Origin of the sequence: Thermus sp. LT1-2-5, from assembly GCF_040363165.1 — a bacterium.
Taxonomy (GTDB): Bacteria; Deinococcota; Deinococci; order Deinococcales; family Thermaceae; genus Thermus.
Genome location: NZ_BSRG01000007.1, coordinates 1 through 52606 on the forward strand (window position 1 = coordinate 1; position 52606 = coordinate 52606).

Here is a 52606-nt window from a genome sequence, read left to right on the forward strand (position 1 = left end):
AAGGGAGGTGGGCAGAACGGAAACTAAAGGGGTTCTCGGAGGTGAAGGAGGTGCTGGAGAAGATGCTTCAGGAGCGGTATGCCCCCCGTACACAGACTCTTACACATAACTCTTGACACGACCCTTCCTGGACTACCTCCTCTCCTTGCGGGGCCAGAACCTCATGGCCTATACCGCCTTGATCTTCGCCCGCAGGGAAACGGTGGTGGGGGAGGCCACGCCCCAGGCCCTCTACAAGGCGGTGGGGGGCAAGGACAAGGTGTACGCCATCCCCGTGTCCCGGGAAATCCTGAAGAACCTGGACCCGCAGGAGCGCCTGCGCTTCCTGAACTTCTGGCGCCAGGCCATCCGGGGCCAGTAGGGAGGCTGAATGGCGCCGGTGCGGGGCATCCTTTCCCATAGCCTCGGGCGCTTTGCGCTTCCCCTTCTTACCGGGGTGGTGGGGCTTTTGGTTCTGGCCCCCCTTGGCATCCTCGCTTACCAGAGCCTCCTCACCGCCCCTTTCTTTGCGCCCCTTAAGCGGGTGGGCCTCGAGGCCTACCGCTACATCCTCCACGACCCGTACTTCTTTGAGGCGCTCAAGAACTCCTTCTTCATCGGGCTTGGGATGGTGGTGGTGGCCGTCCCCTTGGGAAGCCTCTTTGCCTTTTTGGTGACCAAGACGGACCTTCCCTTCGCCCGCTTCTATGAGCTCCTCCTCCTTGCCCCCGTCTTTATCTCGCCCATCATCCTCGGCATCGGCTTCATCGTGGCCTTCGGCCCCTCAGGCCTGGTTTCGGGCCTGGTGGAGGGCGTTTTGGGCCGGGTGCCTTGGACCATCTATACCGTACCCGCCATCGCCGTCATCGCCGGGCTGACCCACGTGCCCTACGTCTATCTCTACGTGGCCAGCACCATCCAGAACGTGGACGCTTCCTTGGAGGAGGCGGCCCGGGTGGCGGGGGCGAGGCCCACCTGGGTTGCCTTGAGCGTCACCTTCCCTTTGGTGCGCCCCGCCTTGGTCTATAGCGCCGCCCTCATGCTCCTTTTGGGCTTCGAGCTGTTTGGCCTGCCCTTGGTCCTGGGGGACGCCAAGGGGATCATGGTCATCACCACTTACCTGTACCGCCTCACCGCCATCACCGGCACCTCCGCCTACCACCTGATGGCGGCGGTGAGCGTGGCCATCGTCCTCATCGCCTGGTCCTTGGTCCTCCTGCAGCGCTACCTGGTGGGGCGCATGGAGGGGCGGTACGTGGCCATCGGGGCCCGGGGGTACCGCACGGAGCGGCTTCCCCTAGGGCGCTTGCGGTTTGTCTGGGCTTCCCTTTTGGCCCTTTACCTCCTCGTCGCTGTGGTTTTGCCGGTCCTGGGGGTGGTTTTCCGTAGCCTGGTTTCCAGTTGGGGCCCCGGGGTCGACCTAAAGGAGGTGTTCACCCTGGGCCACTACGTGGAGGTCTTTAAGCTTCCCAACCTAAGCCGGGCGGTGAGCAACACCCTTGTGGTGGCGGCCCTGGGGGGGATCGTCGCCCTGGCCTTCTACCTTCTCATCGCCCTGGGCATCCAGCGGGGTGGGCGGTACGGCCGGGTGCTGGACTATTTGGCGGGCCTTCCCCGGGCGGTGCCGGGCCTGGTCATGGGACTGGCCTTTCTCTGGCTGTTCCTCTTCCTTAAGCCCATCGCTCCCTTGCGCAACACGCTTTTCGCCCTAATCCTGGCCTACACGGTGGTCTGGATGCCCTACGGGGTCCGCCTTCTCACCGCCGCTCTCCTTCAGGTGGGGCGGGAGGTGGAGGAGGCGGCGCGCATCGTCGGAGCGTCGGCGGTGAAGGCATTTCTCCACGGGACACTTCCCCTCTTGCGGGGCGGGGTCCTCACCGCCTGGTTTTTGCTTTTCATCCAGTTCGTGCGGGAGTACTCCACGGGCGTTTACCTCCTGACGGCGGGCACGGAGGTGCTAGGGGCCCAGATCGTGGCCCTCTGGGGCACGGGGGCGGTGGACGTGATCGCCGCCTTGGCCACCCTGCAGGTCCTCATCGTGAGCGCCGTTTTCCTCTTGGCCAACCGCCTCGGGGTCCGACCCCAAGGCTTGTAGAGGTGAAGCGTGATGGGAAAGGGATCGCTCAAAACCCCAGGGCAGGGTCCTGGGCTTAAGGAGGCTTCCTTAGGGGTGGAGGCCCTCGAGGTGCGCCTGGGGGAGAACCTGGTCCTCCAGAGGGTGGACCTCACCGTGTCCCCAGGGGAGGTGGTGGCCCTCTTGGGCCCTTCGGGCTCGGGCAAGACCACCCTGCTTCGGGCCGTGGCGGGCCTGGTGCGACCCACAGGGGGACGGATCGCCCTGGGCAACGAGGTGTTCTTTGACGGGGCGAGGGGGATCTTCCTTCCCCCCGAGCGGCGGAACCTGGGCCTGGTGTTCCAGTCCTACGCCCTTTGGCCCCACCGCACCGTCTATGAGAACGTGGCCTACGGGTTGCGGTTAAGGCGGGTGCCGGAGAAGGAGGTGAGGGAGCGGGTGCTCTCCCTCTTGGATCGGCTAGGCCTCACGGGGCTGGAAGGGCGCTACCCCGGGGCCCTTTCCGGGGGCCAGCAGCAGCGGGTGTCCTTGGCCCGAGCCCTGGCCTACGACCCCAAGCTCCTCCTCCTGGACGAGCCCCTTTCCAACCTGGACGCCAAGCTCAGGGACCAGGCCCGGGTCTGGCTCCGGGAGACGCTCAAGGCTACCGGCAAGGCCGCCCTCTTTGTCACCCACGACCAAGCGGAGGCTATGGCCATCGCCGACCGCATCGCCTTGCTCAACGAGGGCCGGATCGAGCAGGTGGGCACCCCCGAGGAGCTCTACCGGAATCCCAGGACCCTTTTCGTGGCAGATTTCCTGGGAAACCCCAACGTGGTGGACGCCCTGGTGGTGGCCCTGGAGGAGGGGCTGGTCCGGCTGGAGCTTGCCGGGTTTTCCTTGCGGGCCAGGGCCATGGGGTCCGTGGTTCCCGGGAGGCTTGCCAAGCTGGTCCTCCGCCCGGAGGTCCTGCGGCTGGCAGGGGCCGGGGAAGTAAACGTCTTAGAAGGGGAGCGGGTGCACAGCCTTTACCTGGGGGCCCACTACGAGGAATGGGTGCAGGTGGGGGAGGCCCTGCTAAGGCTGGTAAGCCCCACCCCGCTCCCGGGTCCCCGAGTGCGCCTCGGCTTTGACCCGGAAAGCGCCCTGGCCTACCCCAGCCCCTAGGGCGCATAATGCCCTCGTGGTCCGCGCCCTTTTGGCGCCTTTTCTGGTCTTGCTCTTGGGCCTGGGGCTCCTCGAGGCCATCCGGGCCAACGGCTACCTCGGCCAAGCCCTCCTGGCCGAGGCCCGGAGGGTGGCAGGGGCGCAGGCAGGGGACACCTCGCTCTCCCTCCTCGGGGTTCGCCTGACCGACCGTCCCGGAAGCCCCCTGCCCCTCTTTGGGGAGAAGGCGGAGGGGGTGGAGGTGCGCCCAAGGGAGCTTCGGGCCTGGGTGAGCTGGCCTTGGGGTTCCGGAGCCTTGGAGGTGGTGCGGAGCCACCCCCTGTACCTGCCCGCCTGGGGGCCTGCGCTCCTCTTGGCCCTGGCGTCGCTCCTTTGGGCCAGGGCCCGGGTTTACGGGGCCCTCCGCCGGGCGCTGGGGTGGCCCTTGGGGGAGGCGCGAAGGCGGCTCGCCGCACTCGAGGCGGCCTTGGTCGCCTTAGAGGAGGGCGTGGCCGTGGTTCAAGGAGAAAGCGTCGTCCTGATCAATCCCCGGGCCCGGGATCTCTTGGGCTTGGCCCCAGAAGCGCTCACGCCCATATCCCTGCGCAGGATCTGGCCCGCCTTGGCCGATGCCCTTGCGCTTTCTGCCGGGGAAGATGCCCTGCCCCTTCCCACGGGCCGGCCCGCCCGGGTACGGGTGCGGTGGGTGGGAGAACACAGGGTGGTGGTCTTCCAGGACCAACGGGAGCTTTTACGGTTGGCGGAAAACCTCACGCAAAGCCGCCGCCACCTGGATCTTCTTCGCGCCCAAGCCCACGAGTTCCACAACCTGCTCCACGTTATGGCTGGCCTGCTGGAGCTGGGGCGGGTGGAGGAAGCCTTGCGCCTCATCCAGAGCGAGGCGGAGGCGGAAGCGGAGCTGGAGCAGGTGTTGTCCCGGGTGGAGGTGCCCCTTCTCGCCGCCCTTCTTCTGGGCAAGCGCCGCAGGGCGCACGAGCTCGGGGTGGCGTTGGCCTTGGAGGGCAGGCTGCCTGCCCGGTATGCGCCCCTGGCAGAGGTCTTGCTCTCGGCGGTGGGGCACCTGGTGGACAACGCCCTGGAGGCCGCCGGGCCTGGGGGGGTGGTGCGGGTCTGCTTCCAGCAGGAGGCAAGCGGGTTGCGCCTGGAGGTCCGGGACAACGGTGCGGGGCTTCCCCCAGGGACGGAGGCCCTCTTCCTTCCTGGGGCAAGCGGGCGGGGCGAGGGCCGGGGCTACGGTCTGGCCCTGGTTCGGGCCCAGGTGCGTTCGGTGGGGGGCGAGCTGGGCTATCACCGGGAGGAAGGATGGACGGTGTTCTGGATCCGTCTAGCCGGGCCGTGGAGCGGGCCCTTATCGTAGAGGACGAGCCGCGGGTGGCCGTCTTGCACCGGGCCTTTCTGGAGGGGGAGGGGTTTCAGGTGGCGCTGGCCTCGAGCCTGGCCGAGGCCCTGCAGGCGCTGGTGGTGGAGCCTCACCTGGTGCTTTTGGACCTCTACCTTCCCGATGGGCACGGCCTGGATCTACTTCCGGTCTTGGAGGGGACCTACGTCATCGTGATCACCGCCGCCAAGGACGTGCCCACCGTGGAGCGGGCCCTCCTGGGCGGGGCCATGGACTACCTGGTGAAGCCTTTTGGGCGCAGCCGCTTCCAAGAGGCTTTGAGCCGATACCGGGCTTTCCGGGCCCTCCGAAGCAAAAGGGAGGTTTCCCAGGCGGACCTGGACCGTCTTCTGGCCCGGGGCAGGGGGCCCAAGGGCCTTGACCCCCTAACCCAAGAGCGCGTCCTGGGCCTCTTCCGCTCCCAGGCTACCCTGACGGTGGAGGAGGTGGCCGCTGCCTTGGGGCTCTCCCGCGTCACCGCCTGGCGCTACCTGGAGGGGATGCGGCGCCAGGGGCTGTTGCAGGCGGAGCAGGTCCACGGCGGGATGGGGCGGCCCTTGCGGCGGTACCGCCTCGTAGGCCCAAAGGGCTAAAGCCCGTGGCGGAGCCTTTCCCGGTACCAAAAGGCGCTCCGCTTGGGGATGCGCTTCCCGGTGGGGAAGTCCACGTAGAGGAGGCCGAAGCGCTTGGTGTAGCCGTGGGCCCACTCGAAGTTATCTAAGAGGCTCCAGACGAAGTAGCCCTGAAGGGGCACCCCCTCGGCCTTGGCCCGAAGCGCCGCCTCCAGGTGGGCCTTGAGGTACGCCACCCGCTCCGGGTCCTCCACCACCTCCCCTTCCCAGCGGTCGGGGTAGGCGGCCCCATTTTCCGTCACGTAAAGGGGCCAGGGGGTTTCCCGGCCTAAGCGCTTGAGGAGGCGATACAGCCCCTCGGGGTAGACCTCCCAGCCCATGGCGGTGGTGGGGCGTTCCGGGGGCAGGTAGCGCACGGGGTAGCGGCCCTCTCCTGGGGCCACGCGGGCCCGGGTGTAGTAGTTCACCCCCAGGAAGTCCAAGGGCTGGGCGATGCGTTCCAAATCCTTGGAGTGAACGGGGAAGCCCGGGGTTTCCGCAAAGGGGCTTTCGGGGTAGCCCCGGCCCAAAAGGGGGTCCAGGAAGAAGCGGTTGTGGTAGCGGTCCGCCCGGTCCACCGCCTCCCTGTCCTCCCCTTCCACCCAGGTGAAGTTGAGGACGATGCCCACCCGCTTGGCCCCAGCACCCCTGAGGGCCTCCACCCCGAGCCCGTGGGCCAGGAGGAGGTGGTGGGCGGCGCGGAGGGCTGCCTCGAGGTTCCGTAGGCCCGGGGCGTGCTCCCCGGTGAAGTGGCCGAGGAAGGCGCTACACCAGGGCTCGTTGAGGGTGGCGAAGTAGGCGACGCGGTCAGCGAAGGCTTTGCCCACCAGGGCGGCGTACTCGGCGAAGGCGAAGGCGGTTTCCCGGCTCCGCCACCCGCCCCGCTCCTCCAAGGCCAAGGGCAGGTCCCAGTGGTAGAGGGTGAGGAAGGGGGTGATCCCCGCCTCCAGAAGGGCGTCCACCAGTCGGTCGTAAAAGGCGAGGCCCTTGGGGTTGATGCGGCCCCGGCCCTCGGGGAGGATGCGGGGCCAGGCCACGGAGAAGCGGTAGGCGTTTAGGCCCAGCCAGCGCATCCACTCCAGGTCCTCCCGCCACAGCCGATAGTGCTGGCAGGCGGGCTCGCCCGAGCTCCCATCCCGAATGGCCCCAGGGCGCCGGGCAAAGGCGTCCCAGATGGAGGGCCCCCGCCCGTCCTCCTGGGTGGCCCCTTCGATCTGGTAGGCGCTGGTGGCGGCTCCGAAGAGAAAAGGTTCCCGTTCCACGCGCCCCTCCTATCCCTTGACCGCCCCGGCGGTGAGGCCCTGGATGAGCCAGCGTTGCACCAGGAAGAAGAGGAAGAGGACCGGGAGCGTGGCCACCGTGGCGGCGGCCATCACCAGGTCGTAGCGGTTTTGAAAGTTGCCCACGAAGTTGCGGATGCCCACGGGGATGGTGGCGGTGGCCTCGGTGGTGAGGATTTGGGCAAAGAGAAGCTCGTCCCAGGCGGTGAGGAAGATGTAGACGGCGGTGGCGGCGATGCCCGGGAGGGCTAGGGGTAGGATCACCCGGTGACGACTCCTCGGACTGAAGTCCGAGGCTTCTCGGTTTAGGTTGGGGAGAAAGCCTCAACCATCCCCGAAGGCCCCGTCCAGGCCTTAGCCAGGATGTTCCGCGCGGCGGCCACGTCCCGGTGCAGAAGGGTTCCACAAGCGGGGCAGGTGTACTCCCTGACCCACAAGGGTCGCTTCTCCCTGTGGCCGCATTTGGGACAATCCTGGCTCGTGTGTTTGGGGTCTACCCCGATGACCCGCCTACCAGCCTCTTCCGCTTTGTAGGCGAGGATCTGCAAAAACTGTGCCCATCCCGCATCCAAGACTCCCTTGGCAAGAGGGGAGCGGGACAAGCCTTGGATGTTCAGGTCCTCGTGAACGATGGTCCCGTAGCGGTTGACCAGGCTCCTCGCTACCGTGTGGTGAAAATTGAGCCGTTGCCTGGCTATCTTCCTGTGGAGTTTGGCTAGCTCTTCCCTGATCTTCCGGTATCGGTAACTGCCCCGCTTCTTGCGGGATAGCGCCCTCTGCTTCTTCGCCAGCTTCTCCTGGGTTGTCTGGAAGTAGCGGGGCGCTTTGACCTCTTCCCCCTCCGAGGTAACGAGGAAGTTGGGGTTGGTGCCCAGGTCAATGCCCACCGCTTCCTCAGATGGGGGAAGAGGCTTAGGCTCCACCTCGCAGAGGAAAATGATGTACCACGCATCACCTTCCCTTTTTATCGTTGCCGTCTTTATCCTCCCCTCCAGGGGACGGTGTAGCTTGACCTTCACCGAGCCGACGCCATGGATAAGAACCCGCTTCACCCCTTCTTGGAGCTTGACCCCGGTGGCGTAGGCCTGGGGGAAGGTGAAGGAGTCGTAGCGGCTCTTTCCCTTGAAGCGGGGGTAGCCCGCCTTCCCCTTTTTGGCTTTGAGTCGGCGGAAGAAGCCTTGAAAGGCCCGCTCTACCCTTTGGAGGACATCCTGGAGGACTTGGGAGTGGACGCGCTTGTACTCTGGAAGCTCGGCTCGTATCTCTGGGAGCCACCGCGTTTGCTCGGAGAAGGACACGCTTCTCTTCGCCTTCTTGTAGGCCTCTCTCCTCTCCTGCAAGGCGGCGTTGTAGAGGTGGCGGCAGAGGTCCAGGGTGCGCTCCAGGTCCTTGGCCTGGGGTTGGGTGGGGTAGAGGCGGTACTTGAAGGCTTTGCGCATCCCCGTCCTCCACGTAGGATAGCGCGCTTTTCGCTTATCCCGCTATGCGCTCCGAAGGAGCGCGTGGGGGTCCATGGATCCCCGGTTTGAAAACCGGGGCGTTATGGCCCCCACACCCCCTTTTCTGTAAATGGGGATCAGGAAGAGGATCCCCGGGATCACCTGGGTGAGCAAGACGCTCCCCGCAAAAAGCTCCGCCCCGGGGAAGCGGAAGCGGGCCAGGGCGTAGCCCGCCAGGGTGGCCACCCCCAGGGCCAAGAGGGTGGTCAGGCCGCAGACCAGAAGGGAGTTCTTCAGGTACTGGAAAAAGGGCAAGGCCCGCCAGATCTCCAGGTAGTTCCCCCACTGGGCCACCCTGGGAAAGAGGCTTCCCGTGGCCGCTTCCAGCTGGGTCATCAGGGAGGTGTTCACCATCCAAAGGATGGGGAAGAGTTGCCCCAAAAGCCCCAGGGCCAGAACGCCCCAAGCGCCCCACGCAAGCCAACGTTCTTCCCGCATGGTTCACCTCGCCTTCAGGTCCTCGCGGAAGACCCGGTACCAAAAGAGGATGAGCCCCAGCGTCAGGAGCATGTACAGCGTGCTGGCGGCCGCGCCTAGGCCGAAGTTCCACATGCCGAAGGTGTTCCGGAACAGGTTGGTCATGAGGAGGTCGCCCCACTCCCCCGGGTACCCGGCGCCGTGGCCGAACATCATGTAGACGATGTTGAAGCTATATAGGGTCCCAAGAAGGCCGTAGAGGAGCAGGATGGCCGTCACGGGCCGAAGGAGGGGCCAGGTGATGTGCCGAAAGCGCTGCCAGGGGGTAGCCCCGTCCACCTTGGCCGCCTCGTAGAGCTCCTGGGGTACGGTCTGGAGGGCCGCCAAGTAGGTGACCATCACGAAGGGCCAGCTCCGCCACACCGTGGGGAGGACGATGGCCACGAAGGTGAGGGGACCGATGAGCCAGTGGGGCTTTTCGGGGAGCAGGTGGAGGACGTCCACCAAGAGGGTGTTGATGACCCCGTTTTTGAGCCACATGAACCCCCAAAGGAGGCCCACCACGTAGCTGGGCACCACCCAGGGGAGGAGGAAGAGGGTGCGCCACAGCCCCCGCAGGAGGAGGGGGCGGTTGAGGACGTGGGCGAAGAGGAGGCCCAAGGTAAGGGTCAAGGCGTTCACCGCCAGGGCATAGAGCAAGGTGGTGCGCACGGCGTAGAGGAAACCCGTGCGAAAGGTGGACTGGGGGTCAAAGAGGATCTCGCGGTAGTTCTCCAGGCCCACGAAGGGGGCGGCCAGGTACTGCCGCAGGGTGGCTAGCCTGAGGTCCAAAAACCCCATGTAGATCCCCTGGAGCATGGGGCCGTAGTGGACCAGGATCATTCCCAAAAGGGCTGGGCCCACGAAGAGGTAGGCCAGGCCGTAGCGGTGCCAGAAGCGGGACCAGGCGGACATAGGGAAAGAAGGGGGGGCATAAGCCCCCCCACCAGCCTTACCTCAAGGCGCCGTTGATGGCGGTGGAGGCCTTGTCCATGAGGTCTTTGAGGGCTTCCTGGGTGAGCCGCTTTTGCGCCACCAGGTCCCAGGCCATGCCCAGGTGCTGCACCGCCAGGTTCTCCACCCCGCCCCAGCCCGCTAGGGTGGGGTAGGTGCGGCCGAACTGGGCGGCCTGGACGAAGACCCGCATGAGGGGGTTGCCCTGGACCTCGGGGGCGTTCCAGGCGGTGCGGAGGGCGGGGAGCATGCCGCTCATGCGGGCGTAGCTGACCTGGGCCTCCGGGCTACCCAGGTACTTGAGGAGCTCCTTGGCCAGCTCCTTGTTCTTGGAGAAGCTGAAGAGGGCTAGGTTCGAGCCGCCAAAGAAGGTGTACCGCCCCTTGGGCCCTGCGGGGTAGGGGGCCACCCCCATGTTCTTGGCCGCCACCCGCTCGGCGAAGCCCCCCCGGGCCTCGGGCACCTGGGCCCGCTGGATCATCCAAGGACCGCTGGCGAAGACGGCGCACTTCCCCGCCTGGAAATCGGCTTCGATTTGCGCCGTGTTCTTCTCCAGGCTTTCCGCTGGGACATAGCCCTTCTGCGCCAGGGAGAGGAAGAAGTATAGGCCCTGGAGGCTCTCGGGGGTGCTCAGGGCGCTTTGCCACCTCCCCTGCGCCTGCCGCACAATGTCGCCCCCGGCACCCCAGATCCAGGGCGCGGCGTTGTGGAGGACGTCCCAGGAGTTCTTGCCCGGGGTGCAGAGGGGGGCGAGGCGCCCTTTGGTTTCGGGGTCGGTGAAGGAAGAGGCGGCGAGCCGGGCGAGCCCCGCCTCGAAGTTCTGCCAGTTGGCGAACATCTGGGACGGGTTGACCCCCGCCGCCCTAAGGGCGTCGGTCCGGTAGTAAAACGCCCTCAGCTCGGAGAACCAGGGCAAGGCCGTGGCCCGGGCGCTGCCCGCCAGGCGGGTGGTGTTCCAAACCGCGGGCAGGTAGGCCTCCCGGCCGCCTAGGGCTTGGAGCACGTCGTCCAGGGGCTCCAAAACCCCCATGGCGCTGATGGCTCCCACCCAGGTGGTGCCGAGCTGGGTGATGTCGGGGCCCACCCCGCTGGTGGCGGCGGCGGTGATGCGGGTCCAGGCCACGCCCCAGTCCAGGACGGTGACCTTCACCTCCACGTTGTTGGCCCGCTCAAAGGGGGCCACCAGGGCCTTGAAGTCCTCCGCAGGCTGGCCGCTATTGGGCATGATCCAGACCTCGAGGGTCCGTTGGGCTAGGCCGAAGGAAAGGACGAGGAAAAGGCTTGAAAGCGCTTTCTTCCACATGCAAACCTCCTCGCGCAACCCGTCCGTGGGGACGGTCCAGGGGCCTAAGGCCGAAGGGCCGCCGGTTTCCTCAGGCTCTCACCTCCTTTACCGAAGCCCTCTCCACCAGTTGCAGGGAAATAGGGGAGAGGGACGGGGTTTCTCCCTGCAAGAGATCCTTGAGGGCTTGGGCCAGGGCCCGGCCCACCTCCCGTGCGGGCTGGCGCACCGTGGTCAAGGGGGGGATCTGGTAGGCGGCCAGGGGGATGTCGTCGAAGCCCACCAGGGAGAGGTCCTCGGGTACGGAGAGCCCTCGCTCGAAGAGGTAGAGCCGGGCTCCGATGGCGGTCTGGTCGTTGGCGGCGAAGATGGCGGTGGTGTCGGGAAAGCGGGCCAGGAGCTCCCTCGCCGCCTCGTACCCGCCGTCCTCCTGGAGGTTGCCGTAGACCACCCGGGGGGCTAGCCCCAGTTCCCGCATGGCCTTGCGGTAGCCGAGCAAGCGCTCCCGCACGTCCAGACCCCCGCGGTGGCTGGAGATGTGGGCGATGCGGCGGTGCCCCTTTTCCAAGAGGTAGCGGGTGGCCCGGTAGGCGGCCTCCCGGTTGTCCAGGACCAAGGACCAGATCTTAGGCCCAAGGAGGGACTGGCCAAAGGCCAAGACGGGAACCCCTAGGGGTTCCAGGGCGGACTCCTCCAAGGAGGTGCCGAGGAGGACCACGGCCTCCACCCGGTGGCCCTTGAGAAAGTCCAGGGCTTCCAGTTCCCGCACCAGGCTCCAGTGCCCGGGCACGGCGATGGGGCGGAAGGGGGTGGGTTCTAGCTCCAGGGTGATGGCCTCGAGGATGGGCCCGTAGAAGGGGCTCCCGAAGTCGGGAAGGAGGATGCCCACGGCGTAGGAGCGCCCCTTAGCCAGGCTTTGCGCCAGGGGGCTCGGCGTGTAGCCGAGCTCCTCGATGGCCTGGAGCACCGCCCGCACCTTTTCCCGAGACACCCGGGCAGTGCCGTTGAGGACGCGGGAAACCGTGGCGGGGGAAACCCCGGCGCGGCGGGCCACCTCGGCGATGGTGGGGTGGGTGCGCGTCATGGTTTGGAGTGTAGTATAGCAGGGTATGAAAGCGCTTGCAAGATGGCTACCTAACCTTCTGGTTCTCGCTCCAGCCCCCACTTCACCAGGACGAGCCATGAGCGGGAAAGGGATGTGTGCGAGGTTCTACGCTTAGGATTTCGCCCTAAGGCCTCCTTCTTCCTCTTCTCAGGAGTAGCCTCTTGGGTGGCCGTGACCTCTGTAAGGCCGTCCCATACGCGTCCCAAACCGGTGCTCGCCCCAGAAAGGCCTCCCAAGCCCTGGCCGCCCTACACGGTGCTCGGCCAGACTTCGAGGCCCCTACGCCTGGCGGCTGCCCAAAGGTTCCTATCAAAGGCGGCCAAGACCACCGGCACCTCCAGCATCCCTTGCCAAAGCAGGGCTGCAGCCAGATCGACCGCGTCGTAGCCGTGATAAGCGCCTGCACCTGTGGGGTTCCGGCCTTCTCCACATAGCGCTTCACCAAGGCGCTGGTGTCCAAGTACGCCACCCGGGTCACTCTCAGTCCGCTTTTCTGACACACCCCTGAAAATGGCCCCTTACCCTCCACTCGGGAGGTGAGTTCGTGTGAAGCGGCGCGATCTCCTAAAGGGAAGCATTCTGGCCGGAACCCTGGCCTTCCTGCCCCGAGGGGTAGCCCAAGGGGCTCCCCAAAACGCCCCCTCCTTGGGGCGGCGCTACCGCAACCTGATCGTTTTCGTCTATGACGGCTTCTCCTGGGAGGACTACGCCGTGGCCCAGGCCTACGCCCGGCGGCGTCAGGGGCGGGTTTTGGCCCTGGAGCGGCTTCTGGCCCGTTACCCCAACGGCCTCGTGAACACCTATAGCCTCACCAGCTACGTCACCGAGTCCAGCGCCGCGGCCAACGCCATGTCCACGGGGGTGAAGACGGTGAACGGGGGTCTGGCCATCCATGCGGACGGCACCCCCTTGAAGCCCTTCTTCGCTGCCGCCAAGGAGGCGGGAAAGGCGGTGGGCCTGGTGACCACCACCACCGTGACCCACGCCACCCCTGCGGGCTTCGTCATTTCCAACCGCGACCGCAACGCCGAGGCGCAGATCGCCGAGCAGTACTTGGGGTTTGGGGCTGAGGTGTACCTAGGTGGGGGCGATCGGTTCTTCAACCCGGAAAAGCGCCAGGACAAAAAGGACCTCTACGCCGCCTTCGCCCAGGCGGGGTACGGGGTGGTGCGCTCCCTCGAGGAGCTGGCCCGGACCAACGCCAGCAAGCTCTTGGGCGTGTTCTCCGACAGCCATGTTCCCTACGAGGTGGACCGCCGCTTCCAGGGGCTCAAGGTCCCTAGCCTCAAGGAGATGGTGCAGGCGGCCTTGCCCCGTTTGGCCTCGTACCGCAACGGCTTTGTCCTGCAGGTGGAGGCGGGCCGCATCGATCACGCCAACCACATCAACGACCCTGCCGCAGTTCTTTGGGATGTCCTAGCCGCGGACGAAACCCTGGAGCTTCTCACCGCCTTCGTGGACCAGCACCCCGACACCCTCTTGATCCTGGTATCCGACCATGCCACCGGGACGGGAGCCCTCTACGGGGCGGGGCGGAGCTACCTGGAAAGCTCCCAAGGGATTGACCTATTGGAGGCGCAGCGGGCCAGCTTTGAGTACATGCGCCGGCAGCTTGGCGCCAGCCCCGACGCTGCCCAGGTGAAGGAGGCTTACCGGGCCATGAAGGGGGTGGTCCTCACGGACGAGGAGGCGGAAAGGGTGGTGCGGGCCCTGCGCGACCGGGTCCCCTGGCCCGAGGGGGTGCGGCAGGGGGTGCAGCCCGACAACACCATGGCCTGGGCCATGGTGCAGCGCAACGCCGCCAAACCCGATCGGCCCAACTTTGGCTACAACTCGGGCCAGCACACGGCGAGCCCGGTGGTGCTAGCCCTGTATGGGCAGGGCCTCCGCCTCGTGAGCCTGGGCCTGGTGGACAACACCCATGTTTTCCGCCTCATGGGGGAGGCGCTGGGGATCCGCTACCAGAACCCGGTGATGAGCGAGGAAGAGGCCCTGGAGGTCCTGAAGGCCAGGCCCCAGGGCGCGCGCCACCCCGAAGACGTCTGGGCTTAGGGGTTAAAGGCTCCTCCTTCCCCCGCCCCTACAAGGGGCGGGTTTCTCTTAGGGTAGACTTGTCTAGTAAATTGCCTTGTACCCCCAGACTTGACCGATATACGGCTGTAGGGTAAAGAAGGAACATGACCCCGTGCGAGGCTTTGACCCAGATCCCCGACCCCAGGGCCCACCACCGGCAATACCCCCTGTGGGGTCTCTTGGCCCTCATCTTGGCGGCCTTCCTCCGCCGCATGGACTCCTTGAGAGGCGTGTCCCACTTCGCCCGCGCCAACCCCCACCTCCTGCCCCACCTGGGCCCGTGCGAGGTCCCCGGCCACCCCACGGTGACCCCCATCCCGCGCCGTCTGGACTCCCCAAGCCCTGGAGCGGGCCCTCCTCCAGGTCTTTCCCGAGGCGGACCTAGAGGAGGTTCGGGTGGTGGACGGGAAGGGGCTAAGGGGAAGCCGCGAAGGGAGCAGTCCCCAGCTCGAGCGGGTGGAGGGGCTAGCCCTCCATCTGGGCGCCGCCTTGGCCCAGGCGAAGGCGGAAGGGAAAGAAGGGAAGCCCCTCCTAACCCTTCTGGAGCGCCTTGGGGCCGAGGGCTTGGAGGGGAAGCTGTTGGTGGGGGACGCGGGGTACCTGTACCCGGAGGTGACTGGAGGGGTTCAAGGGGATGGAGGCGAGGGGGCTTGGGGAGCTCCTCCCTTTGGGCGCGGGACGTTCTTTTCCGAGAGGACGCCTGCCGGGCGCGGGGAGTGGGGGCGCGGGTCTTGGCGGCCCTTTGGGCCTTTTTGGTGTCCCTGCTCCACCGGAGAGGGGTGTGGGAGAGGGTCGCGCGCCAGCGCACCTGGAAGGCGGCCCTGGAGGCCTTCTCCTTCCGTCCCCTTTCCGCCCTTAGGTTCCTGGGGCTCTATGCGGTATATACGCTTTGGGGTTGCTCCTTGGGGAGAGGCTTTCTTCTCCCGAGGACCCCGCATCGTTTCCCCCGGACCTGGTGGGGGAGGCACCTGGTGGGGAAGGCGCTCAAAGAAGCCTTCGTTTCCTGGCGGCAACGCCTCTATCCCCCTGGCTTCGTCGGAGCTTAGGGGGTAAGGTCAATACCTACGTATTGAGGTTCTGTTGTAATCTGGATGCGAGGAGCCCGAGCGTGCGCTAAGAAAGGGGGAAACGATTCCGGTCTTTCCCCCGGCGCCGAAGGAGGTGGTGGCGCAGCTATGGCCATCTTCGGAAACTTAAGGGATATGCCCTTTCCCGACCTGGTGGGGATGCTCGGTCGGAGAAGCGGGGTGCTGGAGGTGTTCCACCTCCCAGGCCGCAAGGCGAGTTACATCATCGCCCTCGAGGGGGGAAAGGTGCTTTGGGTGAGGGAAGGGACGAAGGTCCTAGACCCGGTTCAGGCGCATTCCGCGCTCCAAGATCTTTTCCGCATGGAGGAGGGGGCTTTCGAGTTCACCCAAGGCACCCCGCCCCCGCCCCCGAACGGCCAGACCCTGGGTTGGCCCCTGGAGCGGATCCTCCTCGCCATGACCACCGTGGTGGATGAGCTGGCCGCCTATCGGCCCCACCTGCCCGATCCCAAGACCCGGTTCCAGGCGGTGGCCCTGGAGGTCTGGTTGGAGGAGCCCCTTTGGTCCTTCTGGGAGCGGGCCCGGCCCCTTCTAGCCCGGGGCGCTTCCGCCGAGGAGCTCGCCCAACGGCTGGGGCTTCCCGTGGACGAGGTGGCCTACTACCTGCACAAGCTGCGCCTGGCGGGCAAGGTCGCCCCGGTGAGGGCCTACCGGGAAACGCGGGCGGACGAGGAGAAACGGGGCCTTCTCCGCCGCCTCCTCGCCTCGCTCGTGGGGAGGCGGGGATGACGGGAAAGCCCCTGAAGCTCCTGGTGTCCGGCCCTGTGGGCGCCGGGAAAACCACCTTCATCCAGTCCCTTTCGGAGATCCCCGTGGTGGAAACCGACGAGTGGGCCTCGGAGGAAATCGGCAAGGCAAAGACCACGGTGGCCCTGGACTTCGGCCTCCTCACCCTGGACGGGGTGCCCATCTACCTCTTCGGCACCCCGGGGCAGGAGCGGTTTGACTTCATGTGGGACGTTCTGGTGGAGGGGGCCTTAGGTTTGGTGGTCTTGGTGTCGGGGGATAGCCCCAAGGACTTCCCCAAGGCCCGCCACGTTCTGGAGTACCTGACCTCCCGCCACCCCGTGCCCTTCGTGGTGGGGGTGACGCGGCAGGACCTTCCCAAAGTTTGGACCCCCGGGGAGGTGGCCGACTACTTTGGCCTCCCCCCCGAGCAGGTGGTGGGGATGAACGCCACAAGCCCCACCAGCGCCACCTTGGCCCTTATCCGCATCCTGGAACTGGTGACAGGGGAAAGGTGGCAAGGGGTCTGGTGAGACCAAGGAGGAGGTGGAGATGGAGAAGGATAGCGGGTTTTTCCAACGGTTGGCCCAGCGGGTGCTGGCGGAGATGCCTCCGGAGGACCGCTTCCGCGAGGCGGACGCCCGGGCCATGGCCCAGAACAAGGAGGCGCTCTTGGCCCTGACGGATGAACTCGTTCAGGCATTCTACGACACCCTTTTCGCCCATCCTCCCACCAAGGCGGTCTTCCGGGAGGGGGAGAGGCCTGAACGGGAGGAAACCTTGAGGCGGTGGTGGCAACGCGCGGTAGCGGGCCCTTTTGACCTGGACTACTGGGCCTGGCAGGCCTACGTGGGCCTCGCGCACGTGAAGCGGGGGGTGAGCAACCCCATGACGCTGGGACATACCGCATTCGTCGCCCGGTTTGTTTCGGAACGTGTGCCCGAGGTGGCCGGGGCCATCGCCCGCCTCATGACCACGGTAGCCGCCCTCATCGCCGAGGGCTACAAGGAAGTCTACCTGGAAGCGGCCCGGGACATCACGGGCCAGAGCCGGGAGCTTTTGGAACGGAGCGTGCGGATCTCCGTGGAGGAATTGCGATGACTACGAACCTCTTCAACCTAAGCCCAAGGGAGCAACAAGATTACCTGAAGCAACTGGCGGACCTCATGCAAGTGCTCTCTGACTGGGAGCTCTTGGCCTCCGTGCGCCAACAGGTGGAACCCCATTTCCCCGATGTAGCCGCCCGCATCGCCCAGCGCCTGCGGGAGCACCCCTTTACCCAGGAGACCCAGGATGTCACCCAGGCCCTTACCGCCATCGCCCAGGTGTACTTTTCCCATCCCACCTTGGATGCGGACTACCTGGAAAGGCGCGCCAGGGCAGGGAAGGCTTACTTGGAAGCGGGGTTTAGCCCCACCACCCTTGTGGGGGGCATTTACGGCCTGTGGGTGGACGAGTGGACCCGCACCTTCGCCGGGCTTTTCGCCCATGACCCCGAGCTACTGGCCCGTCTAACCCGAGCCCTCGCCCTCGTTTCCCTCTTTAACCTGGCCATCGTGGTCCAGCAGTACTCCTACGAAAGCGAGGTGCAGGCTCGGGAACTGGAAGAGCGTATCTTGGCGAGGTTCCTGCGCGCCACGGGTATCAGCCGCGAGCTTTACGAGCAAATGGCCAAAACAGCCGGAGAGGAGTGAGGCATGAGCCGTCAAGAAGAGCTGCAGTCGGTGGTTCGCTCCCTTAGACAAGCGGTCCCGGAACTCACGGGGGCCATGGTGGCCTCCACGGACGGCCTTTCCCTGGCCACGGACCTCCCCGAGGCGGAGGCCGCCCGGGCGGCGGCCATGGCGGCCACCGCTTTGGGGCTGGGCAAGCGCATCGCCCAAACCTCCGCCCTGGGGAGCTTGGAAGAGGTGGTGGTGCGGGGCCGGGAGGGGTACCTCGTGGTCTACGCCGCCGGGGACAAGGGGGTGCTGGCGGTCACCGCCCCCATGGGGGCCAACCTGGGCCTTATCCACCTGGAGGCCCGCCAGGTGGCGAGCCGGATCGCCCAGATCCTGGGGATAGGGCCCTGAACCCACTTGCTAAAATGAAAGCTGGCCGGGCAAGGCCTAGGCCCCTCGCAGATTTGACGCCTAGCTTTCCTAGAGTCTATGCGCACCGCCGCCCTCTTCCTCCACCTGATGCGCGCCCAGGACCTCCCCGAGCTCCACGCCCGTGCGGCGGAGGGGGCTATGGTCCACCTGGGGGCCGAGGGGGCGTACCTTCTTCGCTTGGAAGGGGGGCGGTACCGGGTGGTGGGGGCGGCGGGCAGCGCTGGGGTGGCCCGGGGCCTGCGCCTGCCCCCGGAGTGGGAGCCTCAGGAAGGGCCCACCCCGCCGCCTGGCCCCTTAGGCTTTTCCCCCGACGGGAGGGGAAGGATGGGCCACCTGGCCCGCTTCGGTTCCCTGGCCTTGGCCCTGGAAGGGGTACCTCCTTTGGGACCCGACGAGCGGGAGGTGGTGGAGGCCCTCTTGGAGGCGGTGGCCCTGCGGGAAAGCCGCATGGTGGGCCTGTCCACCCTGGAGGTTCTCCTCTCCCTCTCCCGGCGCCTGCGGCGGGGGGCATCCTTGGAGGAGGAGGTGCGGGGGGCTTTGGAGGAGCTTCTCCGGCACACGGGGTTGGAGGCGGGGGGGCTATTTCGTTTGGAGGGGGGCGTGTTCCAGCCTTGGGTTCTGGCGGGGAGCTACCCCTCGGGCTACCCGGAGCTCTACCGCCGCTACCCCGTGGCCTTGGGCATGGGGGCCATGGCGCTCCTTGTGGGGCGGGACTTCGCCGTGATTCCCGACTACCAGACTTTTCCCAAGGCGCTTCCTCCCATGCGGGGGGCGGGGTTGCGCACGGTGGTTTTGGCCCTTTTGGAGCGGGCGGGGAGGCCCTACGGGGCGCTAGCCCTTGTCAGCTTCACCCGGGCGGTGGAGGTTTCTCCGGAGGCGGTGGCGCTTTTGCGGGTGGCCCGGGAGGAGCTGGAGGGGTATTTGGAGAAGCGCCTGCAGGCAGAGGGGCTTTTGGAGGCTCTATCCGCCATCCTGGAGCGGTTGGACTACGAGACGGAGGGGCACATGCGGCGGGTGGCGGAGCTCGCCGTGGTCCTGGGGCGGGCGGCGGGGGTGGAGGATCTGGAGGACCTCCGCATTGGGGCCTACCTTCACGACCTGGGGAAGCTCTTTGTTCCCCGGGAGATTCTGGAGAAGGAGGCGCCCTTGGTGACCCTGGAGTGGCGGGTGGTGAAGAGCCACCCGGAGCTGGGGTACGAGGTTTTGTCCCGGGTGCCTTTCCTTTCCCCGAAGGCTCTGGAGGTGGTGTTGTACCACCACGAGCACTGGGACGGCACGGGTTACCCGAGGGGGCTCAAGGGGGAGGAGATCCCGTTGCACGCCCGGGTCTTCGCTGTGGCGGACGTGTGGGACGCTTTGGTGAGCGAGCGGCCTTACAAGCCGGCTTACGGGCCCAAGCGGGCGGAGGAAGAGCTCAGGGCCATGGCGGGGAAGAAGCTGGACCCGAAGTTGGTGGAGCTCTTTTTGGCTATGAACCCTATGATGAAAGAGGTGAAGGAGCGATGACGAGTCGGGATGCCCTGGAGATCCTTTTAGACGCCCCGGAGCTACCGGAGGAGAAACGGCAGGCTTTGGCGCAGGACTTGAAAGCGGTGGTGGCTCGTTACCTTCCTGGCCATCCGGTACGCTTGCTCTCGGGTGTGGACGAGCGGGACCGAAGGTGGCTTCGCTTGGTGATATAGTTGGGCTCTGTCCCTGAGCGTTCAGGTCCTTGAACCCCTTTATGTAGTAACTTTCTTCTACGACCGTAGCCGAAAGCTTTTGCACAGGATGATGGGGTAGCTAGAGGGTTCACTTTATCGGTCGGCTGGACCAGATATGCACCCACTAGGCTGGGCGGCACGCACTTGGCAGGATTGCCACACAACGAGGACAAGGTGAAGACGTCCAAGGTTATCCCCCCGCGGGAGAAGTTCTAAGCCACACTTAGAGGCGGTCAAGGGGGGAAAGAGCTTGGTGGAGATCGCTCGCGCTCACGGCGCGCCCCAACCCCGTGGTGAAGGGGAGGTCGGAGCTCGTGGAGAAAGGGCCCTCCCTCTTCCCCGGCGACAGGCGGGAGAGGGAACGGGAAAACAAGGTGCGGCGCCTCATCGGGAGGAAAGAGGAAGGGGATGCCCTTGGGTCAGTGCGTGAAACTGGCCCGCTAAGCCCTCGCCCGAGGGCTGTCGGGCGCGCCTAGTAAATCGCCTTGTACCCCGGCGGGGGAGGGAGAAGGGAAAGGAGAACCCTCAGCGCGTAGACCACAAGCTCCAAGAGCGCACGCACCCTCGCCGTCTTGGGCTTGCGCTCAAGGAGATACCCACCCCCAAGCCGCGTCTTCATCCCCCCAAACACCCCCTCCACCACCCCACGAAACCGGTACACCCCAGGGTCCCACACCTCCCGCCCCCAGGCCCGCAACCCCTCCCGCACCTCGCCTCCGCCCCGCAACCGGATCTGGGGACTAAGCCCCAGCTCCGCTACCCTCTCCCACACCTCCCGCCCGTCAAACCCCGCGTCCGCCAGCAACCTTCCCCCACGGGGACGAAACCTCCCCAAGGCCCAAGCCCCCAGAACAGGGTCCGGCGCGTACCCCGCCCCCACACTCCCCCCAAAGGGCCAGAGGAGCTTCCTCCGCCGCTCCCACCGCACCAGGGCCAGGAGCCGGCTATGCCCCCGCGCCCGCCGCGCCTCCGCCCCCCGGCGGTACCGCAGAATTTGGTCCTCGCTCCGGTAGCTCAGGCCGGTGGTGTCCATGAGGTAAAAGGGGGGTCAGGGTCTTGGGGCGGGAGGTGGGCCTCCACCTCCTGGGCCAGGCGGTGGAGGAGGTCCTCCAGGAGGCTCGGGTCTAGGTGGTGGAGGGCGTAGCGGGCGAGGGATGGATGGGAGGGGAAGGGTTCTTCCATCAGGTCATGGAGGAGGGCTTCGGTCTTGCGGTGGGTGAGCTTGTAGAAGGCGCGAAAGAGGAGGAGGGCGAGGTAGAGGGCGTGGGCGTAGCGCCAGGGTCTGCCCCTTCGGCCCTTGGGGGTGGGAGGGGCGACCTCCTGGGCCAGGCGAAGGCAGTGGGTGAGGACCTCCTTGGGGCTTGGTTCTCGTCGGGGAAAGCCGCGCTTGCCCATGGCTCTAGGATGAAGGACTCGGGGGGGGTTTGCAAGGCAAGCCCAGCTGGGCTTGACAAGATGAGAATGCATTATTAATATCGTTCGGCGCGGAGGTGCGCTATGAGAGCCTGGTGGAAAGCGGCGAGCGGGTTTACCTTAGCCCTCCTCTCGGTGGCCTTGGCCCACGCCCCGGTGTCCGAGAGGGAGGAGGCGTATGCGGCGGAGGCTCGGCTTTTCGCCCTGGACAACCGCCCAGGGCATAGCCGCCTCGTGGCCTTGGACCTCCCCTCGGGCCAGGCGGCGGCCGAGCTCGCCCTTCCCCCTCGAGGCATGAGCCTGGTGGCGACCCCCTCGGGGCGCTACCTCCTGGTTGCCCGGGGGCGGGATACGGATCGGCAGTGGCTCACCGTGGTCTGGACCGGAAAGGAGGAGGGGCGTTGGAGCCGCCCGGTGATCGCCAAGAGCCTGCTCCTGGGAAGGGGCTGGAACATCGGCCACGGGGCGGAGGCCTACACCCTGGGGGGTAGGCTTCTGTCCTTCGCCGAGCGGGACGCCAAGGCCTTCCGCTTCCCAGAGGAGGCCCTGGCCCCGGAAAAGGCCTTCCAGGCGGAGGTTCTCCGGCTTCCCAACCCCGATCACTACCACGTGGTGGAGGCCCCGGAGGGCACCTACCTCACCCTCCTGGCCCGGGGGCAGGTGGTCCTCTTTGACCGGGAGCTCAAGGAGGAAAGGGTCCGCTTCTCCTGTCCCGTGGAGCACGGGGAAGCCTTCCACGGGGAAACGGGCCGGAGCTTCTTCGCTTGCGCCAAAGATGTCTTGGCCCTGGAAGGGGGCAGGGAGCTTGCCCGGATCCCCTACCCGCTTTCCGAGCGGATCGGGGCTTTCCTGGAGGGCAAGGGGGTTTTCTTCGGCTACTCCGACGGGGTGACGCACCTGCAACGCCTGGATCCCGTGGCCCTGCGCCTCACCCCCGTTCCCCTGGGTGGGGTATTCCTCCGGGGGAAGGGCGACGGGGAAAGGCTTTACGTTCTCCTTTCGGACGGGCGGCTCCAGGTGCGGGAGGCGGGAGAGGGGAGGCTCCTCAAGGAGGTGCGGGTTTCCCGTCCCTTCCCCGAGATGGATGAGGACACGGGCGGGGCCATCCTGCCCGACCTCGCTCCTTGGCCGGAGCGGGGGCTCGTGTACGTGAGCCTGCCCCACCTGGGCCTGGTGGCGGAGGTGGACGCGGAGCGGGGCCGAGTGGTCCGGTACCTCCGGGTGGGGGGTAGCCCTACCCGGCTTGCCCTGGTGCGCCCGTGAACCCCATGCCGGTCTTCATGTATCTCCTGGGGGTGGACGCCGCCCAAGGCCTCCTGGAGGCCCTGGGCTACCGCAAGGTGCCCCACCCCCAGGGGGTGGGCTCGAGCCTCTACCTGGGGGAGGAGGCCGTGCTCCATTCCACCGGCCTCTGGTACCGGGGTGTTCTCTACCATCGCCCCAAGGAACGCTTCTATCGGTCTCCCTTGCCGCCCTACCCCCCCGAGGTACCGCCTCAGGCGGAACCCCTGGCCTTCCCCCATGGGCTCGCCCACTACCTCCCCTTCATCCGGGGGCACGAGGAAAGGGTTCGGGCCTTGCGGGGCGAGGGGCGGGCCCGTTTCCTGCGGCACCTCCCCCCGGGGGCCCGAAGGCACCTCAAGGATTGGAGAGCGCTTTGGCAGGAGGTGGAAGGATGAAACGGTGGCTCTCCCTTGGCCTGTTCGGCCTTCTGGTTGCCTTTGCCGAGCCGCAGGTGGCCGCCACCACCCCCATCCTGGCGGATCTCGTGCGGCAGGTGGCTGGGGATAGGGTGCGGGTGGAGAGCGTGGTCCCACCGGGGGCCGACCCCCACGCCTTCGACCTTAGGCCCTCCACCGCCTCCCAGGTGGCCAGGGCGAGGATCCTCTTCGCCAATGGTCTGGGACTGGAACCCTACCTGAACCGCCTTAAGGTCCTTCTGCCGCCGGAGGCCAAGGTGGTGGAGCTGGCTCCGGGTATGCCCGACCCTATTTGTGGCCTGCTCGGCCTTCGGGAGATGGGGGTCCACCTCCACGGGGACTGCGATCCCCACATGTGGCTGGACCCCACCTACGCCATTCGCTACGCTGAACGCATAGCGGAGGAACTTTCCCGTCTGGACCCCAGGGGCCAGGAGGTGTATCGGCGCCGCCTCGAGGCCTTCCGCCAGGCGGTGGAACGGGAGGATAGGGAACTGGCGGCCTGTTTGAAGGGTAGACGGCTTAGGCTCGTGGTGAGCCACCTCTCCCTTTCTTACCTGGCGCGGCGCTATGGCTTGGAGATCGTGGGCGCCCTTCGGGATACCCAGGGCCAGGAGGGAAGCATGAGGGATCGGCTCGCCCTCCTGAAAAAGGCGGAGGAGGGCGGGGTGGACCTGGTGGTGGCGGAGCCCCAGATGGACCCCGCCCCCATGCGCCGCTTGGCGGAGGAGCTGGGGGCGCGGCTGGTGGTCCTGTACACGGACACCTTGGACCGGAGGGTGCCCGGTTATCTGGACCTCCTGCGTTGGAACCGGGAGGCCTTGTGTCCACGCCGTTAGTCCTCTTACGGGGCCAAAGGGCCTCGAGGGGAAAGGAGGGAAGCATGTTCAGAAAACGGTTGGGCGTCATCACGGTTTGGCTTCTGGGACTGGTTCTGGCTCAAGGCCACCCCGACCACGGGGAAGGGTTCTTCCGCCGTCTGGCGGTGGCGGACGGGAAGGACCCGGTGGTCCGGGTATTGGACGAGGAGGGCAGGGTGCTGGGTCAGTTCACCGTGCCGAGCGCGGCCAGGCTCTACCCCCTCCCCGGGGGGCAGTACGTCCTGGCTACCCACGAAGGCGCCGGGGCGGTGAGCTTCCTCTTTGGCGGGTTCCGCCTCGAGGACCACGGCGACCACCAGGACGTGAAGGCGGAAAACCCCTATGTGGCCGCCACCTTGCGCACCGGTCCAAAGCCCTTCCACGTTTACGCCCACGGGGAGCACCTGGCGGTGTTCCACGACGGGGACGGCACCGTGGCCCTCTTTGACCTGCGGCGCCTGGGCCTGGACTTCACCCCGAGGCTGGTGGCCACGGGGGGTGCAGACCACGGGGCGGTGGCCCTCCTGGGCGAGTTGGTCCTGGTTGGGGGGCTAGAGCGGGGGCGGGTGGAAGCGTACACCCTGGCCGGCACCCAGGTCCTCACCCTGCCCCAAGCCTGTCCCCGGCTTCACGGGGAGGCGGTTTTGGCTGGGGTGGCGGTCTTCGGTTGCGCCGACGGGGTCTTGGTGGTGGAACGGCAAGGCCAAGGCCTGTTGGGGCGCAAGGTGCCCAACCCTGCGGGTAGCCCCGAGGGGGCGCGGGTAAGCGTTCTCGCCGCCCACCCCCGGCTAGGAGTCTTCGTGGGGAACTTCGGCCAAGCCTTGGCGTTCCTCGAGCCCAAGGGGAGCCGATTGGAGATCCTTCCCCTGCCTGCCCGGCCCCTCCGCTTCGCCTTTGACCCGGAAGGGGAAGCCCTGTACGTTCTCACCGCGGACGGCCGCTTCCACAAGGTAGACCCCAAGTCCCGCAAAGTGGTGGGGAGCCTCGAGGCCATCACCCCCACGGACACCACCCCAGGGCGCGCCCCAGGTCTGGCCTTGGGCCACGGGGTGGCCTACCTGGCGGACCCTGCCCGGGGGGAGGTGGTGCGGGTGGACCTGGAGGCTTGGCGGGTGGCGGCCCGGCTGAGGGTGGAGGGGACCCCCTACTACCTGGCCCTCTTTGAGGTGGCCGGGGTGGAGCACTGACGCCGGTCGTACCTAGGCCCCCTGCCCGGCAGGGGGCCTTTGTTGCTTGCCCCACACCGTGAAGTACAGATGTCCCGACCCCAGGAGCTATCTTGCGCCCGTGGGGCAAAACAAACCCCGCAAAGGAGGTAAGGCATGTATCCGGTCTGGGAAGGCTTCGTCCTCCATTCCGCTTTAGTGGTGGCGCTGGTGGCGGTGGCCCACGTCCTCTTTTCCCACGTCACGGTGGCGGCCACGTGGTTTAACTGGTGGGTGGAACGAAAGGCCCTTTTGCAGGGTAAGCCCTATCTCTACGACTACGTCAAAGCCTCTGCCCTGAGGCTTCTCGTCCTCGCCTACACCCTGGGGGCCATGTTCGGCGTGGGCATATGGTTTTCCGTTACCGCCAGCAACCCACGGGGCATATCCACCCTCATCCACAACTTCGTCTTTTACTGGGCAGCGGAGTGGTTCTGGTTCATCATCGACGTGTTCGGTATTGCGGTCTACTACTACACCTTCGGCCGGGTAAGCCCCAAGGTCCATAACCGCATTGCCCTAATCCTGGCCTTGGCGGCCACGGGTACCCTCGCTATCATCGTGGGGATCCTGGCGTTTAAGCTCAGCCCGGGGCGCTGGTTGGAAACCGGACTGAGCCTGGATGGTTTTTACAATCCCACCTTCTGGCCCATGCTCTTTGCCCGGTTCGCCCTTATGTTCGCCCTCACCGCCCTCTATGCCCTTTTGGTGGCCTCCTCCTTACCTAAAGATCATCCGGCGCGGCAGGAGGTGGTGCCCTTGGCCGGCAAGGTAGGGTTAGTGGGCCTCTTTCTGGGGGTGGGTCTGGTCCTATTCTGGTATGTTCCCGCCCTCCCCAACCACGCCAAAACCCTCCTCGCCCTGCCCCAAGTGATCCAACCTGTCTTCTACGTGAAGATGCTCCTGGGGGTGGCGGCCATGACCGTGGTGTTCCTCCTGGCCCTACGGGCACCCGGCTGGGCCACGAGGCCTTGGGTCCCCTACGGGGCCCTTGCCCTGGCCTTCTTGGCGCTCTTTGGCGCGGAGCGGACGCGTGAGGCGGTGCGGAAGCCGGATGTGGTCCTGGGCTACATGCCCTCTAATCAGATTATCCGGGTGGACATGCCCGCGCGGGGTGTACGGCGGGAGGATGAGGAGCTGAACCAAGAGGGGGTTCTGGGCCGGCTGCCCTTCGCCACCGCTCCCGGACCTAAGGGCGCTGGACCTGTAGCGGGCGTGGATCCCTTGCAGGCTGGCCGGGCCCTGGTGGTCCAGCAATGCTCTAGTTGCCACACGGTGAGCCCGCAGACGGCCTTTCTGGGGGGCATGCGCAACTTGGCGGCCCTCTTCTACCGGCGGGGCATAACGGAAGCGCCAGCCATCCGTGCCTACCTGGAGGCCATCGGCGGCTTCCCCTACATGCATCCGGTGGTGGGCGCACCGGAAGAGCGGGACTACATGGCCCTGTACTTGGCGGAGCTGGTGCGGACTTTCTACCCCACTTTGGCCCAAGGAGGTGAGCGATGAGCCCGGAAACCCTTCTGGCGATGCGGGATCCTCTCGGGGCGCCCGTGCACCCCGCGGCCTTGCAGCTTCTCCTGGTGGTCACCTATGTGCTTCACATTTTCTTCGTCACCGCAGCGGTGGGAAGCCTCACCCTCGGCCTTTACGCCTTGACCCGGCGGGAGGAAAACTGGAAGCGGCTCGGCCACGTGGCTATCCGCTTGGCGGTGCAGGCCACGGGGCTCGGGATCACCATGGGCATCGCCCCCCTCCTCTTTGTCCAGGTGATCTACGACCCCTTCTGGTACACCGCCACCACCTTGATGGGCCTTTGGACCACCCTCTTTATTCCGGTGGTGGCCCTGGGTTATCTCTTCCTCTACGTCCTTTACCTCAGGGGTAACGTCGTGGGGGTAGGGTACGTGGCCTTGGGCCTTCTCGTCCTAGCGGGCTTCATCATGCACAGCCTTGCCAACGCTGGCCTTTACCCTTCCCGATGGGTGGACTGGTACGCCCCTGGCGGTGTGCCTGACACCGCCGGCGTGCGGTTCGTGGGGTATGATCTTGGCCGCTTCGCCGCCTTGCTCTTCGGGCAAGCGGGGTTGTCCTTGGGGGTTTCCCTCCTCCTCTTTGCTTGGTACTTCCGCCGTCGGGAGGACGTGCCTCCTGGGTTTCTTGGCTTTGTGGAGGGAGTGGCCCGGGGGGCATTGCGGCTTGGGGGAATTCTCTTCGCCCTATTTGGCCTCCTTTGGGCTTGGGGACAGGGTCGGGAGCTGGGCATGGCTGTGCCCGTGGTCCTGATGGCCCTGGTGTTGGGAGCCCTTTTCTACCTGCATGGCCTCCGGGTTCGTTCCGAGGGGGCTCTGTCCACCCTGGGCCTTTATCTGATGGCCCTCCTGGGGGTGGGGATCCTGAGGGAGTACCTCCGAGCGCAGGCGGCCTTTGGCCAAGGGTATGCCGTTTGGCAGTACCCCTTTACCTGGGACTGGGGTTCCCTCCTCTTCTTCCTGGCAACGGGCGTGGCGGCGGTCCCGGTGATCGTTTATCTGGCCCGGGTGCTCTACGTTTCCGGCTCGCGTCCGGAGGGAGCCGACCCGGGTCCGGGAGTGGAGCGGCTGGGTGACCTGGGCGTTCGCCTTCTTTTGGGTTGGTTTGCCTTTTACCTGACCCTTGGCCTCTTTGTGGTGGCTCGCGCGGCCCTAGGGTAGTGGTCCTTCAGGAAGGCCCCCGGCCCCGTGCCGGGGGCCTTTTCTTGACAAAAAAGTGAGAAGCAATTATCATGTAGCCGTTATGCGTGTCGCGTACGTTCTCTCCAGTCCCAGGGCGGCGAGCCACAAGCTTGGGCAGATGATCCTGCCCCAACTGGAGGCGGGGGTGCACGGGGCGGAGGTGGTGGGGATCTTCTTCTTTGACGACAACACCATGGTTTTGCAAAAGGGCAATCCCATAGGGGAGCGCCTGGCGAAGGTGGCGCGGGAGCGGGGAATCCTCCTCATGATGTGCGATCTTTGCGCTTTGGAGCGGGGTTTGGCGGAGGGGGAGCCGCGGTGGTGCACCCTGGAGGGCAAGGGGCGGCGGGAGCCAGGGGAGTGCCGGGTGGCGGCCCACGTGGTGGAGGGGGTGGCGGTGGGGTGCTTCCCGGACCTCTACCGGGCCCTGGCGGGCAAGGTGGACCAGGTGATCACCCTTTAGGAGGCACTCATGGCGAAGCCTATCCCTGTTACGGTGCTGGTGGGCTTCCTGGGCGCGGGGAAGACCACCCTCATCAACCACCTCCTGCGCCGTGGGCTTCCGGGTAAGCGGGTGGCGGTGTTGGTGAACGATTTCGGCGAGGTGAACGTGGACGCCCGGCTCGTGGTGCGCACCACGGAGCGGCTGGTGGAGCTTTCCAACGGCTGCATCTGTTGCACCTTGCGGGAAGACCTGCTGGTGGAGCTGGAGCGCCTAGCGGAGGAGGACCTGGACTACATCCTGGTGGAGTCCACCGGCATCGGGGAGCCCCTTCCCATCGCCCAGACCTTCTACATGGGCACCCTTCCGGAAAAGGTGCGTTTGGACGCCATTGTCACCGTGGTGGACGCCTCCCGCTTCTTCTCCCTCTGGGAGGAGGTGGGGGTGGTGGAGGACGCGGAGGGGAACCCCCAGGAGGAGCCCTTGGCCCCTCTCCTGGCGGACCAGGTGGAGTTCAGCAACATCCTGGTGCTAAACAAGGTGGACCTGGTTTCTCCGGAGGAGGTGGCGCGCCTGGAAGCTTTCCTCAAGGCCATGAATCCCTCTGCCAAAGTTTTCCGGGCGGTGCAGGGCCAGGTAGACCCGGCCCTCCTCCTGGGGACGGGGCTCTACGACTACGAGGAGGGGGTGAAACACCCCGACTGGGAGCGGGAGTGGAACGCCCCTAGCAAGGAAACCGAGGAGTACGGCTTCCAAAGCATCGTCTACCGCCAGGAGCGCCCTTTCCGCTTCCAGGCCTTTTGGGCCTTTCTGGAGGCTTGGCCCTCCTACGTGCTCCGGGCTAAGGGTTTCGTGCGCTTCGCTGACCACCCCCCTGCCTTTTTGTCCCATGCCGGGAGCAGCCTGGTTCTGGAAACCCTGGGACCCCCCAACCTCGAGGACACCCCCTACCTGCCCCTTCCCGAGCCCACCGAGGGGGAGGGCCCCACGGAGATCGTGTTCATCGGCCAAGGCATTCGGAAGTGGCAGGGCGAGTTGGAGAAGGCCCTGGCTGCCTGCCTGGCCTAGCGCAACTCCACGGGCAGAAGGACCCTCAGCTTGCCCCCGTCGCTGAAGCGCAGGAGGATTTCCACCTTTTCTCCCGCTTTTAGGGGCCGCTTCAGCCCCTCCAGCATCAGGTGGTACCCGCCAGGCCGGAAGGCCACTTTGCCCCCAGGCGGGACCTCCACGTAAGGCAGGGGTCGCATCCCCAACACCGGCTGGCCCTGCCGTGTCTCCCGCACGTCCCGGTGAAAGGAGACCCTTTGGGCCACCGGGGTTTCGGCCCCCACCAGCCGCACGGGGGTCTTGCCCCGGTTTTCCAGGGTGAGGTAGGCCGCGGTGTCGGGGACCACGGGAGGCACCAGGCGCACCCAGCCTGGGGTGGCTACCACCTGAGCCCAAGCCCAAGAAAGTAGGGCCAACAGAAGGAGAAGCCAGCGCATATACCCATTGTATTCCGGGCGATCCCAAAGATGTTTTCACCCCATCCCTTTCCCTAGCCTCTTCTTTGGGGGTGAGGTGGCTTTTTAGCCCCGCAAGTGACGACTCCTCGGACTGGAAGTCTGAGGCTAAAAGATAGGCTTCGCCTGACCTCGGTTCAGGTCACGGCTGAAACCGCATCCATCCCCCAGGGTCCCGTCCAGACCCTGGCCAGGATGTTTAGTGCGGCAGCCACGTTTCGGTGAAGAAGTGTCTCCCACCCAGAACAGAGGACATCCTGGAGGACTTGGCAGTGGATGCGCTTGTACTCCGATAGCTCGCCTAGACCTTATTACAGAAAAGGGGGTGTGGGGGCCATAATGCCCCGGTTTTCAAACCGGGGGGACCCCCACGCGCTCCGAAGGAGCGGGTAGCGGGATAAGCGAAAAATGCGCTATCCTACGTGGAGGACGGGGATGCGCAAAGCCTTCAAGTACCGCCTCTACCCCACCAAGCCCCAGGCCAAGGACCTGGAGCGCACCCTAGACCTCTGCCGCCACCTCTACAACGCCGCCTTGCAGGAGAGGAGAGAGGCCTACAAGAAGGCGAAGAGGAGCGTGTCCTTCTCCGAGCAAACGCGGTGGCTCCCGGAGATACGAGCCAACTTGCCGGAGTACAAGCGCGTCCACTCCCAAGTCCTCCAGGATGTCCTCCAAAGAGCGGAGCGGGCCTTTCAAGGCTTCTTCCGCCGGCTCAAAGCCAAAAAGGGGAAGGCGGGCTACCCCCGCTTCAAGGGAAAGAGCCGCTACGACTCCTTCACCTTCCCCCAGGCCTACGCCACCGGGGTCAAGCTCCAGGAAGGGGGGAAGCGGGTTCTTATCCACGGCATCGGCTCGGTGAAGGTCAAGATGCACCGACCCCTGGAGGGGAAACTGAAGACCGCCACCGTCAAGCGGGAGGGGAGAGCGTGGTACATCGTCTTCATATGCGAGGTGGAGCCCAAGCCTCTTCCACCCTCAGAAGAAGCTGTAGGGATAGACTTAGGCACGAACCCCAACTTCCTGGTCACTTCCGAGGGGGAGAAGGTAGAAGCTCCCAAGCACTACCAAAGGACGCAAGAGAGGATAGCCAGGAAGCAAAGGGAACTATCCCGCAAGAAGCGGGGTAGTCGCCGATACCGGAAGGCCAAGGAACAGTTAGCCAAACTACACCGAAAAGTCGCCCGACAGAGGCTTAATTTTCACCACACGGTAGCGAGGAGCCTGGTCAACCGCTACGGGACCATCGTTCACGAGGACCTGAACATCCAAGGCTTGTCCCGCTCCCCTCTTGCCAAGGGAGTCTTGGATGCGGGATGGGCACAGTTTCTCCAAATCCTCGCCTACAAAGCGGCGGAAGCTGGTAGGCGGGTTATCGGGGTAGACCCCAAACACACGAGCCAGGATTGTCCCAAATGCGGCCACAGGGAGAAGCGACCCCTGTGGGTCAGGGAGTACACCTGCCCCGCTTGTGGAACCCTTCTGCACCGGGACGTGGCCGCCGCGCGGAACATCCTGGCTAAGGCCTGGGCTGGGCCTTCGGGGATGGATGCGGTTTTTCTGCCGCAACCTGAACCGAGAAGCCCCGTTCTTCAGAACGGGGAGTAGTCACCCTGTTCCATCCAGGAGGGAACGCCAGGCGCCGACGCCATGCCGACTGGCTTCCTCGCTAGGGCGCTGGTCAAGGTATCCGTTGGGTCGGGAGTGTATAGAGGAGCGAAAACACGTTCCGATGAGAGTCCCTTGGGCGCAGCCTTCTTGGACCAGAAGGTGGACCAGGGTGGCCCTAAAAACCCTACGGGGAAGAGCGGGTTCCGAGTGGAGTTCATCCGGCGCAAAGGCATTACCGGGCCGGGCACTCAAAGAGGGGTGGCTCCGGGGGAGTGGGGGCCACCTCGAGCCGGTAATGGTCGGGCGCCGCCAAAGGGCGCAGGAGCAACCCTACCCCTTCGCCGTCCCGGGCCATGCGGAGCAGCCAGTAGGCTTCACCCAACAAGGAGAGGTTTTCCCGGCTGCAGCGGAAGGTGAAACCCTGTGCCTGAAGCTGGCCTCGGAGTAGCTCGCCGATCTGCCGCAGCTCGTCTAGGGTCCTGGGTCGGTACCCGCTTTGGGGCTCGTAGTAGAACTCGGTGATTTCCACTGGCCCTTCCTGGATGCGGGCTAAAAGGCGCGCATCTGGCACCACTAAGCCATAGCGCTCGGAAACCAGTAGGGTCGGGCTACCCGAAAAAAGAGGAGCGCACCCTGCCAAAAGGACAGCTAAAAACCACCAGCGCATAACTAAATTAAAACCCAAAGCTGCCCCCCAAGCGGCCTTTGGTCCTGATTTTCCCCCTGCGTTCCAATAGGTCCAATAGGTCAGATTGCCAAGGCGATGAGGGGATTGCCCATCTCCTACAAGGACCTGACGCCGTTTGTGGAGCCTAGTGGCCCCTAGGCCCAAGGACACGGAGAAGGGGGCCCGCTTGGGTTACCCCATCCTGGCTTCGGGCTCCCCCCGCAAAAGCGACGAGGAAGCTAACCACAAGGCCATGGAACGCCTCCGTCCCCAGGCCGAGCGCACCCCCTATGGGGGAAGGCCGCGGGACGGAGGGCGAGGCTTTTGCGTGTTCCCCCTGGCCCAGCCCTACAAGGGGAGGGCGATACCCGCGCGCGTGGGCCTCTTTTCCCAGACCGCCTTGGCGGCGGAGGGGACGGAGCCATCCGGTGGAACGCCAGGGGGAAGGCGTGGGTGGAGGACGAGGAGGGCCGGCGGATTCCCTTGCGGCTTGAGCGTGGGGAGCGGAGGGCGTGGACGGGGGGTTCTGAGTGGGGATGGAGGGTGAACGGGGTGGGGGTGTGGAGGCCTCCTTCTCCTGAGGGCTCCGCATCGCTTCCCCCGGACCTGGTGGCGGGAGGCGCTCAAAGAAGCCCTCGTCTCCTGGCAGCAGCGCCTCTACCCCCCCGGCCTCGCCGGAACTTAGGGGGGAAGGTTAGAAGTTTCGATCGTGAAGTACGAATGTCCCACCCCCCTGCCCTACAGTGTGGGTGATGCGCCTTTTGGCCGTCCTTGTCCTCCTCTCCTTGGCCCTCGCCGCACCTACCCTCCGCCTCCAGGGGGAGGTGGCGGGTCCTTTGGTCCTAACCACCCCTGGTTTGGTGGTGGAAGGGCAAGGGGCTGTGGTGCGGGGGAGGGAAGGGCACACCGTGCGCCTCCTTGCCCCCGGTATCCGCGTGCGGGGTCTCAAGGTGGTGGGCGCGGGGCCGAGGGAGGACTTCTTTGAACCAGATGCGGCCATTTACCTACAGGGGTGCCAGGGGTGCGTCCTCGAGGACGTGCGCGTGGAAGGCGCCCCCACCGCGGTGCGGGCGGAGGATTCCCAGGGCCTAGTCGTGCGTCGCCTTCGGGCGAGGGGGCTACGCAACGCCCCTGGGGTGCTCATCTACAACAGCCCCCTGGCCCAGGTGGAGGAAAGCCATCTGGAAGGCTACGTGGACGCCATCTATGTGGAGTACAGCCCCGGGCTCCGGTTGGTGGGCAACGCCCTTTGGGACAACACCCGCTACGGCTTTCACGTGATGTTCACCTGGGAGGCCCGGGTGGAGGGCAACCGGAGCTGGGCCAACGCCATCGGCAATGCCCTCATGCACGGGGCTTCCAATGTGGTGCGGGGAAACCGCCTCGAGGACCACGCCACCCCCTTGGGCTACGGCCTCCTGGTCCAGGACGAGCGCCAAACCCGGGTTTTGGAAAACCGCTTCCAGGGGAACACCCTGGGCCTCGTCCTCATGGACGCCGTGGGGGTGGAGGTGCGGGGTAACCGCTTCCTGGAAAACGGCACGGCCTTGCGCCTCACCCGGGAGCGGGGGGCCAACTCCGCCCGCATCCACGGCAACGCCTTCCAGGGCAACCTTTACGACCTCCTGGTGGACGACCCCCAAGCCCGAGCGGAGGTGGAGGGCAACGCCTACGATCGGGCAAGCCCCCTCCCAGTACCCCACTTGCCCACGGGTTCCTTCGCCCTCCTCCTGGCGCGGCAGCCCGAGCTTTCCCTCTTCGCCCTCTCCCCCGGGGTGGTGCTTTGGGAGGCGGCGGAGGCCCAGGTGCCGGGACTAAGGCTTCTCGCCTTGGCGGACACCCGGGCCCAGAGCTTGCCCAGGGGGTCCCAGGGGCAACCGATTCTGGCCCTTCTCGGGCTTGCGGGAGGCTTGGTATGGTGGCGGTGGAGGACCTGAGCAAGGACCGGAGGCTTCGCGGCCTCTCCTTCCGGGCGGAGGGGGGCGTGGTGGGTCTTCTTGGGCCAAACGGGGCGGGCAAGAGCACCCTGTTGGCCGTCTTGGCGGGGCGCCTTCGCCCTTCTCGGGGGCGGGCCACCCTCCTGGGCTACTCTCCCCGCGACCCCCGGGCGACGCCCTTGCGGGCCTACCTCCCCCAGAACCCCCGTCTTTTTCCCCACCTCGAGGCCCGGGAGTACCTGGAGGGGGCCAGGCGGCTCAAGGGGCTTCCCCCGGCGGCTTTGGAGGAAGCGGTGGAGCGCATGGGCATCGCCGCCCTCCTGGTCCGGCGGGTCGGGGGGCTTTCCGGGGGGGAGCGGCAGCGCCTGGCCCTGGCGGCCAGCCTCATGGGGGACCCTCCCATCTGGCTCCTGGACGAGCCCACCGCCGCCCTGGACCCCAAGGGGCGGGAGCGGTTCTGGGCTTGGGTGGGGCAGAAGCGGACGGGACTTGTCCTCCTCGCCCTGCATCACGTGGAGGAGGCCCGGCGGGCGCATCGGCTGCTCCTCCTTAAGGGGGGAACCCTTCTGGAGGAAGGGAACCCCGACACGGTGTTGGGCCCGAGGGGAGAGCGGCTCCCCTGGCTAATGGAGGTGCTCTATGCGGAATCGGCGTGAGCTGTTGCGGGTTCTTGGTGGACTGGTTTTGGTTGCCCCCGTTCTCGCCCAGCACGGGGGGATGGCGGGGATGGGCCAGGAGGGTCCCAAGCCCACGGGGGCCTTCGTGCCCCCCAAGCCCATCCCTTGGGACACGGGGCAGTGCGCCTTCTGCGAGATGCCCCTCAAGACCCCTGAGGGGCAGTGGCGGGGGCGCACCTTCCCGAGGGGCTTCTTTGAACAGACCTATTCCCAGATCGCCTTCGCCGAACCCAGGCCAGCGCCCCATGACCCCAAGCGGGTGGTGGACGCCCTCCACTTTGAGAGTATAGCCTGCATGGTGAACTACGCCTGGGTCCATGGCCTGAGGGACGGGGAGGGAGCCACCTTCTACGTGACGGACCGAGGGGCCTACGACCCCGCCCGTCCCCAGGAAACGGTGCGCCTCATCCCCGCCCGGGCCGCCACCTACTACTGGGGGGAGCGGATGATGGTGGTGATGAACGCCAAGCTCCTGGCCTTTGGCAGCGCCAAGGCGGCCCAAGAGTTCGCCGAAAAGAACAAGGGCCAGCACGGCCGGCAGCGCTTCTATAGCTTCCAGACCCTCTGGGACCTCGCCCCCTTGCCGGAAATGAACCTGGTGGCCCTTCTCGCCAAGCATGCGGGCCTTTTGGACCAAGGGGAGCACGGCGGGCACCCCTGAGGAGGTAGGAGAAATGGTGCGGCGTTGGCTTCTTCTTGGCCTTCTTGCCCTGGCTTGGGCGTGGGCGCACGAGTCCCGTACCGTGGGGCCGTACCGCCTGGTGGTGGGGTTCCTGCAGAACCCCGCCTTCGCCGGGTATCCCAACTCCTTAGACCTCAGGGTTACCACCTTGGACGGCAAGCCCGTGGAAGGTTTGGAGCGTACCCTGAAGGCCGAAATCGTCGCCCCCAATGGGGAGCGGCTTGCCGTGGAGCTTATCCCCGTCCACAACCAGCCGGGCTACTACCGGGGCTGGTTCATCCCCACCCTTCCCGGGGACTACGCTTGGCGCATCGTGGGGGTTATTGGGGACCTCTCGGTGGACGAGACCTTTACCCGCTTTTACCACTCCAAGACCGCCGTCTTGGATCCTGAGGCGTTCAGCGTGCCCAAGCCGCTGACCCGAAACCGCTAGCGGCTCGCCCCGGCAGGTCGCCCGCCGGGGCAGGGGAAACCATGCGAAGAAGAGACGTGCTTGCCCTTCCCGTCCTTGTCCTACTGAACCAGGTTCGGGCGGCCCCCCGGTCCCTTAGGGTGGGGGTGGACGCCTGCCCTTACTGCTTCATGACCATCCTGGACGCCCGCCACGCGGCCCAGGCGGTGAACCCGCAGGGAAAGGCCTTTTTCTACGATGACCCCGCCTGTCTCCTGGACCAGCTCAACGGCTGGGGTGGGCCGGACCTGAAGGCCCAGGAGGTCTACCTGGCGGACTACCTTGGCAGCACCCGTCAGGCGCCCCGCTGGCTGGCGGCGGAAAAGGCCCTTTTATATCACCAGCCCCGGGTCCGCACCCCCATGGGCTCGGGTCTACTGGTCTTTGCTAGCCGGCAAGACCTGGAGCGGCACCTGAAGGAGCGGCCGGAGCGGGCTGGGGGGCGGGTCCTCACCTGGGAGGAGGCGCTTCGGGAAGGAAGGAAGCGCCCCTTTGTCCCCACGGATTTCTTTTCGCCGCCCCCAAGGACGCCATGATGGCCTTTTTCCTCAAGGAGGTGGGCCGGAACCCCTGGACCCTCGCCCTTCTCCTCCTCCCCCCCCTCTTGGCCCTGGGCTTCCAGGGGAGAGGGGAGGGGATTGGGCTCGTGGGGCTCTACGGGACCAGCCTCCTCCTCCTTCCCCCCCTGGTCCTGGCTCTGGCGGTGCCCCTTTTGGCCTCGAGGGAGGAGTGGGCTTTCCTCCTAGGCCTTCCCGTTTCCCCGGGACGGGGGTTTGCAACCGGGGTGTTTGGGGTGTTTCTCGGCCTCCTTCCGCCCCTGCTTGCGGGTTACCTCCTGGGGGCAGGCCTCCTGGGCCTTTCCTGGGGGGCGGCCCTTTGGCTTCTCCTTTCCGGGATAGGCCTATTGGCCTTCTGGGTGGGCGTGGCCGCCGGGCTTTCCGCCCTCCTCTTGGAAGAGCGGCGCGCCCTGGGGCTCGGGTTCGCCCTGTACGGCCTTCTCAACGTCCTCTATGGGCCCTTGGTGGTGGCCTTGGCGGTGCGGCTTAGGGACTATCCCTTAGAGGGCCTCCTCACCCTAGCCCTGCTCCTGAACCCGCAGGAACTCCACCGGGTGGGCCTCCTAGCCGGACTGAAGGCCCCGGTGCTCACCGGTCCCGTGGGCTACCTGGTGGCGGAGCGGCTGGGGTTTGTGGCGGCTTGGGGGAGCCTCGCCTACCTCCTCCTCTTTGCCTTGGGGCTTGCCCTTCTCGGCGCCTGGATCTTCGCCCGGCGCGACCGCTAGGCGCCCCTTTGGGGCCGCAGCCACACCCAGAAGGCCCGTTCTCCGGGAGCCACCCGGAGGCTCGCCCCTTGGGCCTTGGCTAGGGCCTGGGCCAGCCTGAGCCCCAGGCCCGAACCGGGGTTGGGGTGGGTGGGGGCGTTCCCCACCGCCAACCCGTCCCCATCAACCCGTACCCACACCTGGCCCCCCTTGGCGGTGTGGTGCAGGGCGTTTTCCAAAAGGCTCACCACGATGGCCCGTAGGGCCGCCTCGTGGGCCCTGACCACCACCGCCTCCTCGGGGAGCTCCAGGTTCAGGGCCACGCCTCGAGCCCGAAAGGCGGGGCGGAGGGCCTCCGCCTCGGTGAAGACCAGGGTGTCCAGCTCCAAGGGCTTGAGGTGAAGGGCGTCCGCTTCCGCCCGGGCCAGGAGGAGGAGGCGGCCCACGAGCTCCCGCAGGCTTTCCGCCTGGGCCCGGGCCTCCCAAAGCCGTCCCCGCTCCAGATGGCCGAGAAGGAGGGTGAGGGGGGTTCTCAGGGCGTGGGCGGCCTCGGCGGCGAAGCGCCTTTCCGCCTCCAACGCCGCCTCCAAGGCGGCCAGCACCTGGTTGAAGGCCGCCACCAGTTGCCCCACCTCATCGGGGCTTGCGGGCGGGGTGAGCCGCCTTCCCCAGGCGCGGGCCTGGGCCAGGGTGTGGGCCTCGAGGGTGGCCCGGGCTAAGGGGGCGAGGGCCTTTCGGGAGAGGAGAAGGGCCAGAAGGAAGGCTAGCCCTCCTCCCAGGAGGAGGACCGGGAGGAGCAAGCGGTCCAGAAGGCCCAAGGGGGCGAGGAGGGTAGCCCGCTCCCGGGCCGCCCTCAAGAGGAGCCCCTCCCGCCTCGCCTCCCGCACCAGGTAGCCTTGGGTCTGCCCCGCCGCCAAGGCGGTTAGGGCCTCGGGGGAGGGTAGGAGGCCCACGGCGTCCAATAGCCCCTCTTCCCCCAAGAGCAGGAGGAGGGTGCCGGGGAGGACCGCTCCCAGGAGCTCCCCGTCCACCTGGAGGCGGGCTTTACCCTCCTCGTCTTTCATCAGGCGGACGCTAGAGAGAAGCTTGTCCAAGCCGCTTAGGGCCTGCCGCTCCAGGGCCAGGCGAAGCCCTTCCCTTAGGGCCAGGGCGGAAAACCCTAGGCCCGCCACCACCACCAAGGCGGTGAGCAAGGCTATCCGAAGCCGGAGGCTCATCCCCGCAGGCGGTAGCCCAGGCCCCGCACCGTTTCGATGGCCTCGGGGTCCAGCTTGCGGCGCAGGTACTTGATGTAGGTGTCCACGGTGCGGGGGTCCACGCTCTCCTCCCCGTTCCAAACCTTCTCCAAGAGCTCCTCCCGCGTGGCGAAGCCTTCTCCCTTTAAGGCTAAGGCTTCCAGGACGGCGAACTCCCGCGCTGAAAGGGGCACCTCCTGGCCTCGGAAAAAGGCCAGGCGCCCTTCCAGGTCCAGTTCTAGCCGGCCTACCCGCAGGCGGTTTTCCGCCAGACCCCGGCTCCGGCGCAGTAGGGCCCGCGCCCGGGCCACCACCTCCTCGGGGTAGAAGGGCTTCACCACGTAGTCGTCCGCTCCCGCGGCCAGGCCTTCCAGGCGGGCTTCCAAGGCGTCCCGGGCGGTGAGGATGAGGACGGGCAGGCTAAGCCCCCGCCCCCGGGCGAACCGAAGGACCTCGAGGCCGTCCCCATCCGGCAGGAACAGGTCCAGGACCAGGAGGTCGTAGGGGAAGGCCAGGAGGAGCCCTTCCGCTTCCTCCACGCCCGCCGCCTCGTCCACGGCGAAGCCCGCCTCCTCCAAGGCTTCCCGCACCAGGGCCCGCACCCCGGGTTCGTCCTCCACCAGAAGGACCCTCATCGGCGAAGCGCCTCCCTCCCTGTGGCCGCCTCCAGCCAGACCTCCCCGAAGGGCCCCTTGGCCTCCCAAACCAAAAGCCGCTCCTTGGGCTTGGGTTTGAGTTCCAAGTGCCAGGGTTCCCCATAGCGGCGCCGCACCAGGGCCAGGGCCTGGGGGAAGGAAAGGTGGGGCTCTGCCAGGTGCTTGGGGATGCCCTTGGGCCGGAACAGGACTACCCGTCGGCTTCCCGCCTCCACCCACACCTCGAGGCCCGGCACCCAGAGCTCGTACACCCAAAGCCCCTCCTTGGGCTTGAGGCCGTGGCTGAACTTGTACACCTGTTCCAGGCGGGTGGGGCCAAGGTAGGGCGCGGCCAAGGCGAAGACCTCTTCCGGGGTCAGGCGCGGTGGGCTCTGGGCCAGGGCCCACCCGAGGAGGGCGAGGAGGAGCATCCCCCTCCAGTTTAGGGGTTCTTGAGGAGCTCTAAAAGCGCCTCCCCCTTGGCGGCTAAGGCCTCCGCTTGGGCCCGGTCGCCCCTCCCCCAGGCCTCCCAGGCGGCCAGGACCACCTCCTCGATGCGCCGCCTTTTTTCTTCCTCTAACCCTTGGGCCTGGCGGCGCAAGGCCTCGAGGCGGCTCGGGAGGGCGCTTCCTCCCTGGAAAGGGTTGGGAAGAGGCGAGGCGCCTCGAAGCCCCCGCAGGAGCCACACCACGCCCAGGACCAGGAGGACCAGGAGGCCCAAAAGAAGGAGGGTTTCCAGGAATTCCTCCACCCGTTTTGGTCCAAACCACGGCCCAAGCCCCGGTGGGGGAGGGCCATAGGGCGCGCAGCCGGCGAGAAGGGTTAGACCGATCAGGGGAAAAAGGGTTTTCGTGCGCATGCTTGCCTCCAAAGGTGAAGAGGGGAGTGGGGCCACGCCCCACCCCCCTTGGGCCCTAGAAGCCCCGCTCAGCCTTGATCAGGTGATGCGCCGCGCGGGCCAGCCGGTGGGCGGCCTCGGCCCGGGCCAGGTCGCCGCCTTGGCCTAGGAGGGCCTTGGCCTCCTGGAGAAGGCGGCCCACCTCCGGCCGGCTCACCCGGTAGTAGCTCGCCTCGTACTCGGCCCGGGCGATGGCTTCCTGGGCGCGGTAGGGCGCCTCGTAGCCTTTGCGGCCCCGCGGGCCAGGCCCCATGGGGATGGGGTAGGCGCTCGGGGCCACCTCCAGGAACCGGAGGGCCTCGTAGATCAGGCTAGCGGCGTGGGCCCGCTCCTTGGCCCGGAAGTGCTGGCCCCCTTGGTACTCCCCTTGCGCCTGGCGCAAGAGGGCGTCGGCGGCGGCCTTCAGGGGGCTTTGCCCCACCAGGCCGGAGAGGTACTGGGCGCGGCTCAGTTCCCGAGCGGCCCGCTCCGCCTCGCGGTAGCCGTAGCCGTAGGGTTGCATGGGCGCGGGAGCGGGAGCCGGGCCGCCAGGGGGCGGCGGCGCGGGCTGGGCCAAACCCGTCAAGCCGAGGGCCAAAATTGCCGTGGTCAGAAGCCGCTTTTTCATCCTTATACCTCCTTCTGCCCCGAAGGGCCCCCTAAGAGTAGGAGGGTTTTGTGGGACGACGGTGGAAAGGCGAGCCGCTTCCTGCAAGCGGTTATCGTTCGCAATATCCATAAAATCCGACCGGAATACTTGACTTTTTGCCCCCCTTCCCCTACCCTCCTCCTTGAGGAGGTGATGGCGTGTTCGTGGTGATGAACCGCATACCGGTAAAACCCGAGTATGCCGAGCAATTTGAGGAGGTTTTCCGCACTCGAGCCCGGCTGGTGGACCGGATGCCCGGCTTCCTCCGCAACCTGGTGTTGCGGCCGCAAAACCCCGAGGATCCCTACATCGTCCTTACCTTCTGGGAGAGCGAGGCCGCCTTCCGCGCCTGGACCGAGAGCCCCGCCTTCCGGGAGGGCCACGCCCGCAGCGGAACCCTGCCCAAGGAAGCCTTCCGGGGTCCGAACCGCTTGGAAACCTTCGTGGCCTTCCTGGACTCGGAGGTGCAAGGTGGTTGAGGCTCCGGTTTGGGCGCTTCTCAAGCGGGCGCGGGAGCGGGTGTACACCCTCCCCAAGGACTTTCCTGGCTTCTCCGCCCGCCTTGCCCTTTACGTTAAGGGGCTTTGGTACTTCGGCCAGGTGCGGGCGGAAGGCTTCCGCCCCGAAGTGGACCTGCCCGAGGGCGTGGGGCCCCTAGCGGAAAAGGAGCTGGCTTCCCTTCTAGGCCACCGCCGCCCCGTTCCCTTTGAAGAGGGCGAGGGCCGCTACCCCATGCGCTTGGTGGAGGAAGGTCCTATGGGTACGGCCCTCGCCCTGGAGGACCCCTTTCGTTCCCGCATATGGGTCCGCGAGGGGCGGCTTCACGTCATCGAGCGCCACCTGACAGAAGGCTCGTTTCGCATCCACCTCGAGGCCTGGAAGGAGGTCGGGGAAAAGCTCCTACCTCACCGCTTCCTCCTGGTCCATCGCGACGCCCGGGGCAGGCTACTCAAAGTGGAACGCTTCCGGGACGAGTACGCCGCTTTCGGAGACCTTTGGCTTCCTGTGGAGCGGGAAGTCGTGGTGGAAGGGGAGGGCTTAGAGACCTTGGTGCTTCGCTTGGAGAACGTGGAGGTGGCGGCATGAGAAAGCTGGCGGTTTTGGCTTGGGTGTTTTTGGCGGCCCTGGCCCAGCCTTACCGGGCGGTGGACGCCACCGGCAAAGCGGTGGAGGTGCGTTCGATAGAACGCATCGTCAGCCTAGACGGCATTACCACGGAGATTCTCTTCGCCGTCGGCGTGGGGGATAAGGTGGTGGGCCGGGACGACTCCAGCTACTACCCGCCCCAAGTCCTGAGGCTTCCCAGCGTGGGCTACCAGTTCCGCCTTTCCGCCGAGGGCATTCTTTCCCTCAAGCCCACCTTGGTCATCGGCCGCGAGGACGTGCGGCCGCCCCAGGTGGTGGACCAGCTCCGCCAGGCGGGGGTGGCGGTGGTCCTGGTGCCCGCAGAGCCCAGCGTGGAGGGGGCCAAGGCCAAAATCCGGGTGGTGGCCCAGGCGGTGGGCCAGGCGGAGCGGGGGGAGGCTTTGGTCCGGGCTTTGGAGCGCGATCTCCTGGCTCTCCGCGCCTTCCAGACCCAGCGCGCTTCCCCAAAGCTAAAGGGGCTTTTCCTCTACCTGCGAGGTCCGGGCACCACCTTTGTCTGCGGCGAGGGGAGCACCCCGGTGGGGGTCATGAAGCTCGCCGGTCTGGAGAACGCCGCCCAGGGCATTCGGGAGTGCCAGCCCATGACGGCGGAGAGCGTGGTGGCGGCCCGGCCGGACGTCATCGTGGTCTTCAAAAAAGGCCTGGAGAGCGTGGGGGGGTTGGAGGGGCTTCTCAAGCTTCCTGGGGTGGCCCAAACCCCGGCAGGGCAGAAGCGGAAGGTGGTGGCCATGGACGACCTTTACCTGGGAAGCTTCGGCCCTCGGGCGGGCCGAGCCGCCTTGGACCTCTTCCGGGCCGCCTACCTAAAGGAGGGGTTTGTGGAGGTGGGGCCGTGAGGTCGTACCTCTTCCTTCGCGGGGTGTTTAAGGCGTTCCTCCTCCTGCTCCTCCTGGGCAAGCCCTTACCGCCGAGCCTTGAGGCCCTATGGGAGGAAGTTCCGTGACCAAGAGCCTCGTTTTCCCCCGCTCCCGGCGGTACCGTTTGGTCCTCCTGGTCCTGGCCCTCCTCTTGGTCCTGGCCCTCCTTTTGGGGGCGGGGCTTGGGGCCTACCCCATCCCGCCCTTGGCCATCCCCGGCATCCTCCTAAAGGGGGAAGGGGTGGAGTATCAGGTGCTTACCGCCCTCCGCTTTCCCCGGGTCCTGGGGGCAGCCCTGGTGGGGGCGCTTTTGGCCTTGGCGGGGGCGGTGTTGCAGGGCCTCTTCCGCAACCCCCTGGTGGACCCGGGGCTCATTGGGGTGTCCTCGGGGGCGGCCTTGGGAGCAGCCCTTTTCATCGTCCTCTGGCCCGGGGCGGGGGTCCTCGAGGTCTACGCCCTTCCCCTCTTCGCCTTCTTGGGCGGACTCCTCGCCACCCATCTGCTTTGGCGCTTGGCCCGGACGCCCCTGGGGGTCCAGGTTTCCGTGCTCCTCCTCTCGGGCATCGCCCTGAACGCCTTGGTGGGGGCAGGGATCGGCCTCCTCACCTTTTTGGCGAGCGAGCAGGAGCTCCGTAGCCTCACCTTTTGGACCCTTGGGGGCTTTTCCGCCCTTACCTGGCGCCTTCTTTTGGCTGGGCTGCCCTTGGCCCTCCTCGCCCTTTTCCTCCTCCTTCCCCTGGCCCGTTCCCTGAACGCCTTGGCCCTGGGGGAACGGGAGGCCTTCCACCTGGGGGTGGACCTCGAGGCCCTGAAGCGCCGGGCGGTGGCGGGGGCTGCCCTAGGGGTGGGGGTGGCGGTGGCCCTGGCGGGCGGGGTGGGGTTCCTGGGTTTGGTGGCGCCCCATCTCTTCCGCCTCTTGGCGGGGCCCGACCACCGCTACCTCCTTCCGGGATCGGCCCTTTTGGGCGCGGGGCTCGCCGTGGGGGCGGACCTTCTCGCCCGTACCCTGGCCGCCCCTGCGGAAATCCCCGTGGGGGTGGTGACCGCCCTCCTCGGGGGGCCCTTCTTCCTTTACTTGGTCCTGCGTTACAAGCGGGAGGTGTACCGTGCTTGAGGCGAAAAACCTAGGGTATCGCGTGGGGGAACGGTGGTTGGTAAAGGGCGTGGACCTCGCCGTGCGCGGGGGGGAGTTCCTGGCCGTCCTCGGCCCCAACGGGAGCGGCAAGACCACGCTCCTTCGCCTGCTTTCGGGGGAGCTCCGCCCCTCCCAGGGGGAGGTGTGGCTCCAGGAGCAGCCCTTGGCCGCCTACACCCCGGAGCGCCTGGCCCAGGTGCGGGCGGTGCTTTCCCAAAACCGGGAGATGGGCTTTCCCTACACCGCCTACGAGGTGGCCTTTCTGGGGCGGCTTCCCCACCTTTGGGGTAGACGGGAGGGACTGGAGGACCACGCCAAGGTGGAGGCGGCTTTAGGGCGGGCCCAGGCCGCAGGCTTTAAGGAGCGGCTCTTCCCCAGCCTTTCCGGGGGCGAGGCCATGCGGGTGGAGGTGGCCAGGCTTCTCGCCCAGGAGGCCCGCCTTTTCCTCTTAGACGAGCCCACCAACCACCTGGACCCCCGCTATGCCCTGGAGCTCCTTTGCCTTTTTCGGGCCCTGGCCTACGAGGGAAGCGCGGTGGTGGCGGTGCTCCATGACCTGAACCTGGCGGGGCTTTTCGCCGACCGGATTCTCCTCCTCAAAGACGGCAGGCCCGTGGCCTACGGGGAGCCCCAAGCCGTGTTGCACCCGGGGCTTTTGGAGGACGTCTACGAGGTTTCTTTCCACGCCCTGGGACAACCGGGGACTTTCCGCTTCCTCCTTCCCGTGCCCAAGGAGGTGGTCCGTGGAGCCTGACCACGCCCAGGTGGTGGCCCGGGTTTCCGAGACCCGGTACCTTTCCCGTTGTGCCTGCAACGGGGGCACCTACCACCTGCACTGGGACGCCGCCACCTTTCGCCTTACCCCGGAGGGCCTCCGGTTCCTGGCCCAGGTTTTGGAGGACCTCTTGGCGCGGGGTGGTGACGGGGTGGTGTGGCTTGGGGCGGTGGGCCTCCGTTTTCGGGAGGGGGAGGGGTGGGAGCTCCTTCGCCTGTTAAAGCGGGGGCTTGTTTGGCAAACGGCGACACCGGTGGCGTACTTTCGTCATCTGAACTAGGAGGGTTATGCGGACGAAAACACTTTTTGTGAGCTTTCTGGTTTCCTTGGCCTTAGCGCAGGGGTCCTGTCCGGGCGGGCGGGTGCCCCACGACTTGGGGGAGGTTTGCCTGCCCAAGACCCCAGCGCGGGTGGCGGCGCTGGACTGGCGGCCTTTGGAAGACCTTCTCCTCCTAGGAGTGCAGCCCGTGGCGGGGGCAGATCTGGCGGATTTCCCCAAGTGGGTGAGGATGGAGCTTCCCCAGGGGATCCAGGATGTGGGAGGGCGCATGAGCCCGAGCTTGGAGCGCCTGGCCGCCCTTAAGCCCGATCTGGTCTTGGGCTACACGGGCTTTCAGGGGCGGTTCTACCCCGAGCTTTCCCGCATCGCCCCCACGGCGCTATACGACTATCTCCCCTCCCAGGGACAACTTGCCGCCATGCGGCGGCACTTCCTCCTTCACGCCCGCTTGGTAGGGAAGGAACGGGAAGGGGAGAGGATCCTTTCCGATTTGGACCGCTTCCTGCGGGAGCGGGCGGAGGAGCTTGGGCGCAAGGGGCTTTCCGGTAGGTCCTTCCTCTTGGTCCAGGCCTGGGCCCGGGAGAAGGTCTACAACGTCTTCACCCGGGACACCCTGGCTTCCGAGCTCCTGGAGGCCCTGGGCCTGAAGAACGCCTGGACCGGAAAGGCAGAGGCGTATGGGCTTTCTCGAGTGGGTCCTGAGGGACTAGTGCGTTTGGTGCGCGACAACCCGGGCGTGCTCGTCTTTCTCGTTGCCCAGCCCGAGAATAACCCCCTGAGCGACCCAGCGGTGGGTCCCCTGCTCCGGCTAAATCGGGCTCGGGTGCTGCCCCTGGCCCCGAACACCTGGACCTACGGGGGCCCCCATTCCGCCCGAGTCCTGGTGGAAGAGGTCTGGCGTAGCGTGGGGGGTGGCCAATGAGGCGCTTTGCTGTAGGACTGCTTTTCCTCGCCGCGGCCTTCGCCCAGGGGTTTAGGGCGGACCTTCGGGCCCAGGTGGAGCCCCTCCTTGGAGAGCTTGTTCAAAATGCCCGGCTTCTGGCCCAGGCGGCCCGCGCCTATGCGGAAGCCCCCACCCTCGAGGGCCTGAACCGGCTCCGGGTCCTTTGGCATCTGGCCCGGGAGCCTTGGGAGGTGTTGGAAGCCTTCGCCTTTGGGCCTGTGGGCGACTTTGATCCGTATCTGGACACCTGGCCCGTAAGCCCAGAGGACCTCCGGCGCACCTTGGGGAAGCCTGTGGAGGACCTGCCCCCTGAGGTTCGGGGCTTCCACGCCCTGGAATACCTCCTTTACCAGGAGCCTGCCCGCACCCCAGAGGCCGCCCGCCATCTGGCCCTGTTGGCGGAGGATCTGGCCCAGAAGGCTTCCCGTATGCGGGAGGCTTACTTGGCCTATTTGGAGGAAGCCTCCGAGACGGATTTGACCCTGGAGCTCTACGCCGCAAGCCTGGAACTCGCCGAGGAGCTTTTCGCCGAAAAGCTCAAGAACCCGGAAAGCCCGTACGCTCAGCGCTCGGCCCAGGATTACCGGGCCAATGTCCGGGGTCTCCTCCAAGCCTTCGCCTTGCTTCCCCTACCGGGCCCGGTCTGGGCCTTGGCCCTGGACCTGGAGCGAGCGGTAGCGGCCCTGCCGAGCCCCTTGGAGGGCAACTGGGACCACCCCCAGGTAGCCTTGGCCATAGCCAGAGCCCAAGACCTCCATCGCGCCCTGGCCCAGGCCCCGGTGGGCGATGCGGGAGAGCGGGCCCTCCTTTGGCTCCGCACCTTCCGGGAGGAGTACCTGGTGGAGGGGGAGGTGGATGAGGGGCTAGCAGCCTTGGAGGGCCTTAGGGCCGCCCTGGCGGGGATGCCCCAGGAGGAGGAGGCGCTAAAGTTGGTGGTGGCCCTCGAGGCCAAGGTGCGGGCTCAAGCCCCCGCAGAGGAGGTGGAGCCTTTGCTCCGGGCCTTGGAGGCCCTCTTCCGCTAGGCCGTGCGCCGCTTTCTTTGGCTTGCCCTTTTCCTTCTCGGCGCCCTTCCCGCCCGCTACTGGGTGCAGGACGCTTCCTCTCGGGCCTTCGGCCACCCCCTGCCTGGGCTTACCTCCGAGGCTCTGGAGGCCTTTCGCCGAGGGGACCAAGCCTTCAACCGCATCTTCGTGCGGGAGGACGGCTTGGGCCCCCTCTTTGTGCACCAATCCTGCGCCGGGTGCCACGTGCGGGACGGGCGGGGGCGCCTCGCCTTCGAGGGACGTAGCGAGGCCTTGGTGCGCGCCCGTGCCCTCGATGGGACCGCCCCCCACCCCCGCTTCGGGGTGCAGCTCCAGGACCACGCCCTGCCAGGCTACCCACCGGAGGGCCAGGTCCTCCTCCGCTGGGAGGAAGCGGTGGGGCGCTATCCCGATGGGACCCCTTATCGGCTCAGGCGCCTTAGCCTGGAGGTCCTGGACCCCTCGGGGAGGCCGGTTCCGGGCCGGTATAGCCTCCGCCTGGCTCCACCCGTCTTCGGCGGGGGGCTTCTGGAGGCGGTGCCGGAAAGCGCCCTTCTCGCCTCGCAAGACCCGGAGGACCGGGATGGGGACGGGGTTTCGGGAAGGGTGGCCCGCCTGGCTGGGGGTGAGGTGGGCCGTTTTGGGTGGAAGGCGGGGGTGGCAAGCCTAAAGGAGCAGGCCGCCTTGGCCTACCGGGAGGACATGGGCCTTTCCACGCCCCTTTTCCCCGATGAAGGGGGGATAGAGGTGGGGGAGGCGGAGTTGGAGGCGGTGGTCGCCTACCTCAAGCTCCTGGCGGTGCCCGCTCCCCGCCACGGGCCGGAGGCCCTAAGGGGAAGGCGCCTTTTCGCCCAAATCGGTTGCGCCACCTGCCACCAACCGAGCCTGGCCGGGCTTCCCGCCTACACCGATCTCCTCCTCCACGACATGGGCCCGGGATTGGACGACGGCGTGGCCGAGGGGGACGCCGCCCCTGCCGAATGGCGCACCCCGCCCTTATGGGGGATTGGCCTCACCCGGAAGGTGCTTGGGGAGGAGCTCTACCTTCACGATGGGCGGGCGCGGACCCTCGAGGAGGCCATTCTTTGGCACGGGGGTGAGGCGGAAGGGGCCAAGCGCCGCTTCATGGCCCTTTCCAAGGAGGACCGCGAGGCCTTGCTTCGCTTTCTGGAGGGGTTGTAGTCTGGAGGCTTGACGCTACCCCCAACCCGTGGTAGCCTCCTCCGCAGGACACCCAAGACTTAGGGTGTCCTGGCCGCGATGCCAGGCCGACAGGCCTGGACGCCCGTGGGCGGCGGGGGAAGTCCGGTGAGAGTCCGGCGCTGTCCCGCAACGGTGACCGGCCCCCTTTGGCCGGAAGCCCGAGTACCCGCTTCGCGGTCCTACCCCGTAGCCCTCGAGGCAAGGGTGAAGGTGGTGATGCCCGTGGGACCTTAAAAAAGGCGCACTCCCCTAAAAGTCGAGCTGCCCCACAGGGGCGAGGGTAGGAGGCTTGGACAGGTTCGGCCCTTGGCCGTGTGAAGGAGGTTTTTGTGCGGGAAACCCGCATGGTGTACCCCGTGTTCCCAGGAGAGACCAACCATTACGGGACGCTTTTCGGCGGCACCGCCATGGCCTGGATGGACCAAGCGGCCTTCGTGGCGGCGAGCCGCCACGCCCGGCGCAAGGTGGTCACGGTGCACGCCGACGCCGTGGACTTCCGCCATCCCGTGCCCCAGGGCTCCATCGTGGAGCTGGTGGCCCGGGTGGTGGAGGTGGGGCGGAGCTCCATGCGTGTGGAGGTGGAGATGTGGGTGGAGCCCCTCGAGGCGGGCCGAGAGCCCTATCTGGCCGCCCGGGGTGGGTTTGTGTTGGTGGCGTTGGACGAGGCGGGCCGGCCCACCCCGGTTCCTCCTTTGGAGAGGGGGTAAGGGTATGAGGGTCAAGACCTTGGCCTATGGTTTTCCCCGCTTGGGCCCGAAGCGGGAGTACAAGAAACTTTTGGAGGGCTTTTGGTCTGGGGTTGTAACGGAGGAGGCGTTCTGGAAGGGGTTGGAGGTCTTGGAGGCACTCCGGCTTTCCACCTACCGCCGCTTTGTGGAACTTTACCCCGTGGGGGAGATGAGCCTTTACGACCCGCTCTTGGACCTGGCGGTGATGGTGGGCGTCTACCCCGTGGATCCAAAGGACGCGGCAGCGTACTACGCCCTGGCTCGAGGTAAGGACGCTTTGCCCTTGCGGAAATGGTTTGGCACCAACTACCATTATTTGGCACCCCTTCTTCCTGAAACGCCCCGTTATCAGCCTCACTGGAATAAGCCCCTAGAGGCTTTCCGCAAGGACTCCGAGGGGCTTCCCCACCTGTTAGGGCCATACACCCTACTTCGCCTGGCACAGAACCCTCCGGCAGGACGAGATCTGGTCCGCCACCTCGAGGCCCTCGGGGAGGTATACGTTGAGTTCCTGGCCCAGCTCAAAGGGGCAGGAGCCACCTTGGCCCTTCTGGAGGAGCCTGCCCTAGGATTGGACGGGGCTTCTGAGGATGCGCCTGTCCTCAAAAAGCTTTACACCCGCTTTCTGGAGGTTCTACCCCTCGCTCTTCTTACCCCTTATCTGCTGCCTCCAGAGGAACTCTATGCTCTGCCCTGGACTGCAGCCAGCCTAGGGGTGGAAATTCTTCGTCAGGGCCGTTTTCAAGCGATTGCCATCCCAATCCTAGGGGTGGTGGAGGGGCAGGGGGTTTGGCGTACCCCCCTTTCTGAGGTAGCCGCCCACCTGCAAGAGGTGGGCAAGGAGGGCGAGGTTTGGCTTGCTCCTAAGGCGCCCCTGTACCACCTGCCCTGGCGGGTGGAGGCATCGCCTCCTGGTTTGGAGGGCCGGCTGGCTTTTGCTGAGGAGCGGCTTTGGGAGCTTTCCCTCCTGGCCCGTATGTTGTGCGGGGAGGGAGAGGCTTGGGATCTGGCGCAAGCCTGGCGGCCCCAGGAGGGTTCGCCTTCGTTGCCCACCCTGCCCCCTTCTCCCGGGCCCCGGCCCTCGAGGGAGGTTCGCAAGGAGGCGCAACGGGACCTCGGCCTACCCCTTTTTCCCACCACCACCATTGGCAGTTTTCCCCAAACCCCTGAGCTTCGGGCTTTGCGGGCGCGTTTCCGGGCGGGCAGGATTTCGGCTCAGGCTTATGAGGAAGCCATACGGGAAGCCATCGCTCGGGTCATACGTTTCCAAGAGGATTTGGGGCTGGACGTGTTGGTCCACGGGGAGCCCGAGAGGAGCGATATGGTGGAGTTTTTCGCCGAGCGCTTGGAGGGGTTTTATCTCAATCCCGAGGGCTGGGTGCTGTCCTACGGGAGCCGCGTCTACCGTCCTCCAATCCTGGGGGGACCCGTCAGGCGGAGAAGGCCTTTGGTCCTAGACGAGCTGTCCTACGCTCAAAGCCTCACCGATAAGCCGGTGAAAGCAATCCTCACGGGCCCTATCACCCTCGCTGCTTGGAGCTATTTGCCAGAGGGGGTGGGGTTTGCCGAGGCCGTGCTGAACTTGGCTGAGGTCGTAGGGGAAGAGGTCCGGGCCCTTGAGGCGGCGGGGTTCCGTTTCATCCAAATAGACGAGCCAGCCCTTTTGGAAAAGTTACCCCTGCGTTCGGAGGAGCGGCCGGGTTACCTGACCCTGGTTCGGGAAGCTTTCCAGCGGGCAGCTCCCGTTGGCCCTTCGGTCCAAGTGCACCTCCACCTTTGCTACTCCGATTACTCCACCCTCAGGCCGTTCTTGGAGGCCATGGACCCCGACGTGGTCAGCCTGGAAGCGGCGCGGCAGGACCCGTATTTCCTCCAGGAACTAAGGGGCTTGGACCTTGCCCTGGGCCCTGGGGCCTTCGACGTTCACACCCCTCAGGCCATCTCCAGCGAGGAGATGGAAAAGCGGTTGTTGGCCTATTTGGAGCACATTGCCCCGGAACGCCTTTGGGTAAACCCAGACTGCGGCCTCAAAACCCGGACCTGGGCCGAGGTGGAGCGCAACCTGAAGGCCATAGTGGAGGCTGCGCGTCGGCTTCGGAAGCGTTTTGGAGGTGAGAATGCTCACTCAGCCTAGGCTTCATTACCGCCCCTACGAGTACCCCGGGCTTCTCCGCTACCGGGATGCCATCCGGCACAGCTACTGGGTGCACACGGAGTTCAGCTACGCCGCTGACCTGCAGGACTACGCCCTAGCCGACCCTAAGGAGCGGGCCTTGGTGGAACGGTCCCTCTTGGCCATCGCCCAGGTGGAGCTCGCCGTCAAGCTCTTCTGGGCCCGGATCTACGACCGTTTCCCCAAGCCGGAGGTGGCGGAGGTGGGGATGACCTTCGCCGAAAGCGAGGTGCGCCACGCCAACGCCTACGCCCACCTTCTGGATCTCCTTGGCCTCAACGAGCGCTTCCAGAAAGCCCTGGAAGAGGAAACCGCCCTAAAGGAACGCCAGCGCCTCCTTCAGGAGGTTCTGCGCCGCGCTCGCCAGGAGGACTTAAAGGCGTACGCCCACGCCCTCCTCCTCTTCGCCGCCTTCACGGAGCACATCTCCCTCTTCTCCCAGTTCTACGCCCTCATGGCCATCAACCGCCGCTCGGGGCGCTTCAAGGGCATTTCCAACGCCATAGAGGCCACCAGCAAGGAGGAGAACATCCACGGCCTCTTCGGGGTAGAGCTCCTCCGCCTCCTCCGACAGGAGCTTCCCGAGCGCTTCGGCGAGGGCTTTGCCGAGGAGGCCCTGGCCTGGGCCATGCGCTTCTTCCAGGGGGAGGAGGCCTTGGTGGATTGGATCTTCGCCGAGGGCGACTTAGGGGTGGTTTCCCGGGAAGAGGTGTTGGAGTTTCTCAAGCACCGCTACAACGAGGTTCTTTCCCTTCATGGCCTCCCTGCCCCCTTCGCGCCCCGGGCCGAGCTCCTTCGGGACACCGAGTGGTTCTCCCTGGAGCTTCTCGCCGATAAGGAGGTGGACTTCTTCAACAAGCGCAGCGTGGCCTACGCACGCCGCGTGCAGAGCTACGATCCGGACGAGCTTTTTTAAGGAGGCGCCATGGTTGAGGTGAAACGGGTATACGAGCCTTGGTACTGGGTTAACGAGTGGACGCGGCTGTACATGAGCCGGGGCTACCTCCTCCCTGGGGTCAGCGTGGAGGAGCGGGTGCGGCAGATTGCCGCGCGGGCCGAGGCCCTCACGGGCATCCCCGGCTTCGCCGAGAAGTTTTCGCGCTACATGGCCTACGGTTGGTACTCCCTGGCCACGCCCGTTTGGGCCAACTACGGCCTCAAGCGGGGGCTGCCCATCTCCTGCTACGGCACGTACGTGGAGGACGACACCGCCTCCATCCTGCGGGCGGTGGCGGAAATCGGCATGATGAGCAAGCAGGGGGGTGGAACCTCCGTGTACTTGGGGGAGCTCCGTCCCCGGGGTGCCCCCATCCGCGATAACGGGGAGAGCAACGGCTCTTACGCCTTTGCCAGCCTCTTTGACCGGGCCATCGAGGTCTTCAACCAGGGCTCCACCCGCCGGGGCCAGTGCGCCGCCTACCTGCCCATAGAGCACCCCGACTTTTGGGAGTGGACCCGGATCCAACGGGAAAACTCCGAGATCCAGTCCCTCTTCTGGGGGGTGAGCGTGGGGGACGACTGGCTCGAGGCCATGGTGGCGGGGGACCGGGAGAAACGGGATCGTTGGGCCGCTGTCCTAAAGAGCCGCGCCGAGGTGGGCATTCCCTACATTTTCTTCCGGGACAACGCCAACCGCCAGGCCCCTGAGATTTTCCGCGCCTTGGGTAAGCAGATTCACGCCAGCAACCTCTGCACGGAGATCATGCTCCCCTCTAGCCCCGAGGAGAGCTTCGTCTGTTGCCTTTCCTCCTTAAACCTCCTCCACTTTGATCGGTGGAAGGACACGGACGCGGTGGAGACCCTGGTCATCTTCCTGGACTCCGTGTTGGACGACTTCATCGAGAAGGCTGCGGGCATCCCCTACATGGAGCGGGCCGTGCGCTTCGCCAAGCGGTACCGCGCTATCGGGATTGGGGTCTTAGGGTGGCACAGCTATCTGCAGTCCAAGGGTGTGGCCCTGGAGAGCGCCGAGGCCCTTTTCCTCAACAACCTCATCTTCAAAACCATCCGGGAGCGGGCGGAGGAAGCTTCTCGTTGGCTGCGCGCCCGACACCCGGAGGACGAGCTGGCCGAGATCATGGAACGGCGCAACGCCACCCTCCTCGCCATCGCCCCCACCAAGTCCAGTTCCTTCATCCTGGGACAGGTGTCCCCTTCCGTGGAGCCCTATACCAGCAACTACTACCTGAAGGACCTGCAGAAAGCGCGGGTGCCCTTCAAAAACCCCTTCCTGGAGGAGCTTCTTCGGGAAAAGGGTAAGGACGAGGAAAAGGTTTGGCGGAGCATCCTAGAGCACAACGGTTCGGTGCAGCACCTGGACTTCCTGAGCGAGGAGGAAAAGGCGGTGTTCAAAACCTTCGCCGAGGTTTCCCAGAAAACCTTGGT

General features: G+C 66.3%; 57 protein-coding genes, 2 pseudogenes and 1 riboswitch (1 of these 60 cut by a window edge). Of the genes and pseudogenes, 43 read left to right on the top strand and 16 right to left on the bottom strand.

Annotated features, from left to right (window positions below; genetic code table 11):
- Positions 1 to 112: 112 nt before the first annotated feature.
- Genes ABXG85_RS07980 through ABXG85_RS08000 form a run of 5 tightly spaced genes read left to right on the top strand, consistent with a single transcriptional unit; the run spans position 113 to position 5170 of the window.
- Positions 113 to 361: a hypothetical protein gene (locus ABXG85_RS07980; RefSeq protein WP_353513191.1), complete on the top strand. Its 249-nt coding sequence runs from the start codon at positions 113 to 115 to the stop codon at positions 359 to 361.
- A gap of 9 nt (positions 362 to 370) precedes the next feature.
- A complete protein-coding gene (locus ABXG85_RS07985; protein WP_353513192.1) occupies positions 371 to 2074 on the top strand; it encodes an ABC transporter permease in 1704 nt (567 codons plus the stop codon).
- A gap of 12 nt (positions 2075 to 2086) precedes the next feature.
- Complete coding sequence (locus tag ABXG85_RS07990; protein ID WP_353513193.1) at positions 2087 to 3199, top strand: ABC transporter ATP-binding protein; 1113 nt, start codon at positions 2087 to 2089, stop codon at positions 3197 to 3199.
- 16 nt (positions 3200 to 3215) lie between these two features.
- Positions 3216 to 4556 (top strand): sensor histidine kinase, encoded by a 1341-nt coding sequence (locus tag ABXG85_RS07995; protein ID WP_353513194.1) that lies wholly within the window; start codon positions 3216 to 3218, stop codon positions 4554 to 4556.
- Positions 4502 to 5170 (top strand): response regulator, encoded by a 669-nt coding sequence (locus ABXG85_RS08000; protein WP_353513195.1) that lies wholly within the window; start codon positions 4502 to 4504, stop codon positions 5168 to 5170. The genes ABXG85_RS07995 and ABXG85_RS08000 overlap by 55 nt, the downstream gene beginning before the upstream one ends.
- On the opposite strand, the gene ABXG85_RS08005 is transcribed toward ABXG85_RS08000, so the two are convergent.
- The 7 genes from ABXG85_RS08005 to ABXG85_RS08035 all read right to left on the bottom strand — a co-directional run bounded on the left by ABXG85_RS08005 (position 5167) and on the right by ABXG85_RS08035 (position 11743).
- Positions 5167 to 6450 (bottom strand): GH1 family beta-glucosidase, encoded by a 1284-nt coding sequence (locus ABXG85_RS08005; RefSeq protein WP_353513196.1) that lies wholly within the window; start codon positions 6448 to 6450, stop codon positions 5167 to 5169. The two genes, ABXG85_RS08000 and ABXG85_RS08005, sit on opposite strands and share 4 nt — an antisense overlap.
- 9 nt (positions 6451 to 6459) lie before the next feature.
- Positions 6460 to 6732 carry an ABC transporter permease subunit gene (locus ABXG85_RS08010; RefSeq protein WP_353513197.1) on the bottom strand — a complete coding sequence of 91 codons (273 nt, stop codon included), beginning with the start codon at positions 6730 to 6732 and terminating at the stop codon, positions 6460 to 6462.
- Between the two features lie 41 nt (positions 6733 to 6773).
- A complete protein-coding gene (locus ABXG85_RS08015; protein ID WP_353513198.1) occupies positions 6774 to 7907 on the bottom strand; it encodes an RNA-guided endonuclease InsQ/TnpB family protein in 1134 nt (377 codons plus the stop codon).
- 42 nt (positions 7908 to 7949) lie between these two features.
- Positions 7950 to 8405 carry a carbohydrate ABC transporter permease gene (locus ABXG85_RS08020; protein WP_353513199.1) on the bottom strand — a complete coding sequence of 152 codons (456 nt, stop codon included), beginning with the start codon at positions 8403 to 8405 and terminating at the stop codon, positions 7950 to 7952.
- Positions 8406 to 8408: 3 nt separating this feature from the next.
- Positions 8409 to 9338 (bottom strand): carbohydrate ABC transporter permease, encoded by a 930-nt coding sequence (locus ABXG85_RS08025; protein ID WP_353513200.1) that lies wholly within the window; start codon positions 9336 to 9338, stop codon positions 8409 to 8411.
- Between the two features lie 37 nt (positions 9339 to 9375).
- Positions 9376 to 10680, bottom strand: coding sequence for a sugar ABC transporter substrate-binding protein (locus tag ABXG85_RS08030; RefSeq protein ID WP_353513201.1), 1305 nt, complete (start codon positions 10678 to 10680; stop codon positions 9376 to 9378).
- Positions 10681 to 10750: 70 nt separating this feature from the next.
- The gene (locus ABXG85_RS08035) at positions 10751 to 11743 is read right to left on the bottom strand and encodes a LacI family DNA-binding transcriptional regulator (RefSeq protein ID WP_353513202.1); all 993 of its coding nucleotides are present in this window, start codon (positions 11741 to 11743) and stop codon (positions 10751 to 10753) included.
- A 567-nt stretch (positions 11744 to 12310) separates the two neighbouring features.
- Between ABXG85_RS08035 and ABXG85_RS08040 the strand changes: the two genes are divergently transcribed.
- The 10 genes and pseudogenes from ABXG85_RS08040 to ABXG85_RS08085 all read left to right on the top strand — a co-directional run bounded on the left by ABXG85_RS08040 (position 12311) and on the right by ABXG85_RS08085 (position 19426).
- Entirely contained in the window at positions 12311 to 13816 is a 1506-nt protein-coding gene (locus tag ABXG85_RS08040) for an alkaline phosphatase (RefSeq protein WP_353513203.1), read from the top strand.
- Positions 13817 to 13941: 125 nt separating this feature from the next.
- Positions 13942 to 14160, top strand: a pseudogene (locus ABXG85_RS08045) (transposase family protein); the annotation flags it as partial.
- 327 nt (positions 14161 to 14487) lie between these two features.
- Positions 14488 to 14883 carry a hypothetical protein gene (locus ABXG85_RS08050; RefSeq protein WP_353513275.1) on the top strand — a complete coding sequence of 132 codons (396 nt, stop codon included), beginning with the start codon at positions 14488 to 14490 and terminating at the stop codon, positions 14881 to 14883.
- Positions 14884 to 15012: 129 nt separating this feature from the next.
- Positions 15013 to 15654, top strand: a complete 642-nt coding sequence (locus ABXG85_RS08055) for a DUF4388 domain-containing protein (protein ID WP_353513204.1) — start codon at positions 15013 to 15015, stop codon at positions 15652 to 15654.
- Positions 15651 to 16184: a GTP-binding protein gene (locus tag ABXG85_RS08060; protein ID WP_353513205.1), complete on the top strand. Its 534-nt coding sequence runs from the start codon at positions 15651 to 15653 to the stop codon at positions 16182 to 16184. Before ABXG85_RS08055 ends, ABXG85_RS08060 begins: the two co-directional genes overlap by 4 nt.
- 19 nt (positions 16185 to 16203) lie before the next feature.
- Positions 16204 to 16752: a protoglobin domain-containing protein gene (locus tag ABXG85_RS08065; protein WP_353513206.1), complete on the top strand. Its 549-nt coding sequence runs from the start codon at positions 16204 to 16206 to the stop codon at positions 16750 to 16752.
- The gene (locus ABXG85_RS08070; protein WP_353513207.1) at positions 16749 to 17345 is read left to right on the top strand and encodes a protoglobin domain-containing protein; all 597 of its coding nucleotides are present in this window, start codon (positions 16749 to 16751) and stop codon (positions 17343 to 17345) included. Before ABXG85_RS08065 ends, ABXG85_RS08070 begins: the two co-directional genes overlap by 4 nt.
- Before the next feature lie 3 nt (positions 17346 to 17348).
- Positions 17349 to 17723: a roadblock/LC7 domain-containing protein gene (locus ABXG85_RS08075; protein WP_353513208.1), complete on the top strand. Its 375-nt coding sequence runs from the start codon at positions 17349 to 17351 to the stop codon at positions 17721 to 17723.
- 78 nt (positions 17724 to 17801) lie between these two features.
- Positions 17802 to 19250 carry an HD-GYP domain-containing protein gene (locus tag ABXG85_RS08080; RefSeq protein ID WP_353513209.1) on the top strand — a complete coding sequence of 483 codons (1449 nt, stop codon included), beginning with the start codon at positions 17802 to 17804 and terminating at the stop codon, positions 19248 to 19250.
- A complete protein-coding gene (locus tag ABXG85_RS08085; RefSeq protein ID WP_353513210.1) occupies positions 19247 to 19426 on the top strand; it encodes a hypothetical protein in 180 nt (59 codons plus the stop codon). The genes ABXG85_RS08080 and ABXG85_RS08085 overlap by 4 nt, the downstream gene beginning before the upstream one ends.
- Before the next feature lie 493 nt (positions 19427 to 19919).
- On the opposite strand, the pseudogene ABXG85_RS08090 reads toward ABXG85_RS08085, so the two are convergent.
- Together ABXG85_RS08090 and ABXG85_RS08095 are read right to left on the bottom strand one after the other, a co-directional pair.
- Positions 19920 to 20495 (bottom strand): annotated as a pseudogene (locus tag ABXG85_RS08090) (transposase); the annotation flags it as partial.
- A complete protein-coding gene (locus ABXG85_RS08095) occupies positions 20462 to 20842 on the bottom strand; it encodes a hypothetical protein (RefSeq protein WP_353513211.1) in 381 nt (126 codons plus the stop codon). The pseudogene ABXG85_RS08090 and the gene ABXG85_RS08095, both read right to left, overlap by 34 nt.
- 102 nt (positions 20843 to 20944) lie before the next feature.
- On the opposite strand from ABXG85_RS08095, the gene ABXG85_RS08100 reads away from it, so the two are divergent.
- The 8 genes from ABXG85_RS08100 (at position 20945) to ABXG85_RS08135 (ending at position 28846) form a co-directional block, all read left to right on the top strand.
- Positions 20945 to 22123 carry a YncE family protein gene (locus ABXG85_RS08100; RefSeq protein ID WP_353513212.1) on the top strand — a complete coding sequence of 393 codons (1179 nt, stop codon included), beginning with the start codon at positions 20945 to 20947 and terminating at the stop codon, positions 22121 to 22123.
- A 5-nt stretch (positions 22124 to 22128) separates the two neighbouring features.
- Positions 22129 to 22539: a hypothetical protein gene (locus ABXG85_RS08105; protein WP_353513213.1), complete on the top strand. Its 411-nt coding sequence runs from the start codon at positions 22129 to 22131 to the stop codon at positions 22537 to 22539.
- On the top strand, positions 22536 to 23399 hold the full coding sequence (locus ABXG85_RS08110; protein WP_353513214.1) for a metal ABC transporter substrate-binding protein: 864 nt from the start codon (positions 22536 to 22538) through the stop codon (positions 23397 to 23399). The genes ABXG85_RS08105 and ABXG85_RS08110 overlap by 4 nt, the downstream gene beginning before the upstream one ends.
- 44 nt (positions 23400 to 23443) lie before the next feature.
- Complete coding sequence (locus ABXG85_RS08115; protein WP_353513215.1) at positions 23444 to 24607, top strand: hypothetical protein; 1164 nt, start codon at positions 23444 to 23446, stop codon at positions 24605 to 24607.
- A 135-nt stretch (positions 24608 to 24742) separates the two neighbouring features.
- Positions 24743 to 26131: a hypothetical protein gene (locus ABXG85_RS08120; RefSeq protein ID WP_353513216.1), complete on the top strand. Its 1389-nt coding sequence runs from the start codon at positions 24743 to 24745 to the stop codon at positions 26129 to 26131.
- Entirely contained in the window at positions 26128 to 27315 is a 1188-nt protein-coding gene (locus ABXG85_RS08125; RefSeq protein ID WP_353513217.1) for a hypothetical protein, read from the top strand. The genes ABXG85_RS08120 and ABXG85_RS08125 overlap by 4 nt, the downstream gene beginning before the upstream one ends.
- An 82-nt stretch (positions 27316 to 27397) precedes the next feature.
- Complete coding sequence (locus tag ABXG85_RS08130; protein WP_353513218.1) at positions 27398 to 27799, top strand: SaoD/DsrE family protein; 402 nt, start codon at positions 27398 to 27400, stop codon at positions 27797 to 27799.
- Positions 27800 to 27808: 9 nt separating this feature from the next.
- Positions 27809 to 28846, top strand: coding sequence for a CobW family GTP-binding protein (locus tag ABXG85_RS08135; RefSeq protein WP_353513219.1), 1038 nt, complete (start codon positions 27809 to 27811; stop codon positions 28844 to 28846).
- Here the strand turns inward: ABXG85_RS08135 and ABXG85_RS08140 are convergent.
- A complete protein-coding gene (locus tag ABXG85_RS08140) occupies positions 28843 to 29262 on the bottom strand; it encodes a copper chaperone PCu(A)C (protein WP_353513220.1) in 420 nt (139 codons plus the stop codon). The genes ABXG85_RS08135 and ABXG85_RS08140 overlap by 4 nt on opposite strands.
- A 453-nt stretch (positions 29263 to 29715) precedes the next feature.
- Between ABXG85_RS08140 and ABXG85_RS08145 the strand changes: the two genes are divergently transcribed.
- A complete protein-coding gene (locus tag ABXG85_RS08145; protein WP_353513221.1) occupies positions 29716 to 30885 on the top strand; it encodes an RNA-guided endonuclease InsQ/TnpB family protein in 1170 nt (389 codons plus the stop codon).
- 235 nt (positions 30886 to 31120) lie between these two features.
- Here the strand turns inward: ABXG85_RS08145 and ABXG85_RS08150 are convergent, their stop codons facing one another.
- Positions 31121 to 31555 carry a hypothetical protein gene (locus ABXG85_RS08150; protein WP_353513222.1) on the bottom strand — a complete coding sequence of 145 codons (435 nt, stop codon included), beginning with the start codon at positions 31553 to 31555 and terminating at the stop codon, positions 31121 to 31123.
- A 752-nt stretch (positions 31556 to 32307) separates the two neighbouring features.
- Here ABXG85_RS08150 and ABXG85_RS08155 point away from each other — a divergent pair.
- Genes ABXG85_RS08155 through ABXG85_RS08180 form a run of 6 tightly spaced genes read left to right on the top strand, consistent with a single transcriptional unit; the run spans position 32308 to position 36584 of the window.
- Positions 32308 to 33492, top strand: a complete 1185-nt coding sequence (locus tag ABXG85_RS08155) for a right-handed parallel beta-helix repeat-containing protein (protein ID WP_353513223.1) — start codon at positions 32308 to 32310, stop codon at positions 33490 to 33492.
- Positions 33471 to 34148: an ABC transporter ATP-binding protein gene (locus tag ABXG85_RS08160; protein ID WP_353513224.1), complete on the top strand. Its 678-nt coding sequence runs from the start codon at positions 33471 to 33473 to the stop codon at positions 34146 to 34148. Before ABXG85_RS08155 ends, ABXG85_RS08160 begins: the two co-directional genes overlap by 22 nt.
- Positions 34132 to 34830 (top strand): nitrous oxide reductase accessory protein NosL, encoded by a 699-nt coding sequence (locus ABXG85_RS08165; protein ID WP_353513225.1) that lies wholly within the window; start codon positions 34132 to 34134, stop codon positions 34828 to 34830. The genes ABXG85_RS08160 and ABXG85_RS08165 overlap by 17 nt, the downstream gene beginning before the upstream one ends.
- Before the next feature lie 13 nt (positions 34831 to 34843).
- Complete coding sequence (locus ABXG85_RS08170; protein ID WP_353513226.1) at positions 34844 to 35284, top strand: hypothetical protein; 441 nt, start codon at positions 34844 to 34846, stop codon at positions 35282 to 35284.
- 41 nt (positions 35285 to 35325) lie between these two features.
- On the top strand, positions 35326 to 35838 hold the full coding sequence (locus ABXG85_RS08175; protein WP_353513227.1) for a nitrous oxide reductase accessory protein NosL: 513 nt from the start codon (positions 35326 to 35328) through the stop codon (positions 35836 to 35838).
- Positions 35835 to 36584: a hypothetical protein gene (locus tag ABXG85_RS08180; protein ID WP_353513228.1), complete on the top strand. Its 750-nt coding sequence runs from the start codon at positions 35835 to 35837 to the stop codon at positions 36582 to 36584. The genes ABXG85_RS08175 and ABXG85_RS08180 overlap by 4 nt, the downstream gene beginning before the upstream one ends.
- Here ABXG85_RS08180 and ABXG85_RS08185 read toward each other — a convergent pair.
- The 5 genes from ABXG85_RS08185 to ABXG85_RS08205 are packed head-to-tail and all read right to left on the bottom strand — an operon-like array spanning position 36581 to position 39938.
- The gene (locus ABXG85_RS08185) at positions 36581 to 37780 is read right to left on the bottom strand and encodes a HAMP domain-containing protein (RefSeq protein WP_353513229.1); all 1200 of its coding nucleotides are present in this window, start codon (positions 37778 to 37780) and stop codon (positions 36581 to 36583) included. The genes ABXG85_RS08180 and ABXG85_RS08185 overlap by 4 nt on opposite strands.
- Positions 37777 to 38433 (bottom strand): response regulator transcription factor, encoded by a 657-nt coding sequence (locus tag ABXG85_RS08190; RefSeq protein WP_353513230.1) that lies wholly within the window; start codon positions 38431 to 38433, stop codon positions 37777 to 37779. The genes ABXG85_RS08185 and ABXG85_RS08190 overlap by 4 nt, the downstream gene beginning before the upstream one ends.
- On the bottom strand, positions 38430 to 38864 hold the full coding sequence (locus tag ABXG85_RS08195; protein WP_353513231.1) for a hypothetical protein: 435 nt from the start codon (positions 38862 to 38864) through the stop codon (positions 38430 to 38432). The genes ABXG85_RS08190 and ABXG85_RS08195 overlap by 4 nt, the downstream gene beginning before the upstream one ends.
- An 11-nt stretch (positions 38865 to 38875) precedes the next feature.
- On the bottom strand, positions 38876 to 39292 hold the full coding sequence (locus ABXG85_RS08200; protein WP_353513232.1) for a hypothetical protein: 417 nt from the start codon (positions 39290 to 39292) through the stop codon (positions 38876 to 38878).
- Between the two features lie 55 nt (positions 39293 to 39347).
- Positions 39348 to 39938, bottom strand: a complete 591-nt coding sequence (locus ABXG85_RS08205; RefSeq protein WP_353513233.1) for a hypothetical protein — start codon at positions 39936 to 39938, stop codon at positions 39348 to 39350.
- A gap of 179 nt (positions 39939 to 40117) precedes the next feature.
- Between ABXG85_RS08205 and ABXG85_RS08210 the strand changes: the two genes are divergently transcribed.
- The 13 genes from ABXG85_RS08210 to ABXG85_RS08270 form a co-directional block, all read left to right on the top strand.
- Positions 40118 to 40438 (top strand): antibiotic biosynthesis monooxygenase family protein, encoded by a 321-nt coding sequence (locus ABXG85_RS08210; RefSeq protein ID WP_353513234.1) that lies wholly within the window; start codon positions 40118 to 40120, stop codon positions 40436 to 40438.
- Positions 40431 to 41045, top strand: a complete 615-nt coding sequence (locus ABXG85_RS08215) for a DUF3386 family protein (protein ID WP_353513235.1) — start codon at positions 40431 to 40433, stop codon at positions 41043 to 41045. The genes ABXG85_RS08210 and ABXG85_RS08215 overlap by 8 nt, the downstream gene beginning before the upstream one ends.
- Positions 41042 to 41941 (top strand): heme/hemin ABC transporter substrate-binding protein, encoded by a 900-nt coding sequence (locus ABXG85_RS08220; RefSeq protein WP_353513236.1) that lies wholly within the window; start codon positions 41042 to 41044, stop codon positions 41939 to 41941. The genes ABXG85_RS08215 and ABXG85_RS08220 overlap by 4 nt, the downstream gene beginning before the upstream one ends.
- A 103-nt stretch (positions 41942 to 42044) precedes the next feature.
- Positions 42045 to 43076 carry a FecCD family ABC transporter permease gene (locus ABXG85_RS08225; RefSeq protein WP_486401644.1) on the top strand — a complete coding sequence of 344 codons (1032 nt, stop codon included), beginning with the start codon at positions 42045 to 42047 and terminating at the stop codon, positions 43074 to 43076.
- Positions 43069 to 43851, top strand: coding sequence for an ABC transporter ATP-binding protein (locus ABXG85_RS08230; protein ID WP_353513238.1), 783 nt, complete (start codon positions 43069 to 43071; stop codon positions 43849 to 43851). The genes ABXG85_RS08225 and ABXG85_RS08230 overlap by 8 nt, the downstream gene beginning before the upstream one ends.
- A complete protein-coding gene (locus ABXG85_RS08235) occupies positions 43841 to 44152 on the top strand; it encodes a hypothetical protein (RefSeq protein ID WP_353513239.1) in 312 nt (103 codons plus the stop codon). The genes ABXG85_RS08230 and ABXG85_RS08235 overlap by 11 nt, the downstream gene beginning before the upstream one ends.
- A gap of 7 nt (positions 44153 to 44159) precedes the next feature.
- On the top strand, positions 44160 to 45074 hold the full coding sequence (locus ABXG85_RS08240) for an ABC transporter substrate-binding protein (protein ID WP_353513240.1): 915 nt from the start codon (positions 44160 to 44162) through the stop codon (positions 45072 to 45074).
- Positions 45071 to 46117: an imelysin family protein gene (locus ABXG85_RS08245; protein WP_353513241.1), complete on the top strand. Its 1047-nt coding sequence runs from the start codon at positions 45071 to 45073 to the stop codon at positions 46115 to 46117. The genes ABXG85_RS08240 and ABXG85_RS08245 overlap by 4 nt, the downstream gene beginning before the upstream one ends.
- A 3-nt stretch (positions 46118 to 46120) precedes the next feature.
- The gene (locus ABXG85_RS08250) at positions 46121 to 47299 is read left to right on the top strand and encodes a di-heme oxidoredictase family protein (RefSeq protein ID WP_353513242.1); all 1179 of its coding nucleotides are present in this window, start codon (positions 46121 to 46123) and stop codon (positions 47297 to 47299) included.
- A 53-nt stretch (positions 47300 to 47352) separates the two neighbouring features.
- A riboswitch (cobalamin riboswitch) is annotated at positions 47353 to 47508 on the top strand.
- Between the two features lie 156 nt (positions 47509 to 47664).
- Positions 47665 to 48027, top strand: coding sequence for an acyl-CoA thioesterase (locus tag ABXG85_RS08255; RefSeq protein WP_353513273.1), 363 nt, complete (start codon positions 47665 to 47667; stop codon positions 48025 to 48027).
- A 4-nt stretch (positions 48028 to 48031) separates the two neighbouring features.
- A complete protein-coding gene (gene metE, locus ABXG85_RS08260; protein ID WP_353513243.1) occupies positions 48032 to 50182 on the top strand; it encodes a 5-methyltetrahydropteroyltriglutamate--homocysteine S-methyltransferase in 2151 nt (716 codons plus the stop codon).
- Positions 50166 to 51137, top strand: a complete 972-nt coding sequence (locus ABXG85_RS08265) for a ribonucleotide-diphosphate reductase subunit beta (protein ID WP_353513244.1) — start codon at positions 50166 to 50168, stop codon at positions 51135 to 51137. The genes metE and ABXG85_RS08265 overlap by 17 nt, the downstream gene beginning before the upstream one ends.
- 9 nt (positions 51138 to 51146) lie before the next feature.
- On the top strand, positions 51147 to 52606 hold the 5' portion of the coding sequence (locus ABXG85_RS08270) for a ribonucleoside-diphosphate reductase subunit alpha (RefSeq protein WP_353513245.1). It continues 211 nt past the right edge of the window; 1460 of the gene's 1671 nt are visible here — the first part of the coding sequence; the start codon lies at positions 51147 to 51149; the stop codon falls past the right edge of the window.

Coding starts and splice junctions, on each gene's coding strand:
- ABXG85_RS07985 (WP_353513192.1), top strand. CDS start 371: ATGGCGCCGGTGCGGGGCATCCTTTCCCATAGCCTCGGGCGCTTTGCG.
- ABXG85_RS07990 (WP_353513193.1), top strand. CDS start 2,087: ATGGGAAAGGGATCGCTCAAAACCCCAGGGCAGGGTCCTGGGCTTAAG.
- ABXG85_RS08000 (WP_353513195.1), top strand. CDS start 4,502: ATGGACGGTGTTCTGGATCCGTCTAGCCGGGCCGTGGAGCGGGCCCTT.
- ABXG85_RS08015 (WP_353513198.1), bottom strand. CDS start 7,907: ATGCGCAAAGCCTTCAAGTACCGCCTCTACCCCACCCAACCCCAGGCC.
- ABXG85_RS08020 (WP_353513199.1), bottom strand. CDS start 8,405: ATGCGGGAAGAACGTTGGCTTGCGTGGGGCGCTTGGGGCGTTCTGGCC.
- ABXG85_RS08025 (WP_353513200.1), bottom strand. CDS start 9,338: ATGTCCGCCTGGTCCCGCTTCTGGCACCGCTACGGCCTGGCCTACCTC.
- ABXG85_RS08030 (WP_353513201.1), bottom strand. CDS start 10,680: ATGTGGAAGAAAGCGCTTTCAAGCCTTTTCCTCGTCCTTTCCTTCGGC.
- ABXG85_RS08035 (WP_353513202.1), bottom strand. CDS start 11,743: ATGACGCGCACCCACCCCACCATCGCCGAGGTGGCCCGCCGCGCCGGG.
- ABXG85_RS08055 (WP_353513204.1), top strand. CDS start 15,013: ATGGCCATCTTCGGAAACTTAAGGGATATGCCCTTTCCCGACCTGGTG.
- ABXG85_RS08060 (WP_353513205.1), top strand. CDS start 15,651: ATGACGGGAAAGCCCCTGAAGCTCCTGGTGTCCGGCCCTGTGGGCGCC.
- ABXG85_RS08065 (WP_353513206.1), top strand. CDS start 16,204: ATGGAGAAGGATAGCGGGTTTTTCCAACGGTTGGCCCAGCGGGTGCTG.
- ABXG85_RS08070 (WP_353513207.1), top strand. CDS start 16,749: ATGACTACGAACCTCTTCAACCTAAGCCCAAGGGAGCAACAAGATTAC.
- ABXG85_RS08075 (WP_353513208.1), top strand. CDS start 17,349: ATGAGCCGTCAAGAAGAGCTGCAGTCGGTGGTTCGCTCCCTTAGACAA.
- ABXG85_RS08080 (WP_353513209.1), top strand. CDS start 17,802: ATGCGCACCGCCGCCCTCTTCCTCCACCTGATGCGCGCCCAGGACCTC.
- ABXG85_RS08085 (WP_353513210.1), top strand. CDS start 19,247: ATGACGAGTCGGGATGCCCTGGAGATCCTTTTAGACGCCCCGGAGCTA.
- ABXG85_RS08095 (WP_353513211.1), bottom strand. CDS start 20,842: ATGGGCAAGCGCGGCTTTCCCCGACGAGAACCAAGCCCCAAGGAGGTC.
- ABXG85_RS08100 (WP_353513212.1), top strand. CDS start 20,945: ATGAGAGCCTGGTGGAAAGCGGCGAGCGGGTTTACCTTAGCCCTCCTC.
- ABXG85_RS08105 (WP_353513213.1), top strand. CDS start 22,129: ATGCCGGTCTTCATGTATCTCCTGGGGGTGGACGCCGCCCAAGGCCTC.
- ABXG85_RS08110 (WP_353513214.1), top strand. CDS start 22,536: ATGAAACGGTGGCTCTCCCTTGGCCTGTTCGGCCTTCTGGTTGCCTTT.
- ABXG85_RS08115 (WP_353513215.1), top strand. CDS start 23,444: ATGTTCAGAAAACGGTTGGGCGTCATCACGGTTTGGCTTCTGGGACTG.
- ABXG85_RS08120 (WP_353513216.1), top strand. CDS start 24,743: ATGTATCCGGTCTGGGAAGGCTTCGTCCTCCATTCCGCTTTAGTGGTG.
- ABXG85_RS08125 (WP_353513217.1), top strand. CDS start 26,128: ATGAGCCCGGAAACCCTTCTGGCGATGCGGGATCCTCTCGGGGCGCCC.
- ABXG85_RS08130 (WP_353513218.1), top strand. CDS start 27,398: ATGCGTGTCGCGTACGTTCTCTCCAGTCCCAGGGCGGCGAGCCACAAG.
- ABXG85_RS08135 (WP_353513219.1), top strand. CDS start 27,809: ATGGCGAAGCCTATCCCTGTTACGGTGCTGGTGGGCTTCCTGGGCGCG.
- ABXG85_RS08140 (WP_353513220.1), bottom strand. CDS start 29,262: ATGCGCTGGCTTCTCCTTCTGTTGGCCCTACTTTCTTGGGCTTGGGCT.
- ABXG85_RS08145 (WP_353513221.1), top strand. CDS start 29,716: ATGCGCAAAGCCTTCAAGTACCGCCTCTACCCCACCAAGCCCCAGGCC.
- ABXG85_RS08150 (WP_353513222.1), bottom strand. CDS start 31,555: ATGCGCTGGTGGTTTTTAGCTGTCCTTTTGGCAGGGTGCGCTCCTCTT.
- ABXG85_RS08155 (WP_353513223.1), top strand. CDS start 32,308: ATGCGCCTTTTGGCCGTCCTTGTCCTCCTCTCCTTGGCCCTCGCCGCA.
- ABXG85_RS08160 (WP_353513224.1), top strand. CDS start 33,471: ATGGTGGCGGTGGAGGACCTGAGCAAGGACCGGAGGCTTCGCGGCCTC.
- ABXG85_RS08165 (WP_353513225.1), top strand. CDS start 34,132: ATGCGGAATCGGCGTGAGCTGTTGCGGGTTCTTGGTGGACTGGTTTTG.
- ABXG85_RS08170 (WP_353513226.1), top strand. CDS start 34,844: ATGGTGCGGCGTTGGCTTCTTCTTGGCCTTCTTGCCCTGGCTTGGGCG.
- ABXG85_RS08175 (WP_353513227.1), top strand. CDS start 35,326: ATGCGAAGAAGAGACGTGCTTGCCCTTCCCGTCCTTGTCCTACTGAAC.
- ABXG85_RS08180 (WP_353513228.1), top strand. CDS start 35,835: ATGATGGCCTTTTTCCTCAAGGAGGTGGGCCGGAACCCCTGGACCCTC.
- ABXG85_RS08185 (WP_353513229.1), bottom strand. CDS start 37,780: ATGAGCCTCCGGCTTCGGATAGCCTTGCTCACCGCCTTGGTGGTGGTG.
- ABXG85_RS08190 (WP_353513230.1), bottom strand. CDS start 38,433: ATGAGGGTCCTTCTGGTGGAGGACGAACCCGGGGTGCGGGCCCTGGTG.
- ABXG85_RS08195 (WP_353513231.1), bottom strand. CDS start 38,864: ATGCTCCTCCTCGCCCTCCTCGGGTGGGCCCTGGCCCAGAGCCCACCG.
- ABXG85_RS08200 (WP_353513232.1), bottom strand. CDS start 39,292: ATGCGCACGAAAACCCTTTTTCCCCTGATCGGTCTAACCCTTCTCGCC.
- ABXG85_RS08205 (WP_353513233.1), bottom strand. CDS start 39,938: ATGAAAAAGCGGCTTCTGACCACGGCAATTTTGGCCCTCGGCTTGACG.
- ABXG85_RS08220 (WP_353513236.1), top strand. CDS start 41,042: ATGAGAAAGCTGGCGGTTTTGGCTTGGGTGTTTTTGGCGGCCCTGGCC.
- ABXG85_RS08240 (WP_353513240.1), top strand. CDS start 44,160: ATGCGGACGAAAACACTTTTTGTGAGCTTTCTGGTTTCCTTGGCCTTA.
- ABXG85_RS08245 (WP_353513241.1), top strand. CDS start 45,071: ATGAGGCGCTTTGCTGTAGGACTGCTTTTCCTCGCCGCGGCCTTCGCC.
- ABXG85_RS08255 (WP_353513273.1), top strand. CDS start 47,665: ATGGTGTACCCCGTGTTCCCAGGAGAGACCAACCATTACGGGACGCTT.
- metE (WP_353513243.1), top strand. CDS start 48,032: ATGAGGGTCAAGACCTTGGCCTATGGTTTTCCCCGCTTGGGCCCGAAG.
- ABXG85_RS08265 (WP_353513244.1), top strand. CDS start 50,166: ATGCTCACTCAGCCTAGGCTTCATTACCGCCCCTACGAGTACCCCGGG.